Here is a 57,671-nt window from a genome sequence, read left to right as displayed (position 1 = left end):
AAATTTTCACTATGTCTTCAAGGTAGAATTGCCCCTTTAATGCAGAAGATTGTTTTACTTTAGAGGTTTCTTGTTGTTCTGTAGCGTGCGCAGCATTGCCTAAAAAGACAATTAATAGAATCGGGATGATCCAATAGAAGATTTTTTTCTTTTCCAACATTGCCACTCCTTTTTATTCAATAGTTTGGTTGGCAAAACTATGGTGAGTTGTCTATCTATCATTATACATGTGACAATCAATCTGTCATGGTAAAATTTTCCTTTTTTAAAATCTTAGTCTCTTTTATAATCATTGGAAATATCCCAATAAAAGTACACCTATAAAATAGAATAACAAATAGAAAAACTTTAAAGAATAAAAGACAAAAAGGAGAGCAGCCATTACGTCTGCTTTTAGTTTGTGATTTTTCCCATTTGCCTTCCGAATCGTAAAACAGCGCAAACCGACTAACCTTCCTCACCGGCAGGACACCCGAACCTTTCCGGCAGGAAAGAAAGGCTGCTAGTCAAGCGATCAAGGGGCAAAAAACTTTTTTGATTAACGGCGTTATCGCAACATCAAAAAACTTTGCGCCAGTTTAATAGAAGAAATTCGTCTTCGTAACGTCGAATATTTATGGGTGGCCGTGATTTTGGATAAATACAAGCAAATCGTCCCAATATCTGTTGGTAAGTGAAAAACTTGTAGCCTTCTAGCAATCTATTTTATTAAGAAATATACAAGAATGGACTTCGGGCGGGCAGCACGACGGTCTGATCAGTAAGGAAAAGTGCACCTTACTGTCATTTCCGTATGTGTCGCTTCGGTATTAAATAGACCGATAACCACGGTCTATAGGCTATCGCCAACATTCCGTAAGTTCCTGTTCCATTTACGGCAAGGCCGCCATACCGAACGAGCCGCAATAAGGAAAAATAGAATGCTACTAAATCCTTCAAATTTTCTGGTAGAGGGGATTTAGGATCATCTGGTTCATCCCCAAATGTTTGGCAAAATAAAAGATTTGCATCGAGTGATTCTTTGTAAAAATCAATAGCTTCCTTTGCATTTCCATCCATCAACAAAAATGAATTCAATTGTACTGTCAAATGAAACAACTCCTTTAGATTTTAGTGTAATTTGCTTGTTTAAATCTTTAATCAGGTTAGTAATCCAATGGATAAATGAGATTGGATTGTTTCCTACATCAATATTGATTACACTTACTAGTGTAGTGCCTAAAGGTGACAAATCTAGGCACCATTAAGAGGTGTTTTTATGAAAAAATCAGAACGAATAAATCAAATACTTCGGTTCATCAATCAAAAACAGCATTTTACACTTCAAGATTTAATGCAGGAATTTCAGATTTCAAAAAGGACAGCTCTAAGAGATGTAGCTTCCTTAGAAGAAATTGGAGCTCCAATCTATGCAGAATATGGTCGATATGGGGGATATCGTTTACTTAATCAAATGAAGCTTCCACCTATTTATTTTAATAATCAAGAAATCCTTTCGCTTTACTTTGCAATGCAGGCACTAGGAAGCTTTTCAAATTTACCTTTTCAAGTATCCTATCGTACAATTCATGAAAAATTCATAAATGTACTGTCGGAATGTCAAAAACAAGATATAGAGCGGATGCAAAATCGCGTATCCTTTCAACATACTGTACAAATTAAAGAAAGCATACATTTAGAAATATTATTAATGGCAGCTGTTCAAAATATTGTACTAAAAATAACATATCAAAACAGCTTTCGTACTATTCACCCGATTGCTATTTACGTAATGAAGGGATATTGGTATTGTCAAGCATATGATATGGATAAAACGGCTTACCGTGTTTTTCGCTGCGATCGTATCTCTTCTGCTGAAGTAACAACTATTCAACCTTTGGAGGAATTAAAAGAAATTACTAAGCAAAATTCGCATTCACTTTGGAAGCCGTCAGAAAATGCAATTCAATTTAAATGGTTGATTAATCAAGCAGGGATAGAATTATTTCAACAGGAACATTATCCATCCATGGAATTAATCTATGAGTTGGAAAACGCATATATTATTGGTACATATGAGCCAAATGAACTTGGCTTTATCATTAAATATCTTGCTAGATTAGGACAAACAGTAAAAATCATAGAGCCTACTAATTTAAAGGAAACTTTACGACAATATTATAGAAATATTCTTGAAAATATATAATCGACGGGTTTGATCAGCTTAAGGCATACAAAATTGAAAAAGAACAGAGTTTAAGCAATTAACGCAATGCTTTAGTTGAATAAGTATTCCTAAAGGTCGTCAAATTAGACAACCTTTTTTAAATTGAAAAATCAATATTAATATTTAACAGTGCCTTTTGTTTTATAATTATTTTACTTTTTTCAGGTTTTATGGATTGTATTGTTTTTGAAGTCATATTATGATTATACTTAATTATTCCGATACGAAAGGTTGGTTTTATGTGTGTCTACTTCAAAAATAAATACAATTCCATTACCTTTAGTTCGTACAAATCAATGGACGATCTTTATTTCTGTAATATTAACTTGGATCACTGGTCAGTACTGGCTACTTCTTATTCCTTTAATAAGTGGTCTTAGTGGATTACTTTTTGATTTCCATCCAATTATAAAATTTGCTAAACGTTTTTTAAAAAAGAAACCTTCGAGCTATCCGCAAGAGGATAAAGGTCAACAAAATTTTAATCAAGCAATTGCAGTAACTTGCTTATCTCTAGCATTTATTGGAGCATTAGTTGGTTGGAACGTTTTATTTTATGTGTTTTCAATTATGGTCGCATTAGCATCGTTTATCGCAATCAATGGATTTTGCATTGGATGCTATATTCATTTTCAATGGAACCAATATAAATACCGAAAAAGCTTAAGGTAAATTAAATAAAAATCAGAGTCTTCTCATTAAATGAGAGGGCTTTTTTTATGATATGAAAACATATTTCGTTATAATAGAACTAGTATTTGAAATTGTGCGAAATAGATAAACAAATTGCTTCAGGAAGGAAGAATAGAAATAATGATTAAATGGAAAGAAGATATTGTTATTAATACAAATATCGAAAAAGTATGGAGTCTATTTTTAGATAAAAATATTAAGAAAATAATGCCAAAAGTTGAAGAGCATAATTTAATCGATAAAAACGAAAACGAGGTAGGTGCAAAGCATCAACAGAGTTATAGAGAAGGAAAACGTGTTGAATCTTATATTGTTGAAACTTTAGCATACGAAGATACTGAATCATATAAAAAAAAGCAAATCCATTTTGTTTTAGCAAATTCATTTGAAACGAATCTGATATTTACATTAGAAAAAATCGACGATACACATACAAAATTTATTTATGAAGGCACGAATGCTGGAGTAAATTTTATCGGACGAGCAATGATAAAGCTAGCTAATCCAAAGGGGAATAATTTAAAAGCGGTACATGAATTTGTAAAAAGAGTCGAACAAGAAGCTTTAAAGGAGCAGGATTAATTAGGGCTTCTATACAAAAAAAGGAGAGCATCTAATACTCTCCTTTTTTTATTTATTTTAATACTTTACTTAATAATTCATATGAATATAAACGCGCTGCATGATCGAAAACAGAAGCATTTACCATAATCTCATCAGCTTTTGTTATATTTAATACTGTTTGTAGTTTTTCAGTAACAGTATCGATTGTACCAATAGCAGATAGTTTCATTTGATTTTCAAGTGTTTCTTTTTCAAATGGACTCCAAATTTCATCCATATCGTCAACTGGTGGTTTTAGAAGAGCTGGTTTACCACCTCGAACTAAGTTTAAAAATGATTGTTGCTGTGTTGTGAAAAGTCTTTTTGCTTCTTGATCTGTGTCAGCAACGACAACATTTAAGCCAATCATTGCATATGGTTCGTCTAATACATCTGATGGTTTAAAGTTATTGTGATACAACTGCATTGCTTGGACTGTATAGTCTGGTGCGAAATGAGCTGCAAATGCAAATGGTAAACCTAATTCAGCAGCTAACTGAGCACTAAAACCACTTGATCCTAGTAACCAAATTGGTATATTTAAACCTTCACCAGGTACAGCTTGAACCGTTAAACTGCCTAATCCACCTGGGGGATTAAAGTAATTACGTAATTCCTCTAATTGAGCAGGGAAGTCTTCATGGCTACGTAAATCTCTACGTAACGCTCTTGTTGTTGACATATCACTACCCGGGGCACGACCCAATCCCAGATCAACTCGACCTGGATGTAGTGATTCTAATGTTCCAAATTGTTCTGCTATGACTAATGGAGCATGATTTGGTAACATGATTCCACCAGAACCGACTCGAATCGTTGATGTTCCACTTGCAATATGTCCAATAACAACCGAAGTAGCTGAACTTGCAACTGCAGGCATATTATGATGTTCGGCAAACCAGTAACGGTGATATCCCCATTTTTCAGCATGCTGTGCTAAATCAAGACTATTTTTAAAAGCATCAGCTGGAGTGCTTCCGTCAACAACTGGTGCTAAGTCTAATACAGATAAAGGTATTTCACTTAAATTCTTAGCAACTTTATCTTGGAAACGATTATTCATCATAAAATTTTCCTCCTAAAAAACAATTTTCAATATATGGAAATAACGCGACGTTTTCATTTGATAAACTGTGTTTTAATTGTATACAGTATGCTAAGATTATAGAAAATCTAAAGACATAATACAAGTTTTTGAACTTGGAAATATTTATACAGGAAAACCTCATATGGTAATAAGAAGTACTTTTGGTAAAAAGAAAAAAATTTGTAAATAAATGTATAGAATAAATTTTTAGAATTATACTATCTTTAATCTGATAAACAACATCAGAGCATCCAAAAGACAAAGGAGTCAACAACATGGCAAACAGAAGATCTTCAAATCAATATGCTTCACCAAATGCAAGTTCAGCAATTGAGCAAATGAAGTTCGAAATAGCTTCTGAATTTGGAGTGCACTTAGGACCAGACACAACTTCACGCGCTAACGGTTCAGTTGGTGGGGAAATTACGAAGCGTCTAGTTCAAATGGCAGAACAAAGCCTAGGCGGATATGCTCGTTAAATAAAAAATGAGGATGGAAAGCAAACTTTCTATCCTTTTTTTATTGTCTAAAAACAACTAGATTCATCCAGTAAATCGTTTTCTACTTACATTTAAACAAGACTAAAAACTACTATATACTTGCAAGGGAAACAAAAACGGGGGATAATAATATCACTGGATGGTGATAAATGATGTCAAGTTGTAAAAATTCCGTTACACCTAAGTGGTTCGGATTTGCTATTCAGGCATTAGTTTTACTAGCAACAACAGAAGGGGTTACACCAAGTAAAGCAATCGCAAAACATATTAGATCAGGTGTTTCATTTATGAGAAGAATCATGGCTCCCCTCGTAAAAGAAAAAATAGTAGAAGCAAGAGAGGGACGAGATGGCGGCTATTTATTAGCTAAGTCACCTGAGGAAATTACCTTAAAACAAGTCTACATTGCCCTACAAATGACAGAACCTCTATCAACCGCACTAATTGAATCCACATCTGACTGTACTAGTGGACGTGTAATGAACAACGTATTTTCAGACTTTGCAATTGAAGCAGAAGAGCACTTACTTGGCTTTTTATGTAACTATACTTTGGCGGATTTTGTAAGACGTGCCAGTCATAAAACGATCGAATCACTTTGAAAATATCGTACATTTGGATGTACGATATTTTTATTTTATTGGGGATAAGGACGACTACATAAAAAAACAAAGGTGTGCAAATAAAGCTGTCAAGTTTGCGAATAACGAGTGAGGTGCAAATAAAATAGTCAAATCTGCAAATAAAAATCAAGAAATAGCAATTAAAATTACTAAAACTGCAATTAAAATTAGGTAGCTGCAAATAAAAATACCAAATCTGCAATTAAAAACAATGAAACTGCAAATAACAGTCAATCATCTTAACAGACTATTTAATAAATCACATAATACTTTAACTATACCATGAAGGACTCTTAATTCATCTCAAATGACCAAGACATTTCTTCGAATATGTCATAAAACACAAGATAATAGTCACGAAAAAATTTAAAAAACATGAAAGTGCTCTTCATTTAGTCTGATCAAACAATTATATTTTTTGATAAACTTCATTCACCCAAAGGATTTCAACAAGCCTCCAAATTCTAATTTTAAGATAATCGTTAACAAAAAATAAAAAATGCACTTGAAATGAGAACAGTTATCGCATATACTGTACTTAAATCAAACGCACTTACAAAAAGTAACCAACTAGCATAAACCACACTATTTTTTTAATTATTACTGTTTCTGTATTAAGAACAGTAAAAATATTTTAAGTTTAACTGTACTTAATATAAGTTCAGTAAAAAACAAACAAAAGGGAGAGATTTATAAATGAAATGGTTTACTCGAATTATTCAAGGGATTTTAATTATTGCATTTCTAATGTCTGGATTTGTGAAATTAAGTGGGAATACTCAGATGTTACATGATTTTAAAGAGGTTTATGGCTATTCAAAAGGGATGATGTATACGATTGGTTCATTTGAGGTGTTAGGTGCAGTAGGTTTATTAGTTGGTTATTGGAAGTTGATTTTAGGTAAGCTTGCTTCAGTTGGATTAGCAATTATTATGGTAGGAGCCGTATTTACTCATTTACATGCGGGTCAAGGCATGAGTGTTGCAATGGCTCCATTCATTCTGTTAGTGTTAACATTAATTGTACTATTTTCTAGAGGAGGTAAATTAAAATGAATTTTCATCAAAAGCCAAAGGTTTATGCTCCAACAGTTGAATTAAAAGTTGCAAATTTAGAGCGTTCATTAGCGTTTTATCAAGAGGTTATAGGTTTAAAAGTTTTGGAACATTCAACTACAAATGCTAGTTTAACAGCGGATGGGGTAAATGTTTTAATTAAATTAGATCAGCCAGATAATGTTACACCTAGAAATGAGCAAAATACAGGATTATATCATTTTGCCTTATTAGTACCTACTCGAAAAGATTTAGGTATCGTGCTAAAGCATTTGATTGAAACTAGAAATCCACTTCAAGGTGGTTCGGATCATTTAGTCAGTGAAGCAATTTATTTAGCGGATCCAGATATGAATGGTATTGAAATTTATGTAGATCGTCCATCAGAGAATTGGCAATGGCATAATGAGTATGTCGTTATGGATAGTAAACGATTAGATGTAGAGGGGCTTTTGGCACTTGCTGATAATGAAGCTTTTACTGGACTACCAAAAGGAACAATTATGGGGCATATCCATTTACAAGTTTCTGATTTAAATAGCACAGAGAAGTTTTATTGTGAAGGGCTTGGATTTGATGTTGTAACGAAATATGGAAGCCAGGCATTATTTATTTCAACTGGACGTTATCACCATCACATCGGTTTAAATACTTGGCATAGTGCAGGAGGGGTTGCACCTTCTGATAACAGTGCAGGATTAAAGAATTTTACATTGTTATATCCAAGTGAAGAAGAAAAATCGGTGGTAGTAAATCGTTTAAAGAATATGGGAGCTTTTGTTTTTGAAGAAAATGGCGTTACATTTACAAAGGACCCTTCAGGCATAACAATCCAACTATTGGTTGGTTAATGTAAAACAAACATACAAAAAATTTGAGTATCAGACTTCATTGCAAGCGCTTGTCTTTCTAGGAGAGCAGTTACCCTAGACCTTAATGGGCACCGCAGGCAGGTGAAGCAACGATGAAAGCGAGCGTTTGGCGGGCAGTCTCCAGAGACATTTTCAACTATTATGTTGTGAATGTCTCTTTTTTTTCGTTTCTATTTTTTCGTTGCTTTCTATCATATTTCTTCAATAAAAATAATATATTTGAACAACATGTACATTTACTAACTATGGGAGACGGGAAGAAAAAGGGAGAGTGAAAAAGTGTTACATATTGTGGTTTGTATAAAACAAGTGCCTGATACGAAGATCATTAAGATGAATCCTAAAACAAATACGATGGATCGTGCAAGTGCTCCAGCAATATTAAATCCGTATGATGCTCATGCTGTGGAGGAAGCTGTTCGAATTAAGAATAAATATGGTGGAACAGTTTCGGTTATTACGATGGGGCCACCTCCTGCTGTAAAAGCTATCCGAAAATGTATTGAAATCGGTGCAGATGAAGGATATATGATTTCAGACCGTGCATTTGCTGGGGCAGATACTTTAGCGACAAGTTATGCTTTGACAAAGGCGATTGAGAAAATAGGACAAATTCAAGCGATTGATTTAATCATTTGTGGAAAGATGACAATTGACGGTGATACTGGACAAGTTGGACCAGGTATCGCTCGTCGTTTAGATATACCGCCGTTAACATCAGTTAAGAAGGTCCAAGAAATTAATAAAGATGAAGGTTATGCAATTGTGCATCGAAAAATAGAAGATGGCCATGAAGTGATTAAAACGAGTTTACCTTGTTTATTTGCAGTTGAGAAGGAAATCAATGAAGTTCCTTATTCATCACTTACAAATATGATAAAGGCTGCAAGGTATAACCCGACCATTTGGGCAGTGAAGGATTTAGAAGATATTGATATTAAACAATTAGGTCTAAAAGGTTCACCAACAATTGTTTCGAAAGTATGGGCTCCACCAAAGGCTAAAGGTGGAACGGTTTTTGAAGGAACTTCATTAGAAAAAGTAAATGAACTGATGAAGATTTTAAATGAGAAGAAAGAGTTATTTGAAGTGAAAGGAGGGGTATAAATGGATTTCTCAGAGTACAAAGGTATTTGGGTGTTTATTGAAGAAAACGATAAAGTCATAGCACCCGTGTCACTTGAATTGCTTGGAGCTGGTAAAGAATTAGCAGAAAAACGTGGTTGCGAATTGGCAGGATTATTAATTGGTGAAAATGTGAAATCATTAGCCCCTACGTTATTTGAATACGGTGCTGACATTGTTTATGTATATGATGATCCAATTTTTAAGGATTATCGTACTGAGTCTTATATGAAAGCAGTTCTAGAATGCTGTAACAAATATAAGCCTGAAATCTTATTATATGGTGCAACTTCTAAAGGGAAGGATTTAGCAAGTGCAGTTGCCACTGACTTACCTACAGGTTTAACAGCCGATACAACTGTATTAGATGTTGAAGAAGATACAGGACTATTATTAGCTAGTCGACCTGCATTTGGTGGAAATATAATGGCAACTATTCTTTGTAAGAAATATAGACCTCAAATGGCTACGGTTCGTCCAAAGGTAATGAAAGCGCTCGCTCCGATTCCTGGTGCTGAAGGAGTTGTGATTGAAGAGGAAATTGATTTAAAAGAAGAAGATATTCGAACAAAAGTATTAGAGATTGTACGTGCAACAACTAAGAAAGTTCGCATTGACGAAGCAGATATTATCGTAGCAGGTGGCAAAGGGTTAGGTAGTAAAGACGGATTTCAGTTGATTCATATGTTTGCTGAATCGATTGGAGCGGCTGTTGGAGCAAGTCGTGATGTAGTTGAAGCTGGCTGGGTTGAACATCATCATCAAGTAGGTCAGACTGGCTTGACGGTCACACCAAAAATTTATTTTGCAATTGGGATATCTGGGGCAATACAACATATTGTTGGGATGCAAAATTCAGGTCTCATTATTGCGATAAATAAAGATCCGAATGCGGCAATTTTTCAATCTTGTCATTACGGCATCGTAGGAGACGCATTTGAAATTGTACCAATGCTGATTAACCAATTCCAAGAAAGTTTTTCTTTAAAGGAGGAAAATCACGATCATGCCGGAAAAATTTGATGTAATTGTCGTTGGAGCAGGCCCAGCAGGAATTTCATGTGCATACGAGCTCGCAAAAAATGGTGTTAATGTTGTCCTTATTGAAAGAGGAGAGTATCCAGGTTCGAAAAATGTTATGGGTGGCGTATTGTATCGTAAAATGATGGAGGACGTTATACCTGAATTTTGGAAGGATGCACCAATTGAGCGTGTGATTGTAGAACAACGAGTTATGATGCTTGATAAACAATCCGCTACAACCTTTGGATATAAAGGTCTTGAATTTGCTGAAGAACCTTATAATAATTTTACTGTTCTTCGCTCAAAGTTTGATCAATGGTTTGCTCAAAAAGCAGTAGAACAAGGTGCATTATTAATCAATGAAACAGTTGTTCTCGAGTGTATTGTTGAAAACGATATGGTAGTTGGGGTAAGAACGGATCGGCCAGATGGTGATTTATATGCCGATGTGGTAGTACTTGCTGATGGCGTAAATTCACTTTTAGGAAAATCTTTAGGTTTCCATAAAGAATGGAGACCAGATGAAGTCGCTTTGGCTACAATGGAAATTTTAAAGCTGGATAGTAAAATAATTCAAGATCGATTTGGTCTTGAAGGTAACCAAGGGGTAGCAATCGAGCTATTTGGAGATGCGACAAAAGGGATAGTTGGCACAGGATTTTTATATACAAATAAAGATTCTCTTAGTATTGGTGTCGGTACATTATTATCAGGAATGATTGAAAACAAATTGAAACCTTATGATTTACTCGAATACGTTAAGAATCATCCCATGATTAGACCGTATATACAAGGAAGCGAACCGCAAGAATACCTTGCTCATTTAATTCCAGAAGGTGGGTACAAATCAATTCCTAAATTGGTAGGAAACGGAGTATTAGTGATTGGTGATGCTGCACAATTAGTAAACGCAATTCATCGTGAAGGCTCAAATATGGCAATGACATCTGGACGATTAGCAGCAGAGACCATTATCGAAGCAAAAGCAATCGATAACTACTCTGATGTTGCTTTAAAACCGTATGCTGATAAATTACTAAATAGCTTCGTAGGACAGGATTTGAAAAAATATAAAGATGCAACACATCATTTTGAAAAATTCCCTCAATATTTCGAGCAATATATTCCACTATTAAATAAATCTGCCAGCCAAATGTTTACAGTAGATGGTAAATCTAAATGGGAAAAACAAAAGAATATTATGAGTAATATAGGAGGAGCAAAGGCTAAACTTAAGCTTGCGAAAGATGTATACAAAGCATGGAAGGTGATGAAATAAATGAGTGAGACAAAAAAAGAAAGTACGATCGAAGAAAAGCAGTATCTCGTTCGTTTTAATGCCGATACAAAATCGCACTTAACTGTACTTGATTCCGATATTTGTATGACAAAATGTCCCGATAAAATCTGTACGATATTTTGTCCAGCAGAAGTTTATAAATGGGAAAATATTCGAATGCATGTTGGATACGAGGGATGTCATGAATGTGGAAGTTGTAGAATAGGCTGTCCTCATCAAAATATTAAATGGGAATATCCGAAAGGTGGGCACGGAATTATATTTAGATTGGGGTGATCGAAATGTTCTCGATAGGCAACTATGTTATGTTTAGCTTAGATGGTGCTGTGGGAACGGTTATGGAAACTAAAGATAATCATTGCTTAGTAGCTTGGGAGGATCGTGTTTGTAGTTGGGCAAGTTTCGATCTACTAAGGAAAATTAGTTGCGCAGAATTAATTCAACTCTTCACTCCAAAATAATTCACCTTTTTTAATTGGATCGATATAAAAATGGGGGCTATATGAGAGGTAACTACAACCTCCCATTTAGCCCCCAATTGCATATTAAAGCACGTCTAATAAAGAAAAATTCTATCACATTAACCCGTATATCATAAAAACAATTCTATATGTTCCTTTTTCTATTTTCACTTTTTTTGGTTCTTGGATAGGTGCTTTATGCGATTTCGATTTACATCCTACTCTATTATTACAGGATTTAATTATGTTCTCACTGTTTTTAGGTTTAGATAATTTTGTTTTTTCTTTTTGACCAGTATCTAGATTAGAGTGTTCAGTTTTATTAAATATTTTAGTTGGCTTAGTACTTATGTCTATTTCTGTTACTTCATTTTGTTCTGGTTCATTTGAAGGATCTGTAAAAGAGGTAAAAATAAATAAAACAAATAAGGTCCCAGTCATAATAAAATTCTTTAAAGACTTTCCATTCATTTTAAAGAAAGAGTTAATCCCCAAAATAATAAAAAATAGGATTCCTATAAGACATAATAATTCAATAAACACGTACAATAGATAGCCTCCCTATATTTCGCCACAATTTAACTATTCGTTATAGAGGACTAAATTACCTTTTTTAAAGTTAATTGAAGTGTTACTAAAGTATAGGGAAAATCCATCAGATGAAATAGTGAGTGCTATTTTCCTATAAGTAACCAATTCTTTTTTTAGTGCTTTAGTTGTTATTGTTTGGAAATTAAAAATAAGGGGATATACAATGCAGAACCTATTAGGCATCTAGAAAGATATTAATAACAAAATAACTCCTTTAGAACTAATAGTTATTAATCCACTAATCTGATCTTATCTTCAATACATTCATACATTTCGTCCACTCTAACTTTTAATAGGAAGATTTCTATTAATTATAGAAGTATTAAGTCAAATTTTAATTACCACCTAGCCAGTTAAATTAAAAAGTTCACCAAATTGTATCCAAGTTATTTAATTTAGAATACATTATTAAACAAACCTAGGGGACACTAAATGTAATTATAAATGTTTAAGTGCCAGCATTTCAAAACTATATATTTTTATATGCTAATGTTCTGAAAATCAAGTTTTTTGTACTTTGTCTACACACTAAGATATAGTATCTAACAACTATATCTTTTTTATTTTGAAGTTTAAGGGAAACGTCGAAACAGACATTAAGGTTAGAAGAATTAGAATTTACCAAAACCATACAATTCCAACGTAATAATTAAAGAAAAGCAAAGCTATAATTAAATTCATTCAATAAAATACGAATAATATCATTGACTAAACAATAGATTGAATTTATATTTAATTTTAAATATTCGAACAATTAGGGGTGTTTAGATGGGAAATGCATTAGTGTTTCAATCAGATTTTGGATTACTAGATGGAGCAGTTAGCGCTATGTATGGTGTTTCTTGTAGTGTAAATCAAGATATAAAGATTTACGACTTGACCCATGATATACCTCAATACAATATTTGGGAAGCTTCTTACCGACTTGTACAAGCAATGAATTACTGGCCAGTTGGAACAGTATTTGTTTCAGTTGTAGACCCAGGTGTAGGCTCAGATCGTAGAAGTATAGTGGCTCGAACAAATACGAACCACTTCATTATCACACCTGATAACGGAACATTAACACATGTTGGCAAAATATATGGAATCAACCAATTAAGAGTCATTGACGAAGAAATTAATAGACTACCAAATTCAAGTGAATCTTATACTTTCCATGGGAGAGATATATTTGCTTTTACAGGTGCAAGATTAGCTTCTGGAATAATTGACTACGAAAATATTGGTCCAGAAGTAGATTCAAATTCATACATAAAATTACCAATTAAAGAATGTCATAGTGAAAACAATTCGATAACAGGAACAATTGATATACTTGATGTTCGCTATGGTAGTATTTGGACGAATATTGGTCGATCAGATTTTCTCAAACAAGGCGTTTCTCATGGAGACTTTGTCGAAGTACTAATTACACACCAAGGAAGAAAAGTATACAAACAAGCCGTGAAATATGGAAAATCATTTGCTGATGTAGCAATTGGAGAACCAATCTTATATGCAAACAGTCTAGATCAAATGGCAGTTGCTGTAAATCAAGGCTCGTTTACTGATGAATACGGAATTGATACAGGTATAGAGTGGGAAATAACACTTAAAAGTAAGTAGGGAAAGCTTGAGAGTATCAAGCTTTTGGGTTAGGAGATAAAGATTTATTTTTTCTAATTCCAAAATTTTAGTAATTTTTCAATAAAATTTTAATTTGGAAGTTTACTTATTTTTAAGTAGGCTTCTTTTTTTGCTTTGAATCTTAATCGGGAAATTGGAGATTTTGAATTGGAATTTAAATAATTGCGTGAATCATTTCACGTAATATTCATTTTTGACTCTATTAAATCTCTTATATTTAGGGGATTTGTAAAATTAAAAGTAAAATTTTAGTGAACATTTTCACAATTTATTCACAGACAATTGTATTTTACTTTACTATAATTGGCTGTAACTTCTAAATAGATGTTGAGTTCTTTTTTGAAAGCATCTTTATATGAAGAATTTTTTTGTAAGGGGTTTTGATTAAATGAAGGTTTCAAAAATTGTAGCAATTGGCGTAGTAAGTTTTTCAACACTTGTAGGAGCCGCAAATACATCATTTGCAGCTGTTACGTCTCAAGCAAAATCAAAAGCAGCTATTAATTTTACAGAAGGTTCTGGTCCAGTAACACCAGTAGATCCAACCGACCCAGCAACTCCATTAGAGCCAATTGGTCCTACTGATCCAACAGATCCTCCTACAGGTGAGACAGGTCCGTTAACTTTGGACTTTGTTTCTTCAGTTCAATTTGGTTCGAACGAAGTTTCAACTAGTGATCAGGTTTATTCTTCTACATCTAAAAAGCCTTTTATCCAAGTTTCTGATCGCCGAGGTACTGGTGCAGGGTGGAAAGTGACAGCAAAAGCTAGTAAGTTTACAAACGGTGCAACTGAATCACTTCCCGGAGCGGTTCTTACCTTTAAAAATGGATCAGTTGTAACACCAGGTAGTGGAACTGGCCCAACGCCTGCTCAAACAATATCACTAAATACAGATGGATTAACTGAATCTTCAGTTGTTACTGCTGAACCTGGTACGGGACTTGGTACTTGGTTAACAAGATGGTTAGGCCCAAATCCTGATGTTAATGATGGTGCAGTAAATAATAATGTTACATTACAAATTCCTGGTGGTTCAGCAACAATAGGTAATCATGAAGCAATTGTTACTTGGACACTAGTTGATGCTCCAGGTGTATAATTGAATCTACATAAAAAAGCTTAATCGATATTTATTAGCCTGATAGGTACTTTCTATTAGGCTTTTTATATTTTTCCAATTAAAAATTCTGTATAATTTAAACTGTCGTTAAGGACATCTTAGAAACTAAAGGTGGAGATTTTATTGGAATCGAATTCTAAATTAGCAAGTAGATCAAGTAGGTTATTAGCAATATTGGTTGATGGATTTATTAGTTTTCTTTTTATTTTTGCTATATCGATTATTACTGGAGTGACAAAGTTTTCAACATTTATTAATCCTACTAGAGTAGACAAATTTGATATTGGGTCTTCTCTACTATCCATAATTAGTGTCATTATATTTTATATTTTGATCCCAACATTTGTTTGGAAAGGGCAAACAGTAGGTAAGCGTTGGTTAAAAATTGCAATCGTTAAGAACGATGATCAAGAAGTAAATTTTAGGACGATGATTATAAGAGAAATTTTTTTCCTTTTAGGATACATAAAAATACCATATTTTTCATTAGTTGTAGGTTTTGTTGCATTTGTTGATCCGTTTTTCATTTTTTCTTCTGAACGTAGAACACTACATGATTTAATTGCAAAAACAAAAGTAATTGATGTTTAAAATAAAAAGAAAGCTNNAGCTTTCTTTTTATTTTAAAATTTTCATTTGGCGTATATGAGCACGTGTTTCTTCAGTACCTAATTCATAAATCATCGCATAGGCTTGTTTTAGAAAATAGTCATATCCATTATATAATTCTAGACTTTTTTCTTGACTACCACTTGTAAATGAAGGTAAAAATGCTGCTTGAACACCAGTTGCCTCATCGTAATTGTCTATCTCATGAAAAATTCTTTCGAGTCTATGTTTTTCATCAATCGTAGCATCGATTTCTAACTCATAAGGTGCGTCCCCTTGATTTGGAACAATTGTTTTTGCTTGAACGGATACATAATATCTCCTTTTTTCCATATAGATCTCCCTTTTTATATTTTTGGTTATCGTTTTTATTATCCTCACCGACAAGTGCTTTATTCAAAATTAATAATCAGCTCGAGTAGAACATTAAAGGAATTTCATAAATAATATTGAAATATAAATTTGATATTAAGATAATTTAGGTATAGATGAGGGGGGATTTTATGAAGGGACTATATCGAGACTTTTTTCTTCATTTCGATATTATTGTGATGGGGGTACTATTTTTAGTTGGAATTATTTATAGTATAGGATTTCATTTATCGTGGCTTACTGTCTTAATTTTCATTATAGGATTAATCTTTTTTATGTTTAGTGAGTACGTAACTCATCGTTTCTTTTTTCACATAAAGGCACCAAAAAATAAATTATTACTTAAATTTATGAAAAGAATTCATTATGATCATCATACGTTTCCAGATGATTTGAAATTGTTATTTTTACCGATATGGTATAGCATTCCGAATTTAGGATCACTTTGTATAATTTATTTTTTGATATCGAAAGATCTAGTTCAAACAATCGCATTTGGTTCAGGTTTAGTTTTTATGTTATTAGTGTACGAATGGAAGCATTATGTAGCTCACAGGCCAATTAAACCATTAACGAAAGTAGGACGACAGATTAAAAAGTTACATATCCTGCATCATTTTAAAAATGAAAATTTTTGGTATGGCGTATCAACACCTATTTTTGATGGGATTTTTGGTACATTGAAGGATGAGAAGGAAGTAGTAACAAGTAATACTGCGAAAGCCTTAGAAGAAAGAATGTAAACTGCAAGTAAAACAGGTATTTTGGAGGAATAATGATTTACTTATTATCTTTTTTAATAGCTGGTTCCCTGAGGCATTATTGTCGGTTGTACGTTTTATATTATTAAAATGATTAAAGAAAATGCCTAGTGTTTACGCTAGGTTTTTTTGTCGGTTTTAAAGCTCTTTTTTTATGAAAACAGTCCATTAAATGAACGTTTACTAATAAAATTAATATTTTATAAAAATTGAAAAAAGGGTAAATATTTGATTGGGGTGCTTACTATACTGAGGATAAGGGGGGATGGTTGTGTTATTGGATCGAACTCATTTAGAAAATGTTTTTAGACAGATAAGAAGAGAGAAATTCGAATGACTAAACTAAATTACAAAAAGATTCTGCTTTTAGGGTTTGGATTTTTTGCAATCAGTCTTACTTGGTCAGTCTATAATGCTTTTATGCCAAAACTTTTAAGCGATTATCTAAAGTCATCTGCTTTAATTGGATTTATTATGACGTTTGATAATTATTTTGCATTATTTTTACAACCTGCCGTTGGAATGTATAGTGATCGTTTAGATACACGATTTGGTAGAAGAATGCCATTTTTAATGGTCGGTATGCCACTTGCAGCATTATTTACCTTTTTAATTCCAGTGCATAAAACACTTTTTATGTTGATCTTTTTTATTGTTTTTATGAATTTAAGTATGAGTATTTTCCGTTCTCCAGTTATAGCTCTTATGCCTGATTTAACAAGAGTTGAACAGAGAAGCAAGGCGAATAGTGTCATTAATTTTATGGGTGGAATTGGTGCTTTAATTGCATTCTTTATTGGTTCAATTTTGTGGGATCTAAATAAAGGATTTCCTTTTTACTTAGCAGGATTTTTAATGTTATTTAGTTTTTTAATTCTTTTTTTCTTTATTAGAGAAAAAAGAGATGTCTTAAATTATGAGCAGTCTGAAGAAAAGGTACAATTAAGAGAAGGTTTTCGTTCAGCTATTCAGAATAAAAGTGCATTATTTCTATTATTAGCAATTCTGAGTTGGTTCACGGGATTTAATGGAATTGAAACCTTTTTTACACGTTATGGGGAAGTTTATTTAGGGGTAAAAGTTAGTGCAGCAGCGTTTTCATTTGCTTTCATATCATTAGCATTTTTAATCTTTGCCATTCCTGCTGGGTTTATTGGAACAAAAATTGGTAAGAAACGCAGCATATTAATTGGTATATTTGGAATCATGATTGGGTTTATTGTTTTATTTTTCTTAAAGGATTTATTATACATTCGAATAGTCTTTTTGGTTATGGGATGTTTTTGGGCATTAGTAAACATTAATTCATATCCTTTTTTAGCTGAGATGGCACCGATTGGATTTATTGGAACTTTCACAGGTTTATATTATTTATTCTCATCTATTGCCAATATTATATCACCACCATTTTTAGGTGCAATTATGGATCTAATTGGATTCAAATTCATGTTCTTGTATGGTTTTTTCTTTATTACAGTTTCATTCTTCATGATGCTTAAAGTAAAAGACAATCATAAAACAATCGAAAAAAATTCAAATGCATCTATTTAAATTTGATGCTTTGAATTTTTTTTAATAGTTATTAAATCGATTCACATAATTAAAATTAAAAAACAAATAATAATGTATGCTGATATTTCAGTGTCTTTAAGAGAGTGATTTTGAAAAAAACATAAGTTAGGAGCACTACAAAATGACAACTAATATCAATAAATTGATTGATCATACAGTTTTAAAACCTGAAACAACTAAATCTCAAATTGAAAAATTATGTCAAGAAGCAAAAGAACATAATTTTGCTTCGGTTTGTGTGAATCCAACTTGGGTGAGTCATTGTGCAAGTTTGTTAAAGGGCTCTGAAGTATTAGTTTGTACTGTAATTGGATTTCCTTTAGGTGCGAATACAAAAGAAACGAAAGCGTTTGAAACGAAGAATGCTATTGAAAATGGAGCCGGGGAAGTCGATATGGTAATCAATATCGGAGCATTAAAGGATAAGGACTATGATACTGTTGAACAAGATATAGCAGCGGTTGTTAATGCAGCAAAAGGTAAAGCATTAGTAAAAGTAATTATTGAAACAAGTCTTTTAACGAATGAGGAAAAAGAAATGGCTTCTAAGCTTTCTGTAAAAGCTGGAGCAGATTTCGTTAAAACATCTACAGGATTTTCAACTGGTGGTGCAACAGTTGAGGATGTAGCATTAATGAGAAAAACTGTTGGACCAGATATTGGAGTGAAAGCATCTGGAGGAGTACGTGATATAGCAAGTGTAAATGAAATGGTTAAAGCCGGAGCAACTCGAATAGGTACAAGTAATGGAATCACGATTGTCCAAGGAAACGTAGCAACAGAAGGCTATTGATTCCTATTAATGGCAAAGGGTGTTAAGTTTCAAACTTGACATTTACCTGTTGACCTATCAATAGTTTATGTATTATAATCGTAAAAGACATGTGGAAAAGTGTTCTTTTTTGCAGTGTTTTATTGATTGTAAGTGGTAGCTTGGAGGGAGGGAAAAGTAAGATGTCTAAAACAGTCGTTCGTAAAAACGAATCTTTAGAAGATGCTCTTCGTCGTTTTAAACGTTCAGTTTCTAAAACTGGTACGCTACAAGAAGCAAGAAAACGCGAATTTTATGAAAAGCCAAGTGTAAAACGTAAGAAAAAATCAGAGGCAGCGAGAAAACGTAAATTCTAAGAGAGGGTGTTACTATGAGTCTTCTCGAACGTTTGAATTCAGATATGAAACAAGCGATGAAGGAAAAAAACAAAGACAAGTTAGCAGTTATTCGAATGGTGAAAGCGTCATTACAAAATGAAGTAATTAGCTTAGGGAATAATGTGACATTGTCAGCTGATCAAGAGTTAACAATTTTAACTCGTGAAGTGAAACAACGTAAAGACTCCCTCCTGGAATTCGAAAAAGCTGGTCGTCAAGACCTTGTGGATAAATTAAAGCAAGAGTTACTGATTCTAAAAGAATACTTGCCTCAACAATTATCTGAAGAGGAACTTCTTGAAATTGTACGTGTTACAATTTCAGAAGTCGGTGCTACATCAAAAGCTGACATGGGGAAAGTAATGAGTGCAGTTATGCCTAAAGTAAAAGGACAAGCTGATGGCTCTTCTGTGAATAAGGCTGTAGCAAGTCTGTTAAAATAAACGTCTATTTATAGACGTTTATTTTTTTTGAGTTACTGCAATTAAAATCTTCAAGAGTGCAATTAAATTCCACTGACTGCAATTAAAATCAAAAGTGCAATTAAATTTAACGAAAGTGCAATTAAAATCTCCGAATGTACAAATAAATTTCACCTACTGCAATTAAAATCTTCGAAAGTGCAAATAAATTTTTCAAAACTACAAATAAATTTCCAAAAACTGCAAATAAAAAATTCAAAACTGCAATTAACTCCTTCAAAATGATGCTTCAGTCAAATAAATCACATAAATCTGCTGAATTTTCACGAAAACATTTCAGTTCACTAAAAAATTACCCTAATTCTCCTAAAACCGATAATATTCTTATCCTCAATCCTACATCTGCACCATATTCAGTCTAACCCTTTTAAAATCTACATAATTCCGGCATAAAGAAAACTCCGATCAAAATAGTCAATGAAAAAATTATTAATATTTTAGTCAATATTTAACTAAGTGTGTGATTTATATCACATATAAAAATAATGTTATCCGGTATGATGAATTTAGATGAACAAAGCATTTATTTATCGCCTATTGGATAAAGGAGAGATGAATAATGACACCGTTTGGGGACTTACACAATAATCTTGGTGGAATAGCATTTGCTTTAGGGTGGTTAATAATTGTCGTACCATTTGCATTTACATTAATCTATATTACGAAAGAGATGGCAATAGGTGACGAAGAACGATTACAAGATGAGATCAAACAAGGGGTTCATGACTATGCTAGATCAAATAAAAAACCATTCATAACAGAAACAAATGATTCACCACAAATGGATACAACTATGGCAAAAGGCCGTTACCAATTAAGTTGGTAGGTTTGATAGTGCAAAGGGATATATGGTGATGGGAATAGTGATATAACTTCAATTGGTCTTGTAGTAATGTGGAGTCTTTTCTTTCTCACACAAGGGGTACTTTGGTGGGTTGCTACTTCACAAGGAAAACAAGATGTTTATCAAGATGTTGCTTTCCAAAGAAGGATGTAAAAACGTATATAAATTTAAACCGAGAAAAGTTATTTGTTCTCGGTTTTTTTCTATGTCATAACACTATAAAAGGGCTCTTCGGAAAGACATTCGACTCCTAAATCCTTTGATGTTTTCCGCATCACATTAAGACGCCCAGTAACCCATAAATCTAACTTCCTCACCATAATCTAAAATCAATAAACCCTAGCTTTATAAAATCCAATATTCATCTTAAATTTCCTTTACCTTTTTCTTTTTATATCATACCTTCTTAAAAATCATCATAAATATGATATGAAAGGGGGAGGAGTCTATCTTGAAAAGATTAGCGCATAATTTAAAAACATGGATGTCAAGTAAGATGGACTTACCACCAGATGTACTATTGGAATTGCCACGTATTACGATGTTAGGTCAACTACATATTTATATTGAAAACCATAGAGGGCTACTTGTATATTCAGACAATGAATTGCGTTTGTTAATGAAGCAGGGGCAGTTGTTGATTAAGGGGAAAGATTTTGTTTTGAAGACGATGTTGCCTGAGGAGATTTTGTTGGAAGGCGAAATCGAGCATGTGTATTTTATTAATGAATAGCATCTAGAACATACACCATGATCAGTCTAATGAACATGGGGGATTAGGATGAAAAACCAATGGACTTCAAATCTTACGGGGATGGTTCAAGTAAAGGTGATTGGGCTTGGACCAGAACGTTTTTTAAATGATTGTATGCGAAAGGGGATTTCACTTCGTGATGTGAAGAAAAGTGGAACAAATTCAATCACGTTTACAATTGAGTTGAAAGATTATAAACGGATCAAGAATATTCCTCGGAAAAAAGAGTATAAGGTTTACTTTATTGGCAGGAAGGGTCTGCCTTTTGAAGTTAGACGAGCATGGAAGTATTTTGGATTTGTTGTAGGGGTAGTTGGCTTTTTAGTTGTATTATTTTTACTTTCAAATATGGTTTGGCGAATAGATATAAAGGGTGCTTCACCTGAAGTGGAATATAAACTTCGGAAAGATTTGACTGCGATGGGTGTTAAGACTGGAGCATCTCAATTTACTTTACCTAGAATGCAAACAATCCAGAAAAAGCTCCAAGATGATAATCCAACATTAACCTGGATTGGTGTACAATTAAATGGGACTACCTTTCATTTTGAGGTAGTTGAAAAGCATATACCTAAGCCTGAGAAGGCGTTAAGTCCAAGACATATTATTGCAAGTGAAGAAGCAGTTATTTCAAGTATGTTTGTTGAAAAGGGGAAACCGCTTGTAGTAAAGAATGACTTTGTGAAAAAAGGTCAAATATTAGTATCAGGAATAATCGGAACGGAAGAACATCCTATTTTAGTCCCAGCGGTTGGCAAAATCATGGGGGAAGTTTGGAGAGAGGAAATTATTAGTGTTCCTTTAGATACTCCGTTTACGGTGCTTACTGGAGAAAGAAAAACTAGTTATTATATTGGAACTAAGGAAAATAAAATAAAATTTTGGGGTTTTGATAAGAATAAATATAAGTCTTTTGAAGATGAAAGTAGTACGTATCAATTTAAATTTTTAAAATGGAAATTGCCGATCTTTTTTAGTAAAAAAACTATTCTGGAAAGTGAAAAATATGTAAGAACATACTCTAAAGTGCAGGCTGCTCAACTTGGAAAACAAATTGGTAAGAAGGAATTAATGAAAAAGTTAAGTCCAGATGCCAAGATTTTACAAGAAAAAGTTTTGCACGAGTCAATAGACAATGGTAAAGTTAATTTAAGAATGTATTATAAAGTTTTAGAAGATATCACAAAAACGAAAACTATTGTTCAAGGGGACTGAGTAATGCCAGAACAACTACTAACGATTAATCAACAACTAGAGGATCCAAACGAAGCAATTGCCTTATTTGGTACAAACGATAAGCATCTAGAAATAATTGAAAATTTGCTTGATGTTAAGATTGTGTCACGTGGTCAATCTGTACAAGTTTCAGGTACGAATGAAGATGTGAAAACTGTTGAGCAAATCATTCAAGCTCTTTTAGAGGTTATTCGAAATGGAGTGAGTATTACATCGAGGGATGTTACGTACTCAATTCAGATGGCTAAAGAAGGAAGGCTGTCATCATTTGCTAGGTTGTATGACGAAGAAATTATTAAGAATTCAAAAGGTAAACCAATTAGAGTTAAGACTTTTGGACAAAGACATTATCTTCGTGCAATTCAATCAAATGATTTAGTATTTGGAATTGGACCTGCTGGTACAGGTAAAACATATCTTGCAGTTGTCATGGCCGTTCAAGCATTAAAAAATAATAAAGTAAGTAAAATTATTTTAACAAGACCTGCTGTGGAAGCTGGAGAAAGTTTAGGATTTTTACCAGGAGATTTAAAGGAAAAGGTTGACCCATATTTAAGACCATTGTACGATGCTCTACACGATGTTTTAGGACAAGAGCATACTGTGCGTCTAATTGAAAGAGGAACAATTGAAATTGCACCTTTAGCTTATATGAGGGGACGTACTTTAGAAGATGCCTTTGTCATTTTGGATGAAGCTCAAAATACGACAATGGCTCAAATGAAGATGTTTTTGACCCGTTTAGGATTTGGCTCTAAAATGGTTATAACAGGTGACCCTTCACAAATTGATTTACCTAAAGGAGTAAAGTCTGGTTTAATATCAGCTCAAAATACACTTAAAGGTGTTGAGGGTATTGGTATGACAATCTTGGAACAAACTGACGTAGTTCGTCACCCACTAGTACAAAAGATTATTCAAGCTTATGATTTAGCAAAAGAATGATTCGTAGTGACCCTACATTGATAGGGTCATTTCGTATTTTTATGATGAGGTGCATTTCTAGAAAGGGGAAACAATGAATAGTTTGCAAGCTTTAATTCAGCGTTTTAAGAATCAAACTCTTGTCATATTACTATGTACTATTGCATTCAGCTTATTAAGTTTTCTTCTTTTAGTTAGTCATGTTAGACCGGTAAAATACGACATTCAGCTATTATCAATTGCTGATGATAATATTTATTCACCTATCACGATTGAGGACAAAGGAGCAACGGCTAAAAAGCGAATTGAGGCTGCAGCAAGAGTTGAGGATGTATATAAATATGAGGAAAGTTATACACAAAAACGGATTGACATAGTAAATTCAATTTTTGATATTGTAACAGAAGTGAAAAATGAAAATGCAAAGAGTGATAATCCTACAGGACAAGCATTAATTGAGAAAGAAACAAGTGATGTTAAGAAAAAGCTACCTGACGATATTCGTAAAAACTTAGAAGATAGTGTATTTAGCACCTTAGTTAGATCGTCAGAAGAACAGTTAAATATTACGAAAGCTTCGTTGAATACAGCTATTAACAATGTAATGTCTGAGGAAATTACGACAAACCAAATCGAAGAATCTCGTGGGAAGCTAAGAAACGAATTATCATATGTAAGCGTTAATCCTTCACTAAAGGATGCGATGATCTCAATTGGTGAGTTTGCGATTGTGCCAAACTACTTTTTTGATGCAGAGGAGACAAAAGAGAGAAAGCGTCTAGAAAGTGAAAGTGTAGATAGTGTCTATATTTTACAAGGACAAGTCTTAGTAAAAGCGGGAGAAACAATTACAAAGGAAAAATATGATCAATTAAAATTAGTTGGCTTAATTAAAAACAAACAGTCAATCCAACCTTATATTGGATTAATTTTATTAATTGGAGTATTGGCGTACTTCGTATTGAAGCAAACGGCAAGTTTAAAAGAAAAAGGGAATATATACATCGTTACATACTATAGCATTGTAATTTTTACAATCTTAATTTTGAAAATTGTAAGCTTGTTTCAAAAAGTTGAGTTTTCTGGCCTTGTATATGTAGCTCCGGTTGCGATTGGGACTTTATTGATCAAGTTTTTATTAGGTAATCGATATTTAATGGTTTCGTCGATCATTTTCTCTATTTGCGGTAGTTTAATGTTTAACGAAGATGTAAATGGTGCAATTAATTACTCGACTGGAATTTATATTTTATTTAGCTCTATCGCCGTTTTATTTTTGAATGAGGTTAAAAATAAGCGTTCAATGATTCTGCATGCAGGGTTTTTAATTTCGCTTGTTAATATTGCTACTCTGTTTTCTTTAATCTTAATTCGGAATGGTCAATATTCATCAGTAGAAATTGGAATTTATTTATTAATGGGACTTACTTCCGGAGTGTTATCAAGTGTCATTACAATGGGGATTTTACCTTTTGTAGAAGATTCGTTTGGAATGGTGTCCTCATTTAAACTTGTTGAGTTAGGCAGTCCAAATCATCCTTTATTAAGAAAAATATTATTAGAGGCTCCAGGTACATACCATCACAGTATAATGGTTGCAAATTTAGCTGAAGGTGCTTGTGAAGCGATCGGTGCAAATGGTTTGTTAGCTAGAGTGGGAGCATATTATCATGATATCGGGAAAACGAATAATCCAGGATTCTTTATTGAAAATCAAATGGGTGGTCATAATCCTCATGATCGTATTAAACCGATTCAAAGTAAAGATATCATTTTAAGGCATGTAAGTGATGGTGTGAAAATACTAAAAAAATATAATTTGCCAAAAGATATTATTGATATTGCAGCGGAGCATCATGGTACAACTTTATTAAAGTATTTTTATTATAAGGAAAAAGAGACGAATCCTGATGTTAAAGAAAGTGATTTTAGATATCCAGGTCCAAAAGCTCATTCTAAGGAATCGGCAATTGTAGGAATTGCTGATAGTGTTGAAGCAGCAGTTCGTTCGTTAAAGGACCCTGATATGGAAAAAATCGAGGTATTAGTTTCTTCAATTATGCATGATCGTTTGAATGATGGTCAGTTTGCAATGTGTGAATTAAATTTAAAAGAATTACATATTGTTGAGAAATCATTGTGTGAGACTTTAAAAGGAACTTTCCATTCAAGAATACAGTATCCAGATGAAAGATAAGGTGAAATAATGGTTCAATTAGAAATTGATTTTTTAGATGAAACAAATGAAGTGACTAAAGAACAGCAATCTGATATAAAGGGTTTACTAGAGTGCGCACTTGAATATGAGGGTGTAACGGGTGAAGTTGAAATTGCAGTTTCATTTGTAGATGATGAAAGAATTCATGAAATTAATAAAGAGTACCGAGAGAAAGACCGTGCTACCGATGTTATTTCATTTCCAATGGAAGAATTAGGAGAAGGCGAAATTGAAATCATTGGAGTGGACTTACCACGTACTTTAGGTGATATTGTCATTTCAATTCCTACTACTAAGAGACAGGCTGAGGAGTATGGTCATTCGTTCCGCCGGGAATTAGGTTTTTTAGCAGTTCACGGATGTTTACATTTACTTGGTTATGATCATATGAATGAAGCCGATGAGAAAGTGATGTTTACAAAACAAAAGGAAATATTAGAAAAATATGGCCTTGAAAGACTCTAAAAAAAGAGCGCCCTTACTAAAATCTTTTGGTTTTGCATTTAGTGGTATTTTTAAAGTCATTAAGGATGAAAGAAATATAAAAATCCACTTATTTGCAGCACTTATTTCAATCGGCCTTGCGTTTTATTTACATATTAGTCGAATAGATTGGTTAATCCTTCTGCTTGTTATTACAATTGTCATTTCGCTAGAACTAGTTAATTCTTCTATTGAAGCAGTTGTAGATTTAGCATCACCTAATAAACATCCATTAGCAAAAAAAGCGAAGGATGTGGCAGCTGGGGCGGTGTTAATCGCTGCAATCGTTTCAATCATTATAGGTGCTTTGCTATTTTTTCCGTATTTTACTATACTACGTTAATAAGACCCCACTTTCGTGTTCGGGCTTATAATAGGAGGCTACATAAATGGATAAACAACAACTTATAAATGAAGCGATAAAAGCTAGATTAAACGCATATGTACCATATTCGAAATTTCAAGTTGGTGCAGCATTGCTTACAAAGGATGGTCAAATTATTCGTGGTTGTAATATAGAAAATGCATCATATGGTCTAACAAATTGTGCAGAACGAACTGCATTATTTAAAGCATATTCAAATGGCATTACGGAGTTTTCAGCAGTCGCAGTAGTCGCTGATACCGAGGGACCTGTTGCACCATGTGGAGCATGCCGTCAAGTTTTATTTGAACTTGCTGGTCCAGATACAGTAGTATATTTATCGAACTTAAATGGAGCAATCCAAGAAACAACAGTAAAAGAATTATTGCCAGGAGCATTTACATCGGAGGATTTGAATGAATAAAGAAAGTTATAAATCAGGTTTTGTCTCAATTATAGGTAGACCAAATGTAGGGAAAAGTACATTCCTAAATCGAGTGATAGGTCAAAAAATAGCTATAATGAGTGATAAGCCTCAAACTACTCGTAATAAAATTCAAGGCGTTTTTACAGAAGATGATGCACAAATTGTCTTTATAGATACGCCAGGAATCCATAAACCAAAACATAAACTTGGTGATTTTATGGTAAAGGTAGCTCAAGATTCAATTAAAGATGTTGACGCTACGTTATTTATGATAAATGCCAATGAAGGATTTGGTCGAGGAGATGAATTCATTATTGAGAAACTACAAGGAAGTCGAAGTCCAGTAATTTTAGTTATTAATAAAATTGATACAATTCATCCTGATCAGTTATTTGATTTAATCAATAAATACAAAGATTTATTTCAATTTGCTGAAATTGTTCCAATCTCAGCGTTACAAGGGAATAATGTCGATCGCTTATTAAAAGTTATTAAAACGTATTTACCAGAAGGTCCGCAATATTATCCTGCAAATCAAGTAACAGATCATCCTGAAAGATTTATCATTTCAGAATTAATAAGAGAAAAAGTATTGCATTTGACTAGAGAAGAGGTTCCACACTCAATTGCTGTTATTATTGAGCAAATTGAAAGAAGACCAGAAGGAAATGCAATATACGTGAATGCAACAATTGTCGTTGAAAGGTCTTCCCAAAAAGGAATCATTATCGGTAAGCAAGGTAGCATGTTAAAAGAGGTTGGCAAGCGTGCTCGTTTAGATATAGAAAACTTGCTTGATACAAAAGTATTCTTAGAGTTATGGGTTAAGGTTCAAAAAGATTGGCGTAACCGTATGTCTCAATTAAGAGATTTAGGTTTCCGTGAGGATGAGTATTAAAAGGCAAAGATCATGGGAATAGTGCTTAAGCAATAGGGATTAGTAATATTACCATTTGTTCAAAAAAGCCCAACATATTTCCTGTGGTTTTGCAAGCTTTTTATTTGTTATTTTAATAAATTTTATACACATGAAAATCGGGAGAGAAGGTCACATTATAAGTAAGCAGGGAAAGTAATTGGCTATAGGTAATGAGCAATGAGTTGTAGCTATTCTTGAAAGGTGGTTTCTCAATGTTGAATTTTACCTGGGATGTCTTTTCTAAAACTGGAAATGTTGAGACATATCTATTGTTTAAGCAGCTTGAACAGGAACATGTGGATCAGAAAAGTTACATTGAAGAAGAAATAGCTGATATTGATTCCCTACATACTTAACCTTCATCCAATTGGATGGTGAGTTAATTGTTACAGCGTGTAGAAGGAATTGTATTACGGGCAAACGCTTATGGAGAATCAAATGTTATTATTACTCTCTTAACAAGAGAATTAGGTAAGATAGGAGTTGTGGCAAGAGGAGCAAAGAAGACAAATAGTCGACTTGCTTCTGTTACACAACTCTTTACATATGGGTCGTTTTTAATTCAAAAAGGATCTGGTTTAGGTACTTTAAGTCAAGGAGAACTGATTGATTCATTTCGTGAATTAAGAAATGATTTAGTTGCAACTGCGTATGCTTCGATTGTTGTAGAGCTTACTGATAAAGCGGTTGAAGAGAAAAAAAATAATCCGTATTTATTTGAATTGGTTCTTCAATTACTACAGCACATGAATGAAGGTGCAGACCCTGAAGTTTTGACTTATTTATTTATGACGAAAATGATACCTGTATTAGGATATCACCCATTTTTTGATCAATGTGTGAATTGTAGATGTAGTGCAAATGAAAATATATTTGTAGCCTTTTCTGTTAAAGAAGGTGGGTTTTTATGTCAGCGTTGTAAACAGACTGATCCATATGCTTTTTCTGTTACTGAAAAGTCGGTTAAGTTAATGAGGTTATTTTATCATTTTGATGTAAATCGACTTGGAAAAATTGAGGTTAGTGAAGCAACAAAGAAAAACTTACAACAAATTTTATTTTCTTACTATGATGAATATAGTGGAATCTATTTAAAGTCACGCAAGTTTTTAGAGCAATTAAAAAATATGGATAATTTTCTGAAAACTAATAAAAATTCAGAAACCTAAGGAAGGAAATAGGCTACCTATTTCCTTCTTTCTTTTTTAAATTGTAAAAATAGTATATAATATTTATTAGAGAGTATAACATATTGGATAGTTAGGGGTGAGGAAAATCGAACTGACAAAGCGACAAACTCAAATACTTGAAATTGTAAAAAGTAATGGACCAATTACTGGTGAACATATAGCTGATAAGCTAGCACTTACTAGAGCTACGCTTCGCCCGGATTTAGCTATTCTTACAATGACTGGTTTTCTAGAGGCAAGACCACGAGTAGGGTATTATTACACAGGAAGAACAAGCGGAGCACAAGTCATTGATAGAATAAAAAAATTGACTGTTAAGGAATTTCAGGCGATTCCTGTTGTAGTAGATCGAAGTTCATCAGTGTATGATGCGATTGTTACGATGTTTCTTGAAGATGTAGGAACGCTATTTGTTGTAGATCAAAATTCGATTTTAACAGGAGTACTTTCTAGAAAAGACTTACTCCGTGCAAGTATAGGAAATAAAGATTTGCATACATTACCTGTAGATATTATCATGACGAGGATGCCAAACATTACAATTTGCTATAAAGATGATACAATTTATAATGTAGCTAAGAGTTTAATTGAAAAACAAATTGATGCTGTCCCTGTTGTTCGTGAAAGTGAGCATGGACTTGAGGTAATTGGTCGATTTACAAAAACAAATTTTACTCGTGCGATTGTAGACTTAATGAACAATGATATGTTTTAGTAAAGTTAAGAGGTGAACATATGGGCAATTCAATCGTTTATGTTGTATCAGATTCTGTTGGTGAAACAGCAGAGCATGTCGTAAAGGCGGCAATTAGTCAATTTCATCAAAAATTCGAAATTAGACGTGTACCATACGTTGAAGATAATGCAACATTAATTGAAATAGTTCAAGTAGCAAAAGAAAATAATGGTATTATTGTATTTACATTAGTAAAACCTGATATGAGAAAGAAATTATTAGAAGAATCGCAAAGTGCTGGTGTAATCGTATATGACTTAATCGGTCCATTAATCGATAAAATTTCAACGATTCATAAACTTGAACCTAGAAATGAACCTGGTGTTGTTCGCAAACTAGATGAAGATTATTTCCAACGTATAGAGGCAATTGAATTTGCGGTTAAATATGATGATGGAAGAGACCCAAGAGGTATTGAAAAGGCTGATATAGTCTTAATCGGTGTATCGAGAACATCAAAGACTCCTTTATCACAATATCTTGCTCATAAAGGATTTAAAGTTGCCAATGTACCTTTAGTTCCAGAAGTTGATCCACCAGAACAACTACTTAAAGTTCCAAAAGAAAAGTGCATAGGGCTAATGATTTCTCCAGAAAAGTTAAACCATATTCGAAAAGAAAGATTAATTTCATTAGGACTTCACGATGGAGCTAGTTATGCTAATATTTCAAGAATTGAAGAAGAACTAAAACATTTCAATAATGTGGTTAAACAAATTGGCTGTAAAGTTGTAGATGTTTCAAGTAAAGCAGTAGAAGAGTCTGCTAATGTAATATTAAATTACTATTACCAAAATAAGCAGATTAGATAATTTTTTTGAAATTAAAAATGATGATTGATCTTTTTTAGGCTGACACATTAGAGTAATCTAATGTGTTTTCATCTTTAGAATAAGAATTTCCATAAATTAGGAAAGTATGTAAAAGTTAAATTTCTTTAGTACTTATTGCTAGATTTCCTAATTAAAATAGATTATAATAAAAAATTGTATGAAATGAACTAATAATAGGTTTAACTTTTTATACTTACGAATAAACTATGAATATGTGCTTCCTAGTTTATTGAAAGATGGAAATAAAACTACATAAATCGATACATGTTTTGAAGGAATTACAAAAGACGTGTAGAAATTAATCATAAGCGATAAATAAATGGGTTAATAAAAACCAGAACTTAGCAGTTGAATGCAATGCTTATGAACTACTGTTTAGCACTTCTTTTTAGATAATTATTAATTCATATATGACTTAATATGGTGAATTAACTTAAGTTCAAATATATGGAAATATTTTTGTCGAATCATGAAGGAATACAGAGAGTTTTATCGAATAAAATAGTATATGGAGCTGTCAGTATGGGAAACAGAATTCCCGATGAACTTGTCGAGCAGGTTCGTCAGTCAGTTGACATAGTTGATGTAGTAAGTGAGTATGTTCCTTTGAAAAAACAAGGAAGAAATTATTTTGGACTTTGTCCTTTTCATGGAGAAAGCACACCATCTTTTTCTGTGTCTCCTGAAAAACAAATTTTTCATTGTTTTGGATGCGGTGCTGGAGGAAATGCGATTTCTTTCATTATGCAGCTTGAAGGACTTAACTTTCAAGAATCTGTCCATCAGCTTGCAAAAGGGACAAATATCACTTTACCTTCAGAAACAGTTGACACAGTCAAGAATCCACAAGCTACTGAGCAAGGCATTATGCTTGAAGCTCATGAGTTTGTCAAAAAGTACTATCATCATCTATTAGTTAACACAACAGAAGGTAAACAGGCATTAGAATACCTACTTAACAGAGGAATTTCTAGAGAGGAAATAAAGCATTTTGAGCTAGGTGTTGCTTTAGATTCTTGGGATGCTGTTACTAAGGTGTTAGAAAAACGTGGCTATCCAATGCCAATCATGGAGAAAGCTGGTCTAGTTGTTCGAAGTGAACGTGATGGTAATTACTATGATCGATTTCGAAATCGATTAATTTTTCCAATTCATAATCATCAAGGAAAAATTGTTGCATTCAGTGGAAGAATAATGGGTGAAGGGTCACCAAAATATTTAAATAGTCCTGAATCTTCAATTTTCCATAAAGGAAGATTATTATATCAATTTTACCAAGCAAAGAATGTCATGCGAAAGCAAAATCGGGCAATCTTGATGGAAGGTTTTGCAGATGTCATTTCTGCGTTTAGAGCTGGTGTCCATGATGCAGTTGCAACCATGGGAACTTCATTAACAGAGGATCAAGCGAAAGTCTTGAAAACATCTGTTGATCAAATTATTATTTGCTATGATTCAGATCAGGCTGGTATTAACGCAACTGAAAAAGCAGCTAAAGTACTTCAAAAAGAAGGATTTACAATTAAAGTTGCACAAATGCCTGATGGCTTAGATCCTGATGAATATATAAGAAGATTTGGTCCAGAAAAATTTAATACCTCTATTATTGAAGCTAGTGTATCATTAATGAGTTTTAAAATGCAATATCATCGAAAAGGAAAAAATCTTTTAGATGAAACTGTTAAATTTCAGTATATAAAAGAAATGCTACAAGAAATTGCTAAACTAAGTCAACTGATCGAACAAGATTATTACTTAAATCAACTCTCAAAAGAGTTTTCTATCTCGATTGAAGTACTTAAGAAGGAATTTGGACAATATAGTAATCAGGCAAATCGTATATCTAATGTAACAGAAGTAAAAACTGATATCAAACGCGATATTACTACTAAGACACTTCTTCCTGCACATGTTAGAGCTGAACAATTACTTGTAGCTCATATGTTAAATAGCAGTGACGTGGCTGAAAAAGTAAGACAGCAATATCAGGGTCTATTCTACAATAATGATTATTCCGAGATTATAATCCATCTTTATGCTTATTATGAAGAGGGCAATGAGTCTAATATTAGTAAATTTATGAATTACCTTCCTTCAAAAAGGTTACTTGAAGTAGTTTCAAAAATTGTCAATTTACAGATAGCACCTGAACTAACAGAGCGAGAGTTAAAGGATTATTTAGATGCATTAAACAACTATGATAAACAACAACGTATACGTGAAAAAGAAATAGATCTGAAAAAAGCCGAACGTGAAGGAGATTTTGTAAAAGCTGCAACGATTCTCCAACAAATCACACAGCTAAGATCTAGTATGAAATATGTTAAATGATTCGCGAACTTTTCGAAGGAGGGGAACAGATGGCTGATAAATCGGCTCGTTCTAAAGATACGGAAACAGAAGTAACACTTGATCAAGTAAAAGCATTATTAATTGAAAATGGTAAAAAACGTGGTGTAATTACATATGAAGAAATTGCAGATCGTTTAAACGGATTTGAAATTGATTCAGATCAACTTGAAGAATTTTATGAGCAACTAGGTGAACAAGGTATTGATATTGTTGGTGACGCTGATGATGAACCTAGAGGAGCTCAATTAGAGAAGGAAGAAGAATTTGACTTAAATGATTTAAGTGTTCCGCCTGGAGTGAAAATTAACGACCCCGTACGTATGTACCTAAAAGAAATCGGCCGAGTTGATTTACTTTCTGGACAAGATGAAATCAATTTAGCGAAACGTATTGAAGAAGGCGATGAGGAAGCGAAACGACGCCTAGCAGAAGCGAACTTACGTTTAGTAGTAAGTATTGCAAAACGTTATGTAGGACGCGGTATGCTGTTCTTAGACCTTATTCAAGAAGGTAATATGGGATTAATCAAAGCCGTTGAAAAGTTTGATTATCGCAAAGGTTATAAATTTAGTACATATGCGACTTGGTGGATTCGTCAAGCGATTACTCGTGCAATTGCAGACCAAGCAAGAACAATCCGTATCCCAGTTCATATGGTCGAAACAATTAACAAATTAATTCGTGTTCAACGTCAATTGCTTCAAGATCTAGGTCGCGAGCCATCTCCTGAAGAAATTGGTGAAGAAATGGATTTACCACCAGAAAAAGTTAGAGAAATCCTTAAAATTGCTCAAGAGCCAGTTTCATTAGAAACACCAATTGGTGAAGAAGATGATTCACACTTAGGTGATTTCATTGAAGATTCTGAAGCAACTTCTCCAGCTGAGCATGCAGCTTATGAAATGCTAAAAGAGCAGTTAGAAGATGTTCTTGATACATTAACAGATCGTGAAGAAAATGTTTTACGTTTACGATTTGGTTTAGATGATGGACGCACTCGTACTTTAGAAGAAGTTGGTAAAGTATTTGGAGTTACACGTGAGCGTATTCGTCAAATTGAAGCAAAAGCTCTACGTAAATTACGTCATCCAAGCCGCAGCAAACGTCTAAAAGATTTCTTAGAATAGGATGTTTAAAAAGAGTTTATCCTTTATTGGGTAAACTTTTTTATTTTTATCTAAAAAATAAAAAATGCAAACGTTTTAATTAGTAAATATGTCACGATAAACATTTTGTCAAAATATATCGAATGTCTGTACTAAATAGATAATTGTAGTGCTATGCTACATACTAAGTAATGCTAAAACGTTGATCTTCTAATAATTTATTCTAAAGATGAATCAAAGGATAATTTAAGCAAAAATGGTTATTATAAATTATGGAAACGCTAGTAGTAATTCCATCATTTTAAACAATTGGATACCTATTTACTTTATTTTACAGAATTGTCTTTAAATTTGCAAATACTCATTTTCCCTACTTTTTTAATAATTTTTATAATTAGTTCAATACTACTAAATATAAAATAAATGGTTTAAAGACATATTACCTATATCGTAATAGCAATTATTTATTAGAGTTTTATAATAGAATGGGTTGAATCTTTTACTTAAGCTTTTTTGTGAAAATGATTAAAATCAAAATAAAAGTTTAATGGGTGACGATGGCTTTAAATGGTTTCTTAAAAAAACTTACTTATTTCATTTATCAAGAGGTGAGTTTATACAAATATAATTTGTCATTATGCTATACAGAATCTAAGTCTTTATAGTAGGAAGGTTTATATAATTTTGAAATCGTTTAACAATTTTTAAATTTATCCAATATAATACTTTTTTTATTGTTTTTAATCGTATACAATAATAATGTTATAGTAATTAATTTTATTTTTTTAAGGGGTTACATAAGGGGGATCATAATGAAACGAAATCCATTAATTCCTTTTGCTCTAATTGCAGCACTAGGAATCGCAATCATGCTAATTATTTCATTAAAAGGAGCAAAACAGGCTGATGAAATTGCTAACGGCGATAAAAAACCGGCGCAAACTGCATCAACTAAGCCAGATGAAATATATGCTCAAACATGTGTTAGCTGTCATGGTGATCAATTACAAGGGGTTGTAGGACCAAACTTAACTAAAGTAGGTTCAAGATACTCAGAAGATCAAATCAAAAACATTCTTAAAAACGGTAAAGAAGGCGGAATGCCAGCTGGTTTACTACAAGGACCACAATTGGATGCTGTTGCTAAATGGTTATCTGAGAAAAAATAAGCAAGCATATAAAATGACCTCTTCGATAGAAGGGGTCATTTCACTGTTTAAGTCAAAGTACAAAATTTGATTTTCAGACTGTTTGAAAACGCTTGTCTTTCGAGGCGCGAAGGTCGAAGAGGAGTGGAGTTACCTAAGACGGTAATGAGCACCGCAAGCGGCCGAAGCAACAAAGTAAGGGAGCGTTTGTCAGGCAGTCTGAAATGACCTCTTCGTTAAGAAGAGGTCATTTTGGTTTCTTGACTACTATAGTGTAAAATGATGTTATGAAAATAAAATGAAATGGTGATTTTGTTATGAATGAAGTAAATTTATCAAAGCGTTTAAAAAGAGTATTTGATTACATACCAGAGGGCACGAAATTAGCTGATATTGGATCAGATCATGCTTATTTACCTTGTTATGCAGTTTTAAATAAAAGGTGTACCTCAGCAATTGTAGGGGAAATTACTGAAGGTCCATATAATTCAGCACGATCAACGATTCGTCAAAGTGGGTTAGAAGGAATTGTCGAAGCGAGAATGGGAGACGGACTGGAAGTTTTAGTACCAAACGAAGTAGATGTCATAACCATAGCTGGAATGGGTGGTTCTTTAATTTCCAGCATATTAGAAAAAGGTAAAGAAAAACTTCAAGGCGTTGAAACGTTAGTGTTGCAACCAAATATTGGAGCACATCAAATTAGAAATTGGTTTGATCATGAAGGATATTCTCTTGTGGAAGAAGATATTTTAGAAGAGGATGGAAAAATCTATGAAATTCTAGTAGCTTCCAAATCTAATCCAAATAGTGCATACAGTGAAAAGAAAGATATGGAGCTATTTATAGGTCCTTACTTATTAAAAACCAAAAATGATGCATTTAAGAAGAAATGGGAGCATGAAAAAAATAATTTTGAAAGAATCTTAACTCAACTTGAATCAGCAAAACAAACAGAGGAATCAGTTCAGAAAATGAAAGAAGTTGGACAGAAACTTGAGTGGATAAAAGAGGTGCTTTCATGAAATCGATAAATGGTTTTCAAGTAGTACAGCAATTTGAAGAACTATTCCCTAAGCATTTAGCTGAGGAAGGTGATCCAAATGGTCTTCAAATAGGTACATTATCAAAACAAGTGACAAAGGTATTAATTGCATTAGATGTCACAAAAGAGGTGGTAGAAGAGGCAATTTCAATTGGTGCTAACCTAATTATTGCTCACCATCCTATTATTTATCGTCCTTTAAAAAAGATTGATACAGACAGTGAACCGGGTAAAATTGTGGAACTTTGTATTAAACATGATATAGCTGTTTTTGCAGCACATACAAATGTTGATATTGCAGAAAACGGTGTGAGTGATTTTTTAGCCGAAGCGTTACAATTAGAAAATACGAATGTTCTCGCTCCAACATATGTAGAAAAATTAATTAAGTTAGTTGTATATGTACCGAAAACACATGCAGAAATAGTATTAAATGCAATTTGTGATGCTGGAGCAGGTCATATTGGTCAATACAGCCATTGTAGCTTTAGTTCGAATGGTACAGGGACATTTATGCCTTTAGAGGGGACAACACCATTTATTGGGCAACAGGGTCAATTAGAAGAAGTTGATGAGGTAAAGCTTGAAACAGTTGTTCCACAATTAAAATTAAAACAAGTGCTTAAAGTGATGCAAAAAGCTCATCCGTATGAAGAAGTAGCATATGATACATACACACTAGAAAATGAAGGCAAAACATTTGGGATTGGGAGAATTGGAAATCTCAAAGAAGAAATTTCTTTAGAAGAATTTGCGCATTATGTGAAAGAAAAATTAGATTTACAAGGTGTAAGAGTGGTAGGGAACTTAAGTGATCGAGTCAAAAAGGTTGCAATTGTAGGTGGAGACGGAAATAAGTTTGCCTATCATGCAAAAAGAAATGGTGCAGACGTTTATTTAAGTGGTGATATATATTACCACGTGGCACAGGATTGGAAAATGCTTAATTTAAATATAGTTGATGCAGGTCACAATATTGAAAAAGTAATGAAATCAGGTGTTAAACGTCTTTTAGATAATAAATTAAAAGAAAAAAACATGGCTTGTGAAATTTTCGCTTCAACGATTCACACTGATCCATTTACATTTATTTAAACGTTTTTTGCGATTAAAAAATAGGACTTCCGGGTTAAAAATCCAGAAGTCCTATTTTTTTAGTCTTTTATTCTAACTTTAGGTAGTATTTTACTTAATTCTACTCCTGATTTTGTATCCCAAGTGCTTTCATCGTTTCGATCATACTTCTCCAAAAATGCGATAACCTCACGTGTTATAGGTGTTGGAGTAGAAGCTCCTGATGTAACGGCTACAGTCTCAACGCCCTCTAACCATTTTAACTGAAGTTCAGTAATATCTGAAATACGGAATGCCTTTGTTCCTGCAATTTCATGCGATACTTGTGCAAGTCTATTTGAGTTATTACTCATCGGGTCGCCTACAACAATTGTTAAATCTGCTTGGCTTGCTTGATCAGCAATTGCTTCTTGACGAACTTGAGTTGCCATACAAATTTCTTTATGAACATGAGCAGTCGGATACTTTTTAATTGCGTATTGAATTAATTCTACTACGTCCCATTGGCTCATAGTTGTTTGATTTGTAATGATAATTTTATCAGTAGGAATTTCTAAAGCATCAATATCAGATTTATTTTGAATTAGGTGAACAATCGAAGGTGCGATTCCAACTGCGCCCTCTGGTTCCGGATGTCCTTTTTTACCAATATAAATAAAGTGATAGCCCTCAGCCATTCGTTCTTTAATTAAATCATGTGTTTTCGTTACATCTGGACAAGTCGCATCAATCGTCGTAAGCCCTTTTTTAATTGCTTTTGATTTTACTTCTGGAGAAACTCCGTGAGCCGTAAAAATAACAGTACCTTTTTCAATCTTATCTAGGATATCTAATCTGCTTGGACCATCTAAAGTAATGATACCTTCTTCTTCAAATGCGTCTGTAACATGTTTATTATGAACAATCATACCAAGTATGTAGATTGGTCTTGGTAATGATGGATCTTTAGCTGCATTTCTAGCAATGACCATTGCATCTACAACTCCGTAGCAATAGCCTCGTGGGGTAACTTTAATAACTTTCATGGAGTAGCCCCTCCTTTATAATATTGTTGTCATTTTTTATTATAAAGGAGGGAGATACTACTATACAAAGAAAAAGAAAATTTACATAAACAATTTTGGTTTTGGATTTACGTTTGATGCAGTTTCTTTAATATGATGAGAGGGTTCTACTACTTCTGACTTAATTGGAGCTTTTTTTCTTTTTTTTGGTTTTGTTTCTTCTGTTTGCGCAACATCAACTATTCCATTTGTCTCATTTTTTTTACTTTTTTTTGAGTCGATCGGGTCGTCGGTATTTACAGCTTTAAATATTTTATAGATCGAAGGGAAATTTTTAATAGCAGGAGCGTATTGTTGAATCATTGGCGTGACTTGTTGAGCTGCTTGAACAGCTTTTTGCATACCACCGATGACACCTGTAATAGAAGTGTCTCCTCCCATTAATCGCGAGAAAAACCCTGGACTGCCATCATCTTCTTTTTCGGGTGGTTGCCCAGTCATTGGGTATTGATTTTGTGATCCTTGTTGCTGATAATTACTACCGCCCTGTGGCTGCATTACTGGCTGGTTTTGAAAAGGAACAGGTTGTAAAATTTTATTTTGGCTTATATATTGTTGATGTGCGTTTAACTGCGGTTGATATGATATTGGTTGCTGATAATGACCTTGTTGCCCAACAATTTGTTGGACAGGTGGATAAAACTGTTGATGATGTTGCAAAAAAGGTTGCTGCGGTGATTGGGGATATGGATATCGTTGATCAAAATTTGGTCTTGCACCGTATGGATTCTGTAAATTTTGATAAGGCTGTTGATAACTATTATAAAAATTTGGACCGTTCATAGGAAAAGGCTGTTTATTTTTTTTCTTAAATTTATCAAGTAATCCCAATCTAATACCTCCTTTCAAAAATACTCTTTATTACTTAGGCTATGCACGTAATTTGAAATGGTTAGTATAGGACAGAATAAAATTTGAAATGCTCCTAAAGAAGAAAGAAAAATTAGAATTAGCTTTATTGGGCAAATCTATTGTATAATAGATAATTGTAGCTATTTTGTATGAGGAGATAGATTCCTCATTACAAAGAAAGTTTAAATTAAGAAGGTGAGTTATATGGCAATTTCATTTAAAAATTTTCAATTAAAACCATTTATTTTGGAAGCGATAGAGAAGAAACACTTTACAGAACCAACAGAAATTCAACAAAAGATCATTCCTCAAGTTAAAACTGGACGTAGTGTAATCGGTCAATCGCAAACAGGGTCAGGAAAGACTCATGCATACCTAATTCCGACAATTAATACATTAGATCCATCTTTAGATCAAGTGCAATTAGTTATAACTGCTCCAACTCGTGAATTAGCGACTCAAATTTATAATGATGTTCAAGCAATCATTGAATGTTGTCCAGAAGATGAGCAATTAACTGCAAAAAACTTCGTTGGAGGAACCGACTACAAACGTACTGTTGAAAAACTTAAAAAACAGCCACATATTGTAATTGGAACTACTGGACGTATTAAAGATTTAGTAAATGATAATGTATTATTAGTTCATACTACAAGGTATTTAGTAGTGGATGAAGCGGATTTAATGTTAGATATGGGATTTATCCATGATGTGGACCAAGTTGCATCAAAAATGCCAAAGAAACTACAAATGCTTGTTTTTTCGGCGACAATTCCTGAGAAGCTTAAACCGTTTTTGAAAAAGTATATGGACAATCCTGAACATATTCATATTAATCCGCAACAACTTTCAGCTCAGAAAATTGAACATATTATTGTTCCAAGCAGACATAAAGACAAAGTTAAAATGGCTAAAGATATTTTATTAAGTTTTCAGCCATATTTAGCAATTGTCTTTACAAATACGAAGAAAAAGGCTGAAGAAGTTGCTACTCAATTATCATCATATGGCTTAAAAGTTGGTCAAATTCACGGAGATTTAACTCCTCGTGAACGTAAAAAAATGATGAAGCAAATTCAAGATTTAGAGTTCCAATATATTGTTGCTACTGACTTAGCTTCTCGAGGAATCGATATTGAAGGTGTAAGTCATGTAATAAATATCGAACTACCAGCAGATTTAGACTTTTATGTACACCGTGTAGGTCGTACAGGCCGTGCAAACTTCTCTGGAACTGCAATTACTATCTATGACCAAGAAGATGATCAAGCATTAGACAAGCTTCAAGACCGTGGTATTACATTTGAACATCGTGAACTTAAAAAAGGTGAGTGGGTTGATTTAGGTCCACGCGCAAAACGTAAGCTTCGTAAAAAAACAGATCGTAATTTAGATGCAGTTGCTAATAAAGCAATTAAAAAGCCATCTAAAGTTAAACCTGGCTATAAACGTAAATTGAATGCACAAAGAGAATCATTTAAAAATAATGTAAAAAGAAAAACGAGTAGATAGTTTGAAAAAGAAAGGAAGAATATTCCTTTCTTTTTCTTTTATAAGCAGGCGAACAATTTAACCATGATTGATTTTCATGTTAAAATGGTAAGTATGATTAATTAAGGTAGGAGCTGAAAGAATGTTACGAATAGGATCTCATGTTTCAATGAGCGGTAAGAAGATGTTTTTAGCCGCTAGTGAAGAAGCTGCAAGCTATGGTGCTAATACATTTATGGTGTATACAGGTGCGCCTCAAAATACACGTCGTAAAGCAATTGAAGATTTAAATATTGAAGCGGGTTTAAAACATATGGCCGAAAATGGAATTGCTGATATAGTAGTCCATGCACCATATATTATCAATATTGGAAATACTACAAATCCAGCTACATATGAATTAGGTGTTGAATTTTTACAAAAAGAAATAGACCGTACAGCAGCATTAGGAGCAAAACAAATCGTATTACATCCAGGTGCTCACGTAGGCGCTGGTGAAGATGCTGGTATCGACAGAATTATTCAAGGTTTAAATGAAGTATTAACAGCTGAAACTCCAGTACAAATTGCGCTTGAAACAATGGCTGGAAAAGGTTCAGAATGTGGTAAATCATTCGAAGAAATAGCGAGAATTATGGAAGGTGTACACTACAACGATAAATTATCAGTTTGTTTTGATACATGCCATATTAATGACGCTGGTTATGATATCGTTAATGACTTTGATGGTGTCTTACAGCAATTCGATCACTTAATTGGGATCGATAAAATAAAAGTACTTCATATTAACGATAGTAAAAATCCAATGGGAAGTCGCAAAGACCGACACGAGAACATTGGCTTTGGGTCGATTGGATTTAAAGCATTAAACTATATTGTTCATCATCCACAACTAATGGACATCCCTAAAATTTTAGAAACTCCATATGTTGGTGAAGATAAAAATAACAAGGTACCACCGTATAAATTAGAAATTGAAATGTTACGCAATCAAGAATTCAATGAAAACTTAATTCAAGAATTATTGAAAGCTTAATTCAAAGAAACCAGCTCATTTTAAATAATGGGGCTGGTTTTATTTATTTTCTTATTTAATCGTTCGAACTCAATCTTCGCTCAATTTAACAGATTTGAATTCTAAATAATGAATAGTGTTTAAATCCTTATATAATTAAAAAGAGGGTGTCTTTAAGCTCGATTAAGATATAGTAGGTTCGAAAATAGATTTAAAGCGCAATTAAGTTAAATAAAGCTGCAAATAAGGTATCCATCTGTGCAAATAAATGATGAAATTGCAAAAAAACACTGGACTGCAAATAAATTCTGATAATCGCAATTAAAATTGGTAAAACCGCAATTAAATTTAGAAAACCGCAAATAAAATTAGCAAAACAGCAATTAAATTCTGAAGAATCGCAAATAAAAGCCAAAATTACCCATACCCCTTAAGGTATTAAGACTTAAAAATCAGATAAAAATAGATACCTTCAAATGAAAAACGATCAAATATGCTCTTATTCTTACTAAAGTTAATAAAAAACTGTCAATTATTTTTAAATTATCAGTTAGAAATAAAAAGCAATATAGAGATATACCCCAACTAGCACTAGTAATAAAAAAAGGGCACCCATAAGTCAGATAATCCGACTTACGAGATAGCCCCGTTCGATCTAGCTTATACTTCTATTTCTACAACCTTCTTTAACTTACTATCCAAATATGATGCAATTATTTTTCCGTCTTTAATTCTTTTCACAGTGACAACATTACTAACTAATTCGTGATCATGTTCGTCTAAGTGCATTAATTTAATATAGACCACATGTGCCTTGTCACGTTCGATTAAACTACTAGCGATATTAAGAGCTAAGTTATGGCTTAAATCATCCATATGAAACATGTGTTTGAATTTCACTTCGTCATCTGTTTCTTTGTCTAAATAAATTATTTCATAATGTAGCTCATGCAAATCCATATTAATCCCTCTCATTTCGTTTTAGAATAGTTAGATGATTCTTTGTATGAGCATTATATGATTTGTGAAATGAGTAGAGTTATAAATTAAAGCTTTTTAATGAACATTTTAACCAAGCTTAAGTTAGCTTTTGAAAAATAATATCAACTTGTTGTGCAGTGGCTTTAGAGGTAACATTTGCAATTTGGGAAAGAATTTGTTTTTTATGTTCAGCGTCATAAATATTATAATTTTTCCCGTTTAATATTGCAGCCACTTTATTGGCTTGATCTGGCGTGATATACACTTGATATTGTTGGCTTAATTTTAATAAATCCTTTGGTGTTATACTATTTACCTTTTTATTTATGAGAGTTTGGATAATATTCATTCTGAACCTCCTCTTAGGTGAAATATTTCATCAATAAATTTTATGAAAGGTTGTTATAAATAATGTGCTTAGGACACTAATCTCAATTGATTTTTCAAAAAATATGAAAATAGAGGGAGAGAGAGCGTTAGGAAACCGTGACATTTCTGCAATTTCATAAGGAGATTCAGAAGAAACTAAAAGACAAAACTACATAATAAGCATCGAATTCATTAAACGCTGTTAAAAGAATTAAATCGCATTTAACTTACTAACTTATTCGCAGTAAATCTTATTACTGCAAAAAAAAGGCATCATAAAAGTAAATTCAATGAACAACTCAATTAAACTATTAAAATAGAAAAGCTTGAATTCATGATAGAATTCAAGCTTAATTGTTTACTATTAGTGGATTGCTTTCTTCTTAAACTTTCCACCTTTAACATCAGCTATATTTCCGATTGCTACAAAGGCATTTTCATCATAGTCTTCAACAATCGATTTTAATTTTGCTTCTTCAAGTCTTGAAATGACTGTAAAGATGATTTTTTTATCTTCACCCATAAAGCCACCTTCGCCATGAAAATATGTAACTCCTCGACCTAATCGGGCATTTAATGCATCACCGATTTCTTTATCATTATCACTAATGATCCAAACAGATTTAGTATCCTGGAACCCTTCAATTGTTAAATCAATTGTTTTAAATGCTACATAATAGGCAATTAATGAATACATAGCATTATCCCATCCAAATACAAATCCTGCACTTCCGAGAATAAATACATTAAATGCCATAACAACCTCACCAATTGAAAAAGGTGATGATTTTGTTAAAAGTATTCCTATAATTTCAGTCCCATCAAGTGAGCCACCATTACGAATTACTAAGCCTACGCCAATTCCTAAACCTAATCCACCAAATAATGCAGCTAGTAAAGGGTCATTAGTTAAATGAGGAATGTCCTTAAAAAGAGAGGTAAATACTGAAAGTACAGTGATACCAAATAAAGTTGAAATAGCGAATGTTTTACCGATTTGCTTATAACCTACTATTACAAAAGGTAAGTTTAACACGAATAGAAAAATACCGAGATTAATCGAAGTAATATGGGAGAGGATCAAAGAGATACCTACGATTCCACCATCAATGATATCAGTTGGAATAAAGAATGCTTTTAAGCAAGCTGCCATCAAAGCAGCCCCTAATGTAATAAAAAACCCCCGTCTAATAATCTTAAAGTTTGAAAGCTTACGATGTGTAATTGCGTTCAAAAAACCACCTCTTTATCTATATTTATATGTTAATTGTAACATATTGTATTTTTTGTCACAAAGTGATAAGTCTTATTTATTAAAAATACATTAAAGATTTTATCGAAAAATTAAGGGATTTAAAGTTTTGATAAAGATGAAATTAATTAAAAAACGAATAAATATTTTGCCGAGTTTTCTTTGTTTACAAATAAGTAGTATTCTCTTATACTAAGAACTTGAAGTAAAACGTAATTATTCCTAAATAGATGAAGGTGTTTTAATAAATGAGTCAAAATATCATAAAAATTGAAGATTTGTCTTATAGCTATGAACGTCAAAAGGTATTAACAGACATTAATCTTCTAGTAAAAAAAGGAGACTTTTTAGGTCTAGTTGGTCCAAACGGTAGTGGCAAATCAACTTTACTAAAATGTATATTAGGTATCCAACAACCAGATGAAGGAAAAATAGAGATATTCGATACCGATATTCGAAAAATGAAAAGCTGGGATAAGATTGGCTATGTATCTCAAAAAGCGAATAGTTTTAACTCTGGATTTCCGGCATCGGTTTTTGAAGTAGTATCATTAGGTCTTGTTTCTAAAATTGGATTGTTTAACGGTTTTAAAAATTCGGATAAACAAAAAGTCGCTGAAGCGTTAAAATCAGTTGGAATGTATGAATTTGCAAATCGTAATATCGGCGAACTTTCAGGTGGACAACAACAGCGTGTCTTTATTGCGCGAGCACTTGTAAGTAATCCCGATCTATTAATACTCGATGAACCAACCGTTGGGGTAGATGCTGAAAATGTAGAAAGCTTTTATCAATTACTTAGCGATTTAAATACTAAGCTTGGTATTACTTTATTATTAGTTTCCCATGACATGGGCATTATTACTGATAAAGTATCACATGTTGCATGTTTAAATAAAAGACTACATTTCCATGGTAGTCGAGATAAGTTTAAAGATGCTACTGAGAAGGATTTGTCTCTTCTATATGGCCATTCTGTGCATGTACTATCTCACAATCACGAGAATGGAGGAGATCGAATATGATGGATTTCTTTCATTATGATTTTCTGAGAAATACATTAATCACTGGTATGATTATTGGGGTTATGGCTCCATTATTAGGTGTATTTGTTGTATTTAGAAGATTATCACTTATTTCTGATGCACTGAGTCACGTTACTTTATCTGGAGTTGCAGCAAGTCTTTTACTTGAAAAGTTTTTCTTTACATCTGGCTTTATTAGCCCTTTATTTATGGGGATGACATTTTCAGTTGCAGGAGCATTTTTAATTGAAAAATTAAGAAGTGTTTATAAACATTATCAAGAGTTAGCAATTCCAATCATTCTTTCAGGAGGAATGGGATTAGGTGTCATTTTAATTTCATTAGCTAATGGATTTAATACAGATCTATTTAGTTATTTATTCGGTAGTGTTAGTGCTGTGTCACAAGAAGATTTAATTACCGTCATAATTATAGCTGTTTTTGTAGTAATATCTATCATAGTACTTTATAAAGAATTGTTCCTATTATCATTTGATGAAGAATATGCAGTTGCTTCAGGTATTAATGCAAAATGGATTCATTATTTGTTTATCTTATTAGTTGCTTTAGTAGTATCCATTTCTATGAGAGTTGTAGGTGTTTTATTAGTATCTTCTCTAATGACTTTACCAGTAGCAGCGAGCATACGAATTTCAAAGGGTTTTAAGCAAACAATTATTTTTTCAATTATTTTCGGAGAGTTTTCAGTTGTTGCAGGTATTTTGCTTTCTTATAATTTAAATCTCGCGCCTGGTGGTACGATTGTGATCCTGCAAATCCTTATTCTTATTTTTACTTTAAGTTTGAAGAAATTAAGAACAAGTCAAAGGTAGTGATTAAATGAAATTAGCAGATGCATCAAAATTATTAAAAGAAAGAGGCTTCAAAAATACGCCTAAACGATATGATATGCTTGAATATATTTTTAGGCAAAATAAATATGTAACTGCAAGAGATATTCAGCAAGCATTAAAAGATAAATACAAAGGACTCAGCTTCGATACGATCTATCGTAATTTATCCACTTTTATTGAGGTTGATGTAGTGGAAGTTACAGAACTAGATGGTGAAAAACGTTTTCGCTCGAAGTGTTCTTCTTCAGAGCATCATCACCATTTTATTTGTTTAGATTGTGGTAATACAAAAAGTATTTATAGATGCCCTATGGACAATTTATCTGTTGATTTACCTGGTTATACAGTACAAAGCCATAAATTTGAAATATACGGTCTTTGTCCAGAATGTAGTTGAAATCTATCCACTCTAGAGAGTACATTTGTACTCTCTATTTATTTTAGGTATAAGTATATATTACATAATTTACCAATTTCGTATATACTTTAATTAGAAGTGAGAAATTATTTTGATGCACTTAAAATAAGGAAGGAGTAAATCGTATGGCTATAGGAGATTTAATCTTTCAGTTGATTGTATTTTTAATACCAGTTGCTATTATTATTTTGGTTGTATTTATTTTTCGTTTTATTAGAAAGTATAGGCTTCAAATGCAGAGGGTTGAAGCAAAGCTTGATAAGATAAACGAAAACTTAAAAAAAGATTAATAGGCTTATATTCCAAGTTTCTCAAGACAATATATGATTGTCTTTTTTTCTTTTATAAGGTATAGTAAATTTCATCAAATACGTTTAAATGTTTAAACGTATAATCTTAATTTGAATTAAATGATAAAAAATATAAGTGTGAAGAGTAGGGAGAAAAAACGATGAAGTCAAATGAGACCGTATTAATTACAGGAGCATCTGGAGGAATTGGTAAAGAATTAGCTATTTTATTTGCAAGGGATGGATTCGATTTAGTTTTAGTAGCAAGATCGATTGATAATTTGGTGGAAGTAAAAAGTGAAATTGAATCAATGTCGAAAGTAAAGATTCATCTATATTCAAAGGATTTATCTAAGGAAGAGGAAATCGTTTCTTTACAAAAGGAATTAAATGCCGAAACTATTCAAGTTGATTATTTAGTGAATAATGCTGGGTTTGGATTATTTGGAGAGTTTGCAACTACAAATTTAGACGATGAGTTAAACATGATTGATTTAAATATACGTACGGTTACACATCTAACAAAACTGTTTTTAAAAGGGATGATTGAACGAAATAAAGGTGGAGTGATGAATATCGCATCTACAGCAGCATTTCAACCTGGGCCATTAATGGCTGTTTATTATGCTACAAAGTCTTATGTTCTTTCTTTTACGGAAGCACTTTCGAATGAAATGAAAGGAACAAATGTTAAAGTCACAGCTGTATGTCCTGGTGCAACAGAAACGAATTTTGGAAAACGTGCCAATATGGATGAATCAAATTTATTCAAAAGTGGAGTAGGAAATGTAAAAGATGTTGCTAAAGTAGCATATAGGGGATTTAGAGATGGAAAGACAATTGTGATTCCTGGTATGACGAATAAAATACTAGCAAATTCTGTTCGATTCATGCCAAGAAAATTAGTTACGAACGTTGTAAGATATATCCAAAGAAGAATATAATTTGTTAAAACGACTCAGGCATATTTGACCGAGTCGTTTTTTTTGCTGCTAAATTATGTATGAATTTCTAAGTAATAATTTCTTTAAACATGGAAGTTTAGAACTATGTAAAATTAAACAAGCAATGTATCCGCGAATAGTTGAGGAATTAATAAAAGCTATTATTGCTGCCCAGCAGGGTGTGTAAATACTTGGAATAGTACGCCAAATTTGTCTACTACTTTACCATAACATGGGCTAAATCCAGTATCTTGTAATGGTAATTCTACTTCGCCACCTTCTGAGAGGCCTTCAAAAAATCGTTTTGAAATTTCAATTTCATTTGTAGAAATACAAATTGTTACTTGGTTTCCACTTTGGAACGGGTAGCCAGGATAAGTATCTGAAAGCATTAGTGCTGATTCTCCGATTTGGATCGTTGCGTGCATGATTAAATTCTTAGCATCAGACGGTATCTTTCCTTCTGAATCGTCTCCAACTTCTCCATAAGTTTGACAAAATAATACCTTTGCATCAAGTGCTTTTTCATAAAAATTGATTGCTTCTTGAGCATTTCCATCCATGATTAAATAAGGGATTAATTCTAATGACATTTTCCACTTCACTCCTTGTTTAAAAATTAATTTTGTTAATTTGAAAGAAACTTAAATATTATAAAACGCTTGTCTATCCATTAACATATTCTATCCATATCTAATTATAAAATAAAGAACATACGTTTGCAATATAGACTGATTTAAATTTTTTCGACATAAAACGGGAACTTTTGTTCTTTTTTTATTTGTTAATTTATCCTTTAAATAGAGGGGAATTGCCTCTATTGTTGAATAGTATGCATTAGGGCAAGATGTTTAATAAACTTATAGCCTAGGAGGCTGAGTGGTTTGCAGGAGCTCAAAAAATATAGAAGAAATGTCTTCATATTATTGTTTGTTATCTTTATTTCATTTATAGGACATTTTGCGAACTTATTGCCAATTGTTAGCAGAAGAATCTTAGAAGGGATTTTTTGGCTTTCGCTAATTAGTTGTTTTGGAATTATTACAAATGGAGTAATAAAGTTTAGTCAAAAAATCGGTAAGTTAGCATACTTCTTTGTTTTAGGTAGTTTAATTAGTGCGATTTTTGCATTTACTATCGAAACTTTAAATACAATAAAGGTTATATCATTTTATATTTATTATATTTGTCTTTTTGCGAGCTTAATTACTGGTGTAGTAGCAATTATAAAAGAAGAAAAAGGCTTAGCAAAATTATCGGGATTTATAGTAATGTTCTTATTTGGACTAATTTTTGTGTGTACTTTTATTGTGTGGAATATAAATGGTGCTCAATATTAAGCGTAATACTGTGCCAAGCGCTTGTAATCAGTCTGACAATCAAGTTTTTAAGAACTACTTTGACTATATACTGCTATTTATTTCCATCTAGAAATAGATGGTTTTTTATTTTACCGTTTTTACTATTTAAAAAAGGTATTAAGTTACATTTATAGAATAGGTGAGATATTGATTGAATTACCCATTTCCAATTAGAGATATTGAAACTTAAATTACAGAATGATTATGGGGGACAGTTATGAATAAGATGTTATGGAATTCACCAGAAAACTTGAAAACATTACTAACAGAACTAGTAAGCTGGAAAAGTATAACGCTAACAGATGGGGAACGTCAATTTCCTATTAATTTATTTAACAAGCTATCTGCTTTACAATATTTTAAAGACTTACCACATCAACTGAAGTTACATGATTCAGATAAAGGTAGGAAATTTTTAACTGCATTGTATAAAAGGCCAGATGTAAAAGATACGATTTGTCTTATAAGTCATTTTGATACGGTAAATACAGAAGAATATGGTGAGCTTGAACATTTGTCTACAAAAACAGAGGATTTAACTAATGCATTTCATGAACGGCTAAATGAATTATCAAAAGAAGTTCAAAGTGATTTGAATTCTGGTGAATATTTATTTGGTCGTGGTTCGATGGATATGAAAATGGGACTTGCGATGCATATGAGTCTTATTGAGAAAGCTAGTATTGAAGAATGGCCAATAAATCTTTTATTATTAACCGTTCCTGATGAAGAGGTAAATTCGGCTGGTATGCGTGACGCGGTCTCAACTCTTGTAAATCATCAGGAAGAATATGATTTGAATTTTAAATTATTTTTAAATGGTGAGCCCGTATTTTCACAAGAACCAGGAGATCCAAAATATTATATTTACTCTGGTACAATTGGCAAAATAATGCCAGCAGCATTATTTTATGGTAAAGAAACTCATGCTGGAGAACCATTAAGTGGCATAACATCTCCATACATTGCATCTTTTTTAACTAAAAAAATGGAGTGGAATGAGGAGTTTCAAGAGATTGATTTTGGTGAGAAGACTCCGTTACCTGTTACATTACAGCAAAAGGACTTGAGGTTGGAGTATTCGACTCAAACACCTTTTCGTTCATGTGCTCTATACAATGTGTTTTTAATGAAAAGAAATGCTTCTGAAGTTTTTAATTTATTCGAAAAAGTAGCACACGATGCTGCTGAAGAATGTAGTTTTGAATATGAAAAAATTTGCAAAAAAAATAACGTAAATCCAGTTGGAAAAGTAAAAGTTATCCAATATGCAGACTTGCAACAATATGCAACCAGGAAGCTCGGCGAGGATTATGTGTTGAACCTTAAAAAAGAAATTCATTCGCACAGTGAATGGGATGATCGTGAGAAGTCATTTAGAATTGCAGACAGTTTAATGATTGAATGTCAGGAGCTTGCACCTGCTATTATCATTTTATTTGCACCACCATACTATCCAGCAATAAATTCTACTGGAGATGAGTTAGTGGAGAAATGTATTCAATTTTCTTCTGAGCTTGCTAGTAATCAGTTTAATTTACCTGTAAAACGTATTCACTATTTTAATGGAATAAGTGACTTAAGTTATGTTAATTACAGTGATTCGCATGGCGGATGGACAGCATTCGAGTTGAACACACCAGTATGGGGAGACAGTTATACTTTACCTTTTAGTTTAATGGAAAAATTAAATGCACCGGTGTTAAATATTGGACCGTTCGGAAAAGATGCCCATAAGTTAACTGAGAGGTTACATATGAGAAATGCTTTTGAAGAAGTGCCTTATATAGTAGAAGAAGTGATTCATATGATTAGTAAAATGAAATAAGAAAAATAAAACCTTCTAAATTAGAAGGTTTATTTTTTTAGTATTCTATTTCTTCAATATCCTTTGGCTGTGGAAGTGGTTGGTTATTTTTTTTGCTCTGATTTATATTATTTATTTCGTCTTCTCTTCTTTCTCTTATAATGCTGTTTTCCTTTTCGCGATTTTTCAACTTAATTGCTCCCTTCACTTCGATTACAATTAATTTGTGCTAAAATTAACTATTTTATTAGAAGTTTGAGGACCGAAAATGGGGAATGTTCAGGGCATGGCCAATTCGTTTAACCTTTTATTTCTGCTTTTTGATTAAATAGATTATTAAAAATGGATTGCCACTCATCTTGATTTTTTATCTCAGTTATACAGATTCTATGATTTTTGGTTACTTTTAATTGTTGATCTGATAATGAAATTCTTCCTTCTTTCGTTAATAAGTTGACGATTTTATATTGGGTGAAAATTGTTTCATTACTAGTTTGGAAGTAATGAAATTGTTCTTCGAATTGTTGGAGTTGTTTAGGAATAATTGAAATGAATAGTAAATCCTTCCAAGTTCCATTGAATTTTTGAAGGATGAAATTCGTATTGTCTTGTTCGATCATTCGATAGGATCCATTTGAATCTGAGTATTCATAATGGTCACGAAGCAAGAGTGGTTCTAAAAAACCGCCACCAATTCCTACGTCTGCGAGATAGTTTTGATCGTCAATTTTTACTAATATAGATAAATGTGAGAATTCGGGATTCCAACACTGTTTTTCTTCATTCCAAAATTTAGTTGAAATAAAAGACACATTGAAACCTAATTCCTGTAGGACTGAGAAAAGTAAGGAATTCGTTTCAAAACAAATCCCACCACGCTTACCTGTAGCTATTTTTTTCATAATTTCAGAAGGATTCATTGAGAGCGGTATTTGAGAAATAATATCGATATTTTCAAATGGTATTGAAAGTAAATGATGCTTATGAATTTGTTTTAATGAGGAATATGAAATTGTTTGGGTTTTATTTAAACGGATGTGTTTAAAATATGACTCGATTAGCATGAAATCCTCCATAAAATTTAATGTAAATCATAAATATAATGAGTATATAATGAGGATGGAATAAAAAGTGAAAAACAAGAGAAATAATTTGAAATTTTCTAAAATCACAGTTGACACATAGGAATAGTGTGTTTATTATTAAGCTTATATAAAAAATCAATATGGCTGATTGGAAGACCAAAGGCCCTTAACTATTTTCATTAGTTAAGGGTCTTTTTGCACTTTAAAAGGATAAATTGGCGGCGATGAAGAGTCTCGGCATCTGCCATTATAGGAAGAAAGTATAAGTGCAATTACGTCTCTGCCTTCGCCTAAAAGCCTAGGCAATCGACAAGTTTTCTTTACATTTGTGCCTTAAAGGGGAGATTTTAATGTGTTGAAGTGTAGAGATGGGTACAAATAAAAATCGGAAAATTGAAATTGAGAGGGGCAGATCATTGTGGGGGCAAAAAATTGGATTATTAGCTCGGTAGTTGTTGTATTAGCAGTTTCGGGAGTATTGTATGCGACCTTGAAGGATGATAAATCGAAGGCTACTAATACTGAAGTAGCAAATAAAAATGTGGAATTGTTAAATGTTTCTTATGATCCAACTCGTGAATTATATGAAAATTATAATAAAGCTTTCAGTAAATATTGGGAAAAAGAACATAACCAAACTGTAACAATTAAACAATCTCATGGTGGTTCTGGAAAGCAAGCTAGGGCAGTAATTGACGGATTAGATGCTGATGTAGTTACACTAGCTCTTGGATATGATATTGACTCGATCAATGAAAAAGCACAACTAATATCCCCTAATTGGCAAAAAGAATTTAAATACAATTCAACTCCTTATACATCAACAATTGTTTTTTTAGTAAGGAAAGGAAATCCGAAAAATATTAAGGATTGGGATGATTTAACAAAAAAAGGAGTTCAAGTAATTACTTCAAATCCAAAAACTTCGGGTGGTGCAAGGTGGAATTATTTAGCTGCTTGGGGCTATGCAGACAAAAAATATAATGGTGATGAGAAAAAAGTAAAAGCGTTTATGAAGAAATTATATAAAAACGTTCCAGTATTAGATACAGGCGCACGTGGTTCAACAACTACATTTGTTGAAAAAGGAATTGGAGATGTATTAATTGCATGGGAAAATGAAGCATTACTTTCTGTTAAGGAATTAGGTGAAGGGAAATATAAAATTGTATATCCTTCGATTAGTATTCTAGCTGAGCCACCTGTTGCGGTTGTTGATAAAAATGTGAAGGAAAAGAAAACTGAAGAAGTGGCAAAGGCCTACTTATCTTATCTTTATAGTAAAGAAGGTCAAAAGATCATTGCAGAAAATTATTATCGTCCGAGAGATAAAGAGATACTTGCTAAATATAGTGAACAATATCCTAGCCTGCCATTGTTAACAATTGATAAAGATTTCGGAGGATGGAGTAAAGCTCAATCGAAGCATTTTGATGATGGTGGAGTATTCGACCAAATTTATCAATAATCACGTAAGTGGAAAATAAGGAGGACATTGGACTTTATTGGGCGTTTTACTGGAGCTTAAGCCAAGTCTTCTTTATTTGATTTTTATTTAAAGGAGGATTGACAGAATTTGTTTAAGAAGCGGAAAAGAATCCTACCTGGATTTGGATTAACCTTTGGATTTTCAATATTATATATAAGTTTTTTTATTTTTCTTCCGGTATCGATGCTGTTTTTACATTCTTTCGATATAGGCTGGTCAAAATTTTTTAAAATTGTTAGTGAACATAGAGTACTAATGTCTTATAAAGTAAGTTTTGGAACTGCCTTTATTTCGGCGATTATTAACGCTGTTTTTGGTTTATTAGTAGCTTGGGTGCTTGTACGTTATCGTTTTCCTGGAAAACGAATTGTAGATGCATTCATTGATTTACCTTTTGCATTACCGACTGCAGTTGCTGGTATTACTTTAACAACATTGTATTCTCCTGATGGTTGGGTTGGAAGATTTTTCTCTTTCAAAGTTGCTTATACACCACTCGGGATTATTGTAGCTCTTACATTTATCGGGTTACCATTTGTAGTTAGAATGGTTCAACCTGTTCTTGAAAATTTTCAAAAAGATGTGGAGGAAGCAGCAGCAAGTCTAGGTGCAAACCGTTTTCAAATTTTTTGGAAGGTAATTTTTCCAGGGATTTTACCAGCATTATTGACTGGATTTTCTTTAGCATTCGCAAGATCATTAGGTGAGTATGGGTCTGTCGTGTTTATTTCGGGCAATATGCCAATGAAGACTGAAATTACACCGTTGTTAATAATGACAAAATTAGAGCAATATGATTACTCGGGTGCAACCGCACTTGCAGTTGTGTTATTAGTAACTTCTTTCTTACTCTTATTGATCATTAGTATTTTTCAAAGATACGCAAATCGTGCTTTTGTTCAAGGGGGTAAGAGTTAAGAATGGAAAGAGAATTTAAGATAGAGAGAAAAATAGAAGTGAATGCTAGTACCGAGAAAAAAGCAAAATTGAACGGCAATACGTTTCCGATCATTTTAATTAGTATTGTCATACTTTTTTTAGCGCTATTTTTATTTCTTCCATTAGTTTCCATTTTTATAAAGGCTTTACAAGATGGTTTTGGAGTTTATAAAGAAGCGATTGTAAATGATGAGACGTTAGCAGCAATTAAATTGACGTTTTTGGTGACGATTATTACGTTACCGCTTAATGCGATTTTTGGTGTTTCGATTGCGTGGGCTACAACGAAATTTAATTTTAAAGGAAAAAATATATTAGTAACGTTAATTGAACTACCTTTTGCAGTGTCGCCAGTTGTAGCAGGATTTTTATTTGTTCTATTATTTAGTCCGAATAATGGGATTTTTGGTGGTTGGTTAAAGGAACATAATTTGAAAATCATTTTTTCAACCCCAGGTATTGTTTTAGCAACTATTTTTGTCACATTGCCTTTTGTAGCGAAAGAATTAATTGCGGTTATGCAGGCTACAGGGAGTGCTGAAGAAGAGGCTGCACTAACTTTGGGTGCGAACGGATGGCATATTTTTTGGAAGGTGACACTTCCGAAAATTAAATGGGGACTATTGTATGGCGTTATATTATGCAATGCAAGAGCGGTTGGAGAATTTGGTGCTGTATCAGTTGTATCTGGGCATATTCGCGGAGAAACAATTACAATGCCACTTCATATTGAAAATTTATATAATGAGTACCAATTTCCGCAAGCATATACAGTTGCGTCACTCATGTCCATTTTTGCGATTCTGACATTAGTTATTAAAAATATAATTGAATGGAAAGTTCTAAAGGAAGAGAAACAATAGGAGAGGATTGTATGTCAATTAAAGTTTCAAATGTAATAAAAAGTTATGAAAATGAAACTGCCTTAAAAGGAATTGATTTAAATATAAAAAAAGGGGAATTGGTTGCTTTATTAGGTCCATCCGGGTCGGGTAAAACAACATTGTTGCGTATAATTGCCGGTTTAGAAAATCCAGATTTGGGTGAAATATTTTTTGAAGATCAGGATGTAGCAAATGTACAGGTAAAAGAAAGAAATGTAGGATTTGTATTCCAACATTATGCTTTATTTCAGCACATGACTGTTTTTGAAAATATTGCTTTTGGTTTGAAGGTTAGACCAAGAGCTACACGTCCTTTAAAAAGAAAAATTAATGAGAAAGTAATGGAATTACTATCTTTAGTAAAATTAGAAAGCTTTGCAAATCGATTTCCTTCTCAATTATCTGGTGGTCAAAGACAACGTGTTGCATTAGCAAGGGCATTAGCTGTTGAACCAAGTGTATTATTATTAGATGAACCATTTGGGGCATTAGATGCAAAAGTTCGAAAGGATTTAAGAAGATGGTTACGTAAACTCCATGATGAGATTCATATTACGAGTATATTTGTAACACATGATCAAGAGGAAGCACTTGAAGTTGCAGATCGAGTTGTCATTATGAATGGAGGGACGATTGAACAAATCGGAACACCTGAAGAAGTTTACCATACGCCAGCAAGTCCGTTTGTTTATGATTTTCTTGGTAAAGTCAATTTATTTCATGGAAGGATCAATAAGGGGAGCTTAATAAGTGGAGGATTAGAAATCCCGTTACCCGAATTAGATGAACAAGAACATAAAGAACATAAAGAGGTTACTGGTTATGTTCGTCCTCATCAAATTTCGATCGAAAAATTTGAAACAAATCAAACGTCGATTAGTGCAATCGTAACCCATATTCATGCTGTAGGGCCTATAGTATATGTGGAAGTCCTACGAGAGGATACAAATGATTATGTTGAAATTGAACTCATGAACGAATTATTTTACGAACTACATATTCAACTTGGAGAAAGGGTATTTGTCCGTCCTAATGAATTGAAGGTATTTATTCCTCAAGATTATTCGATTTGACAAAATAGGAAAAAATAAAAAGGTTAAGGAGCAGTGTCCTTAACCTTTTTGTTATATTAACCTTTTGCTGCTTCTAGTTCAGCTAGTTTTTCTTTGGCAATGATGTCGATTTCGCGTTTTAGTTCTTCAACCATTGTTGCTTCTGGTACTTTACGTACGATTTCCCCGTGACGGAATAGTAATCCTTCACCACGAGCTCCAGCAATACCGATGTCTGCTTCGCGTGCTTCACCAGGACCGTTTACTGCACATCCAAGTACGGCAACTTTAATTGGTACTTTTAATGTTGAAATGTATTCTTCAACATCATTCGCAATACTAATTAAGTCAATTTCAATTCGACCACATGTAGGGCAAGAAATTAATGTCGCAGCGTTTGAAGATAAACCGAAAGATTTAAGTAATTCTCTTGCAACTTTTACTTCTTCAACTGGATCTGCGCTTAATGAGATACGCATTGTATTTCCGATCCCTTTACTAATGATTGCACCTAAACCAGCGGCACTCTTAACTGTACCAGCAAATAAAGTACCTGATTCAGTAATACCTAAATGTAAAGGATAATTGAATGCTTTTGAAGCTTTTTCATATGCCTCAATTGCTAGGTTTACATCAGATGCTTTCATCGAAACGATGATGTCATGGAAATCTAAATCTTCAAGGATTTTAATATGATGTAATGCACTTTCAACCATTCCATCAGCAGTTGGGTAACCATATTTCTCTAAGATTCGTTTTTCTAATGAACCAGCATTAACACCGATACGAATTGGAATTCCTTTAGCTTTAGCAGCATTTACAACTGCTTCAACTTTTTCTTTACGACCGATATTACCTGGATTAATTCTTATTTTATCTACTCCACCTTCAATTGCTTTTAAGGCTAATTTATAATCAAAGTGTATATCTGCAACAAGTGGTATGTTAATTTGTTTTTTAATATCAGCAATTGCATTCGCAGCTCTTTCGTCTGGTACTGCAACTCGAA

General features: G+C 33.0%; 65 protein-coding genes (2 of these 65 running past the window's edge). 51 read left to right on the top strand and 14 right to left on the bottom strand.

Annotation, left to right across the window (positions count from 1 at the left end):
* Together COI44_RS16560 and COI44_RS16550 are read right to left on the bottom strand one after the other, a co-directional pair.
* Positions 1–160 carry the beginning of a DUF3574 domain-containing protein gene (locus tag COI44_RS16560; RefSeq protein ID WP_286163948.1) on the bottom strand. 299 nt of this gene lie to the left of the window's left edge, so only the first 160 of its 459 coding nucleotides appear in the window; its start codon is at positions 158–160; its stop codon lies off the left edge, out of view.
* 623 nt (positions 161–783) lie between these two features.
* Positions 784–1,089, bottom strand: a complete 306-nt coding sequence (locus COI44_RS16550; RefSeq protein WP_098428902.1) for a VOC family protein — start codon at positions 1,087–1,089, stop codon at positions 784–786.
* Between the two features lie 169 nt (positions 1,090–1,258).
* On the opposite strand from COI44_RS16550, the gene COI44_RS16545 reads away from it, so the two are divergent.
* The 3 genes from COI44_RS16545 to COI44_RS16535 all read left to right on the top strand — a co-directional run bounded on the left by COI44_RS16545 (position 1,259) and on the right by COI44_RS16535 (position 3,481).
* Positions 1,259–2,185: a helix-turn-helix transcriptional regulator gene (locus tag COI44_RS16545; protein WP_098428901.1), complete on the top strand. Its 927-nt coding sequence runs from the start codon at positions 1,259–1,261 to the stop codon at positions 2,183–2,185.
* Positions 2,186–2,449: 264 nt separating this feature from the next.
* Entirely contained in the window at positions 2,450–2,878 is a 429-nt protein-coding gene (locus COI44_RS16540) for a DUF4395 domain-containing protein (RefSeq protein ID WP_098428900.1), read from the top strand.
* A 141-nt stretch (positions 2,879–3,019) separates the two neighbouring features.
* Positions 3,020–3,481, top strand: a complete 462-nt coding sequence (locus COI44_RS16535) for an SRPBCC family protein (protein WP_098428899.1) — start codon at positions 3,020–3,022, stop codon at positions 3,479–3,481.
* Positions 3,482–3,533: 52 nt separating this feature from the next.
* Here the strand turns inward: COI44_RS16535 and COI44_RS16530 are convergent, their stop codons facing one another.
* On the bottom strand, positions 3,534–4,568 hold the full coding sequence (locus COI44_RS16530; protein ID WP_286163947.1) for an LLM class flavin-dependent oxidoreductase: 1,035 nt from the start codon (positions 4,566–4,568) through the stop codon (positions 3,534–3,536).
* A 296-nt stretch (positions 4,569–4,864) separates the two neighbouring features.
* Between COI44_RS16530 and COI44_RS16525 the strand changes: the two genes are divergently transcribed.
* The 9 genes from COI44_RS16525 to COI44_RS16480 all read left to right on the top strand — a co-directional run bounded on the left by COI44_RS16525 (position 4,865) and on the right by COI44_RS16480 (position 11,549).
* Positions 4,865–5,068, top strand: coding sequence for an alpha/beta-type small acid-soluble spore protein (locus COI44_RS16525; protein WP_098428898.1), 204 nt, complete (start codon positions 4,865–4,867; stop codon positions 5,066–5,068).
* Positions 5,069–5,241: 173 nt separating this feature from the next.
* Positions 5,242–5,691, top strand: a complete 450-nt coding sequence (locus COI44_RS16520) for an RrF2 family transcriptional regulator (protein ID WP_025568186.1) — start codon at positions 5,242–5,244, stop codon at positions 5,689–5,691.
* A gap of 717 nt (positions 5,692–6,408) precedes the next feature.
* Entirely contained in the window at positions 6,409–6,768 is a 360-nt protein-coding gene (locus COI44_RS16515) for a DoxX family protein (RefSeq protein WP_098428897.1), read from the top strand.
* Positions 6,765–7,619 (top strand): VOC family protein, encoded by an 855-nt coding sequence (locus COI44_RS16510; RefSeq protein WP_098428896.1) that lies wholly within the window; start codon positions 6,765–6,767, stop codon positions 7,617–7,619. The genes COI44_RS16515 and COI44_RS16510 overlap by 4 nt, the downstream gene beginning before the upstream one ends.
* A gap of 300 nt (positions 7,620–7,919) precedes the next feature.
* Positions 7,920–8,747, top strand: coding sequence for an electron transfer flavoprotein subunit beta/FixA family protein (locus tag COI44_RS16500; RefSeq protein ID WP_025568183.1), 828 nt, complete (start codon positions 7,920–7,922; stop codon positions 8,745–8,747).
* Positions 8,748–9,788, top strand: coding sequence for an electron transfer flavoprotein subunit alpha/FixB family protein (locus COI44_RS16495; protein ID WP_098428894.1), 1,041 nt, complete (start codon positions 8,748–8,750; stop codon positions 9,786–9,788).
* Positions 9,772–11,067: an FAD-dependent oxidoreductase gene (locus tag COI44_RS16490; protein WP_025568181.1), complete on the top strand. Its 1,296-nt coding sequence runs from the start codon at positions 9,772–9,774 to the stop codon at positions 11,065–11,067. The genes COI44_RS16495 and COI44_RS16490 overlap by 17 nt, the downstream gene beginning before the upstream one ends.
* Positions 11,068–11,364, top strand: a complete 297-nt coding sequence (locus COI44_RS16485; RefSeq protein ID WP_025568180.1) for a ferredoxin family protein — start codon at positions 11,068–11,070, stop codon at positions 11,362–11,364.
* Between the two features lie 5 nt (positions 11,365–11,369).
* Positions 11,370–11,549 carry a tudor domain-containing protein gene (locus tag COI44_RS16480; RefSeq protein ID WP_025568179.1) on the top strand — a complete coding sequence of 60 codons (180 nt, stop codon included), beginning with the start codon at positions 11,370–11,372 and terminating at the stop codon, positions 11,547–11,549.
* A gap of 114 nt (positions 11,550–11,663) precedes the next feature.
* On the opposite strand, the gene COI44_RS16475 is transcribed toward COI44_RS16480, so the two are convergent.
* Positions 11,664–12,098, bottom strand: a complete 435-nt coding sequence (locus COI44_RS16475; RefSeq protein WP_098428893.1) for a hypothetical protein — start codon at positions 12,096–12,098, stop codon at positions 11,664–11,666.
* A gap of 810 nt (positions 12,099–12,908) precedes the next feature.
* On the opposite strand from COI44_RS16475, the gene COI44_RS16470 reads away from it, so the two are divergent.
* From COI44_RS16470 to COI44_RS16460, 3 genes are all read left to right on the top strand, one after another.
* Positions 12,909–13,748: an SAM hydrolase/SAM-dependent halogenase family protein gene (locus COI44_RS16470; protein WP_098428892.1), complete on the top strand. Its 840-nt coding sequence runs from the start codon at positions 12,909–12,911 to the stop codon at positions 13,746–13,748.
* Between the two features lie 409 nt (positions 13,749–14,157).
* Positions 14,158–14,871, top strand: coding sequence for a WxL domain-containing protein (locus tag COI44_RS16465; protein WP_098428891.1), 714 nt, complete (start codon positions 14,158–14,160; stop codon positions 14,869–14,871).
* 144 nt (positions 14,872–15,015) lie between these two features.
* Entirely contained in the window at positions 15,016–15,483 is a 468-nt protein-coding gene (locus COI44_RS16460) for an RDD family protein (protein ID WP_179887150.1), read from the top strand.
* 27 nt (positions 15,484–15,510) lie between these two features.
* Here the strand turns inward: COI44_RS16460 and COI44_RS16455 are convergent, their stop codons facing one another.
* Positions 15,511–15,834 (bottom strand): hypothetical protein, encoded by a 324-nt coding sequence (locus tag COI44_RS16455; RefSeq protein ID WP_098428889.1) that lies wholly within the window; start codon positions 15,832–15,834, stop codon positions 15,511–15,513.
* 170 nt (positions 15,835–16,004) lie between these two features.
* Between COI44_RS16455 and COI44_RS16450 the strand changes: the two genes are divergently transcribed.
* The 23 genes from COI44_RS16450 (at position 16,005) to COI44_RS16340 (ending at position 37,511) form a co-directional block, all read left to right on the top strand.
* Positions 16,005–16,616, top strand: coding sequence for a sterol desaturase family protein (locus COI44_RS16450; RefSeq protein WP_098428888.1), 612 nt, complete (start codon positions 16,005–16,007; stop codon positions 16,614–16,616).
* A 351-nt stretch (positions 16,617–16,967) separates the two neighbouring features.
* A complete protein-coding gene (locus COI44_RS16445; protein WP_098428887.1) occupies positions 16,968–18,185 on the top strand; it encodes an MFS transporter in 1,218 nt (405 codons plus the stop codon).
* Positions 18,186–18,327: 142 nt separating this feature from the next.
* Entirely contained in the window at positions 18,328–18,999 is a 672-nt protein-coding gene (gene deoC, locus COI44_RS16440; RefSeq protein WP_098428886.1) for a deoxyribose-phosphate aldolase, read from the top strand.
* A 161-nt stretch (positions 19,000–19,160) separates the two neighbouring features.
* Positions 19,161–19,334, top strand: a complete 174-nt coding sequence (gene rpsU / locus COI44_RS16435) for a 30S ribosomal protein S21 (RefSeq protein ID WP_003152957.1) — start codon at positions 19,161–19,163, stop codon at positions 19,332–19,334.
* 14 nt (positions 19,335–19,348) lie between these two features.
* A complete protein-coding gene (locus COI44_RS16430; RefSeq protein ID WP_069034181.1) occupies positions 19,349–19,798 on the top strand; it encodes a GatB/YqeY domain-containing protein in 450 nt (149 codons plus the stop codon).
* A 598-nt stretch (positions 19,799–20,396) separates the two neighbouring features.
* Positions 20,397–20,663, top strand: a complete 267-nt coding sequence (locus COI44_RS16425) for a hypothetical protein (RefSeq protein WP_098428885.1) — start codon at positions 20,397–20,399, stop codon at positions 20,661–20,663.
* 502 nt (positions 20,664–21,165) lie between these two features.
* Entirely contained in the window at positions 21,166–21,414 is a 249-nt protein-coding gene (gene yqfC, locus COI44_RS16420; RefSeq protein ID WP_088011443.1) for a sporulation protein YqfC, read from the top strand.
* 48 nt (positions 21,415–21,462) lie between these two features.
* Complete coding sequence (yqfD, locus tag COI44_RS16415) at positions 21,463–22,650, top strand: sporulation protein YqfD (protein WP_098428884.1); 1,188 nt, start codon at positions 21,463–21,465, stop codon at positions 22,648–22,650.
* Positions 22,651–22,653: 3 nt separating this feature from the next.
* Positions 22,654–23,616: a PhoH family protein gene (locus COI44_RS16410; RefSeq protein WP_097974242.1), complete on the top strand. Its 963-nt coding sequence runs from the start codon at positions 22,654–22,656 to the stop codon at positions 23,614–23,616.
* 73 nt (positions 23,617–23,689) lie between these two features.
* A complete protein-coding gene (locus COI44_RS16405; RefSeq protein ID WP_098428883.1) occupies positions 23,690–25,792 on the top strand; it encodes an HD family phosphohydrolase in 2,103 nt (700 codons plus the stop codon).
* A 9-nt stretch (positions 25,793–25,801) separates the two neighbouring features.
* Positions 25,802–26,278 (top strand): rRNA maturation RNase YbeY, encoded by a 477-nt coding sequence (gene ybeY / locus COI44_RS16400; RefSeq protein ID WP_098428882.1) that lies wholly within the window; start codon positions 25,802–25,804, stop codon positions 26,276–26,278.
* Positions 26,259–26,639 (top strand): diacylglycerol kinase family protein, encoded by a 381-nt coding sequence (locus tag COI44_RS16395; RefSeq protein ID WP_098428881.1) that lies wholly within the window; start codon positions 26,259–26,261, stop codon positions 26,637–26,639. The genes ybeY and COI44_RS16395 overlap by 20 nt, the downstream gene beginning before the upstream one ends.
* Before the next feature lie 46 nt (positions 26,640–26,685).
* Positions 26,686–27,084 (top strand): cytidine deaminase, encoded by a 399-nt coding sequence (locus COI44_RS16390; protein ID WP_098428880.1) that lies wholly within the window; start codon positions 26,686–26,688, stop codon positions 27,082–27,084.
* Entirely contained in the window at positions 27,077–27,985 is a 909-nt protein-coding gene (gene era / locus COI44_RS16385) for a GTPase Era (protein ID WP_098428879.1), read from the top strand. Before COI44_RS16390 ends, era begins: the two co-directional genes overlap by 8 nt.
* A gap of 233 nt (positions 27,986–28,218) precedes the next feature.
* Entirely contained in the window at positions 28,219–28,362 is a 144-nt protein-coding gene (locus COI44_RS16380; protein ID WP_098428878.1) for a YqzL family protein, read from the top strand.
* Between the two features lie 27 nt (positions 28,363–28,389).
* Entirely contained in the window at positions 28,390–29,175 is a 786-nt protein-coding gene (recO, locus tag COI44_RS16375) for a DNA repair protein RecO (RefSeq protein WP_098428877.1), read from the top strand.
* Positions 29,176–29,272: 97 nt separating this feature from the next.
* Positions 29,273–29,911: a transcriptional regulator CcpN gene (gene ccpN, locus COI44_RS16370; RefSeq protein ID WP_098428876.1), complete on the top strand. Its 639-nt coding sequence runs from the start codon at positions 29,273–29,275 to the stop codon at positions 29,909–29,911.
* 20 nt (positions 29,912–29,931) lie between these two features.
* Positions 29,932–30,744 carry a pyruvate, water dikinase regulatory protein gene (locus tag COI44_RS16365; protein ID WP_098428875.1) on the top strand — a complete coding sequence of 271 codons (813 nt, stop codon included), beginning with the start codon at positions 29,932–29,934 and terminating at the stop codon, positions 30,742–30,744.
* Positions 30,745–31,287: 543 nt separating this feature from the next.
* Complete coding sequence (gene dnaG / locus COI44_RS16360) at positions 31,288–33,096, top strand: DNA primase (RefSeq protein WP_098428874.1); 1,809 nt, start codon at positions 31,288–31,290, stop codon at positions 33,094–33,096.
* A gap of 29 nt (positions 33,097–33,125) precedes the next feature.
* Positions 33,126–34,244 (top strand): RNA polymerase sigma factor RpoD, encoded by a 1,119-nt coding sequence (gene rpoD / locus COI44_RS16355; protein ID WP_056474947.1) that lies wholly within the window; start codon positions 33,126–33,128, stop codon positions 34,242–34,244.
* A 791-nt stretch (positions 34,245–35,035) separates the two neighbouring features.
* Positions 35,036–35,392, top strand: coding sequence for a cytochrome c550 (gene cccA / locus COI44_RS16350; protein ID WP_098428873.1), 357 nt, complete (start codon positions 35,036–35,038; stop codon positions 35,390–35,392).
* A gap of 296 nt (positions 35,393–35,688) precedes the next feature.
* A complete protein-coding gene (locus COI44_RS16345; protein ID WP_098428872.1) occupies positions 35,689–36,396 on the top strand; it encodes a tRNA (adenine(22)-N(1))-methyltransferase in 708 nt (235 codons plus the stop codon).
* Positions 36,393–37,511, top strand: a complete 1,119-nt coding sequence (locus COI44_RS16340) for a Nif3-like dinuclear metal center hexameric protein (RefSeq protein ID WP_098428871.1) — start codon at positions 36,393–36,395, stop codon at positions 37,509–37,511. The genes COI44_RS16345 and COI44_RS16340 overlap by 4 nt, the downstream gene beginning before the upstream one ends.
* A gap of 59 nt (positions 37,512–37,570) precedes the next feature.
* Here COI44_RS16340 and COI44_RS16335 read toward each other — a convergent pair whose 3' ends face one another.
* Together COI44_RS16335 and vrrA are read right to left on the bottom strand one after the other, a co-directional pair.
* Positions 37,571–38,515 carry a 4-hydroxy-3-methylbut-2-enyl diphosphate reductase gene (locus tag COI44_RS16335; RefSeq protein WP_098428870.1) on the bottom strand — a complete coding sequence of 315 codons (945 nt, stop codon included), beginning with the start codon at positions 38,513–38,515 and terminating at the stop codon, positions 37,571–37,573.
* A gap of 81 nt (positions 38,516–38,596) precedes the next feature.
* Positions 38,597–39,385, bottom strand: coding sequence for a VrrA/YqfQ family protein (gene vrrA, locus COI44_RS16330; protein WP_098428869.1), 789 nt, complete (start codon positions 39,383–39,385; stop codon positions 38,597–38,599).
* 225 nt (positions 39,386–39,610) lie between these two features.
* Here vrrA and COI44_RS16325 point away from each other — a divergent pair, with 225 nt between their 5' ends.
* Together COI44_RS16325 and COI44_RS16320 are read left to right on the top strand one after the other, a co-directional pair.
* Positions 39,611–40,918: a DEAD/DEAH box helicase gene (locus tag COI44_RS16325; protein ID WP_098428868.1), complete on the top strand. Its 1,308-nt coding sequence runs from the start codon at positions 39,611–39,613 to the stop codon at positions 40,916–40,918.
* Between the two features lie 121 nt (positions 40,919–41,039).
* On the top strand, positions 41,040–41,933 hold the full coding sequence (locus tag COI44_RS16320) for a deoxyribonuclease IV (RefSeq protein WP_097974268.1): 894 nt from the start codon (positions 41,040–41,042) through the stop codon (positions 41,931–41,933).
* A 639-nt stretch (positions 41,934–42,572) separates the two neighbouring features.
* Here the strand turns inward: COI44_RS16320 and COI44_RS16310 are convergent.
* The 3 genes from COI44_RS16310 to COI44_RS16300 all read right to left on the bottom strand — a co-directional run bounded on the left by COI44_RS16310 (position 42,573) and on the right by COI44_RS16300 (position 44,496).
* Positions 42,573–42,872 (bottom strand): hypothetical protein, encoded by a 300-nt coding sequence (locus COI44_RS16310; RefSeq protein WP_098428866.1) that lies wholly within the window; start codon positions 42,870–42,872, stop codon positions 42,573–42,575.
* Positions 42,873–42,990: 118 nt separating this feature from the next.
* Positions 42,991–43,242, bottom strand: coding sequence for a DUF2624 family protein (locus tag COI44_RS16305; RefSeq protein WP_097974270.1), 252 nt, complete (start codon positions 43,240–43,242; stop codon positions 42,991–42,993).
* A 384-nt stretch (positions 43,243–43,626) separates the two neighbouring features.
* Positions 43,627–44,496: a YitT family protein gene (locus COI44_RS16300; protein WP_098428865.1), complete on the bottom strand. Its 870-nt coding sequence runs from the start codon at positions 44,494–44,496 to the stop codon at positions 43,627–43,629.
* A 266-nt stretch (positions 44,497–44,762) separates the two neighbouring features.
* Here COI44_RS16300 and COI44_RS16295 point away from each other — a divergent pair, with 266 nt between their 5' ends.
* From COI44_RS16295 to COI44_RS16275, 5 genes are all read left to right on the top strand, one after another.
* Positions 44,763–45,539 carry a metal ABC transporter ATP-binding protein gene (locus tag COI44_RS16295; RefSeq protein ID WP_098428864.1) on the top strand — a complete coding sequence of 259 codons (777 nt, stop codon included), beginning with the start codon at positions 44,763–44,765 and terminating at the stop codon, positions 45,537–45,539.
* The gene (locus tag COI44_RS16290) at positions 45,536–46,372 is read left to right on the top strand and encodes a metal ABC transporter permease (RefSeq protein WP_098428863.1); all 837 of its coding nucleotides are present in this window, start codon (positions 45,536–45,538) and stop codon (positions 46,370–46,372) included. Before COI44_RS16295 ends, COI44_RS16290 begins: the two co-directional genes overlap by 4 nt.
* 7 nt (positions 46,373–46,379) lie before the next feature.
* Complete coding sequence (locus COI44_RS16285) at positions 46,380–46,790, top strand: Fur family transcriptional regulator (protein WP_069034156.1); 411 nt, start codon at positions 46,380–46,382, stop codon at positions 46,788–46,790.
* A 146-nt stretch (positions 46,791–46,936) separates the two neighbouring features.
* Positions 46,937–47,101, top strand: a complete 165-nt coding sequence (locus COI44_RS16280; protein WP_098428862.1) for a DUF4083 family protein — start codon at positions 46,937–46,939, stop codon at positions 47,099–47,101.
* Positions 47,102–47,262: 161 nt separating this feature from the next.
* On the top strand, positions 47,263–48,045 hold the full coding sequence (locus COI44_RS16275; RefSeq protein WP_098428861.1) for an SDR family NAD(P)-dependent oxidoreductase: 783 nt from the start codon (positions 47,263–47,265) through the stop codon (positions 48,043–48,045).
* A gap of 161 nt (positions 48,046–48,206) precedes the next feature.
* Here COI44_RS16275 and COI44_RS16270 read toward each other — a convergent pair whose 3' ends face one another.
* Positions 48,207–48,638, bottom strand: a complete 432-nt coding sequence (locus COI44_RS16270) for a VOC family protein (RefSeq protein ID WP_098428860.1) — start codon at positions 48,636–48,638, stop codon at positions 48,207–48,209.
* Positions 48,639–48,929: 291 nt separating this feature from the next.
* Here COI44_RS16270 and COI44_RS16265 point away from each other — a divergent pair, with 291 nt between their 5' ends.
* Both COI44_RS16265 and COI44_RS16260 read left to right on the top strand, forming a co-directional pair.
* A complete protein-coding gene (locus COI44_RS16265) occupies positions 48,930–49,385 on the top strand; it encodes a hypothetical protein (RefSeq protein ID WP_098428859.1) in 456 nt (151 codons plus the stop codon).
* Positions 49,386–49,623: 238 nt separating this feature from the next.
* Complete coding sequence (locus COI44_RS16260; protein ID WP_098428858.1) at positions 49,624–51,234, top strand: M20/M25/M40 family metallo-hydrolase; 1,611 nt, start codon at positions 49,624–49,626, stop codon at positions 51,232–51,234.
* 37 nt (positions 51,235–51,271) lie between these two features.
* On the opposite strand, the gene COI44_RS24655 is transcribed toward COI44_RS16260, so the two are convergent.
* Complete coding sequence (locus COI44_RS24655; protein WP_286133883.1) at positions 51,272–51,403, bottom strand: hypothetical protein; 132 nt, start codon at positions 51,401–51,403, stop codon at positions 51,272–51,274.
* 109 nt (positions 51,404–51,512) lie between these two features.
* A complete protein-coding gene (locus tag COI44_RS16255) occupies positions 51,513–52,277 on the bottom strand; it encodes an arylamine N-acetyltransferase family protein (protein ID WP_179887148.1) in 765 nt (254 codons plus the stop codon).
* Positions 52,278–52,776: 499 nt separating this feature from the next.
* Between COI44_RS16255 and COI44_RS16250 the strand changes: the two genes are divergently transcribed.
* From COI44_RS16250 to COI44_RS16235, 4 genes are all read left to right on the top strand, one after another.
* Positions 52,777–53,766, top strand: coding sequence for a sulfate ABC transporter substrate-binding protein (locus COI44_RS16250; protein ID WP_179887152.1), 990 nt, complete (start codon positions 52,777–52,779; stop codon positions 53,764–53,766).
* 108 nt (positions 53,767–53,874) lie between these two features.
* Positions 53,875–54,705, top strand: a complete 831-nt coding sequence (cysT, locus tag COI44_RS16245; protein WP_098428855.1) for a sulfate ABC transporter permease subunit CysT — start codon at positions 53,875–53,877, stop codon at positions 54,703–54,705.
* Between the two features lie 2 nt (positions 54,706–54,707).
* Positions 54,708–55,589 carry a sulfate ABC transporter permease subunit CysW gene (gene cysW / locus COI44_RS16240; RefSeq protein ID WP_098428854.1) on the top strand — a complete coding sequence of 294 codons (882 nt, stop codon included), beginning with the start codon at positions 54,708–54,710 and terminating at the stop codon, positions 55,587–55,589.
* A gap of 11 nt (positions 55,590–55,600) precedes the next feature.
* On the top strand, positions 55,601–56,683 hold the full coding sequence (locus tag COI44_RS16235) for a sulfate/molybdate ABC transporter ATP-binding protein (RefSeq protein ID WP_098428853.1): 1,083 nt from the start codon (positions 55,601–55,603) through the stop codon (positions 56,681–56,683).
* A 56-nt stretch (positions 56,684–56,739) separates the two neighbouring features.
* Here the strand turns inward: COI44_RS16235 and ispG are convergent, their stop codons facing one another.
* A protein-coding gene (gene ispG, locus COI44_RS16230) for a flavodoxin-dependent (E)-4-hydroxy-3-methylbut-2-enyl-diphosphate synthase (protein WP_098233313.1) crosses the window boundary here: on the bottom strand, positions 56,740–57,671 show its 3' portion. 169 nt of this gene lie beyond the right edge of the window; only the last 932 of its 1,101 coding nucleotides appear in the window; the start codon falls outside the window, past its right edge; the stop codon is at positions 56,740–56,742.

The sequence above is a fragment of the Bacillus sp. AFS088145 genome (genome assembly GCF_002564465.1).
GTDB lineage: Bacteria > Bacillota > Bacilli > Bacillales > Bacillaceae_G > Gottfriedia.
Note: the sequence above shows the minus strand (reverse complement) of the source record. Positions and strands in the feature narration are given on the sequence as shown.

Bases quoted from the DNA above. Each gene is read 5' to 3' on its own strand.
- COI44_RS16365 (WP_098428875.1), top strand. From the start codon at position 29,932: ATGGGCAATTCAATCGTTTATGTTGTATCAGATTCTGTTGGTGAAACA.
- COI44_RS16285 (WP_069034156.1), top strand. From the start codon at position 46,380: ATGAAATTAGCAGATGCATCAAAATTATTAAAAGAAAGAGGCTTCAAA.
- COI44_RS16255 (WP_179887148.1), bottom strand. From the start codon at position 52,277: ATGCTAATCGAGTCATATTTTAAACACATCCGTTTAAATAAAACCCAA.
- cccA (WP_098428873.1), top strand. From the start codon at position 35,036: ATGAAACGAAATCCATTAATTCCTTTTGCTCTAATTGCAGCACTAGGA.
- COI44_RS16450 (WP_098428888.1), top strand. From the start codon at position 16,005: ATGAAGGGACTATATCGAGACTTTTTTCTTCATTTCGATATTATTGTG.
- COI44_RS16275 (WP_098428861.1), top strand. From the start codon at position 47,263: ATGAAGTCAAATGAGACCGTATTAATTACAGGAGCATCTGGAGGAATT.
- COI44_RS16380 (WP_098428878.1), top strand. From the start codon at position 28,219: ATGTTGAATTTTACCTGGGATGTCTTTTCTAAAACTGGAAATGTTGAG.
- COI44_RS16395 (WP_098428881.1), top strand. From the start codon at position 26,259: ATGGCCTTGAAAGACTCTAAAAAAAGAGCGCCCTTACTAAAATCTTTT.
- COI44_RS16490 (WP_025568181.1), top strand. From the start codon at position 9,772: ATGCCGGAAAAATTTGATGTAATTGTCGTTGGAGCAGGCCCAGCAGGA.
- COI44_RS16530 (WP_286163947.1), bottom strand. From the start codon at position 4,568: ATGATGAATAATCGTTTCCAAGATAAAGTTGCTAAGAATTTAAGTGAA.
- COI44_RS16545 (WP_098428901.1), top strand. From the start codon at position 1,259: ATGAAAAAATCAGAACGAATAAATCAAATACTTCGGTTCATCAATCAA.
- yqfC (WP_088011443.1), top strand. From the start codon at position 21,166: ATGTCAAGTAAGATGGACTTACCACCAGATGTACTATTGGAATTGCCA.
- COI44_RS16510 (WP_098428896.1), top strand. From the start codon at position 6,765: ATGAATTTTCATCAAAAGCCAAAGGTTTATGCTCCAACAGTTGAATTA.
- COI44_RS16430 (WP_069034181.1), top strand. From the start codon at position 19,349: ATGAGTCTTCTCGAACGTTTGAATTCAGATATGAAACAAGCGATGAAG.
- COI44_RS16465 (WP_098428891.1), top strand. From the start codon at position 14,158: ATGAAGGTTTCAAAAATTGTAGCAATTGGCGTAGTAAGTTTTTCAACA.
- COI44_RS16335 (WP_098428870.1), bottom strand. From the start codon at position 38,515: ATGAAAGTTATTAAAGTTACCCCACGAGGCTATTGCTACGGAGTTGTA.
- COI44_RS16480 (WP_025568179.1), top strand. From the start codon at position 11,370: ATGTTCTCGATAGGCAACTATGTTATGTTTAGCTTAGATGGTGCTGTG.
- COI44_RS16390 (WP_098428880.1), top strand. From the start codon at position 26,686: ATGGATAAACAACAACTTATAAATGAAGCGATAAAAGCTAGATTAAAC.
- ybeY (WP_098428882.1), top strand. From the start codon at position 25,802: ATGGTTCAATTAGAAATTGATTTTTTAGATGAAACAAATGAAGTGACT.
- yqfD (WP_098428884.1), top strand. From the start codon at position 21,463: ATGAAAAACCAATGGACTTCAAATCTTACGGGGATGGTTCAAGTAAAG.
- rpsU (WP_003152957.1), top strand. From the start codon at position 19,161: ATGTCTAAAACAGTCGTTCGTAAAAACGAATCTTTAGAAGATGCTCTT.
- COI44_RS16470 (WP_098428892.1), top strand. From the start codon at position 12,909: ATGGGAAATGCATTAGTGTTTCAATCAGATTTTGGATTACTAGATGGA.
- COI44_RS16340 (WP_098428871.1), top strand. From the start codon at position 36,393: ATGAAATCGATAAATGGTTTTCAAGTAGTACAGCAATTTGAAGAACTA.
- deoC (WP_098428886.1), top strand. From the start codon at position 18,328: ATGACAACTAATATCAATAAATTGATTGATCATACAGTTTTAAAACCT.
- COI44_RS16515 (WP_098428897.1), top strand. From the start codon at position 6,409: ATGAAATGGTTTACTCGAATTATTCAAGGGATTTTAATTATTGCATTT.
- era (WP_098428879.1), top strand. From the start codon at position 27,077: ATGAATAAAGAAAGTTATAAATCAGGTTTTGTCTCAATTATAGGTAGA.
- COI44_RS16345 (WP_098428872.1), top strand. From the start codon at position 35,689: ATGAATGAAGTAAATTTATCAAAGCGTTTAAAAAGAGTATTTGATTAC.
- COI44_RS16270 (WP_098428860.1), bottom strand. From the start codon at position 48,638: ATGTCATTAGAATTAATCCCTTATTTAATCATGGATGGAAATGCTCAA.
- COI44_RS16425 (WP_098428885.1), top strand. From the start codon at position 20,397: ATGACACCGTTTGGGGACTTACACAATAATCTTGGTGGAATAGCATTT.
- COI44_RS16260 (WP_098428858.1), top strand. From the start codon at position 49,624: ATGAATAAGATGTTATGGAATTCACCAGAAAACTTGAAAACATTACTA.
- COI44_RS16320 (WP_097974268.1), top strand. From the start codon at position 41,040: ATGTTACGAATAGGATCTCATGTTTCAATGAGCGGTAAGAAGATGTTT.
- COI44_RS16310 (WP_098428866.1), bottom strand. From the start codon at position 42,872: ATGGATTTGCATGAGCTACATTATGAAATAATTTATTTAGACAAAGAA.
- COI44_RS16485 (WP_025568180.1), top strand. From the start codon at position 11,068: ATGAGTGAGACAAAAAAAGAAAGTACGATCGAAGAAAAGCAGTATCTC.
- COI44_RS16290 (WP_098428863.1), top strand. From the start codon at position 45,536: ATGATGGATTTCTTTCATTATGATTTTCTGAGAAATACATTAATCACT.
- COI44_RS16410 (WP_097974242.1), top strand. From the start codon at position 22,654: ATGCCAGAACAACTACTAACGATTAATCAACAACTAGAGGATCCAAAC.
- COI44_RS16295 (WP_098428864.1), top strand. From the start codon at position 44,763: ATGAGTCAAAATATCATAAAAATTGAAGATTTGTCTTATAGCTATGAA.
- COI44_RS16280 (WP_098428862.1), top strand. From the start codon at position 46,937: ATGGCTATAGGAGATTTAATCTTTCAGTTGATTGTATTTTTAATACCA.
- COI44_RS16495 (WP_098428894.1), top strand. From the start codon at position 8,748: ATGGATTTCTCAGAGTACAAAGGTATTTGGGTGTTTATTGAAGAAAAC.
- COI44_RS16305 (WP_097974270.1), bottom strand. From the start codon at position 43,242: ATGAATATTATCCAAACTCTCATAAATAAAAAGGTAAATAGTATAACA.
- dnaG (WP_098428874.1), top strand. From the start codon at position 31,288: ATGGGAAACAGAATTCCCGATGAACTTGTCGAGCAGGTTCGTCAGTCA.
- COI44_RS16535 (WP_098428899.1), top strand. From the start codon at position 3,020: ATGATTAAATGGAAAGAAGATATTGTTATTAATACAAATATCGAAAAA.
- rpoD (WP_056474947.1), top strand. From the start codon at position 33,126: ATGGCTGATAAATCGGCTCGTTCTAAAGATACGGAAACAGAAGTAACA.
- COI44_RS16325 (WP_098428868.1), top strand. From the start codon at position 39,611: ATGGCAATTTCATTTAAAAATTTTCAATTAAAACCATTTATTTTGGAA.
- COI44_RS16405 (WP_098428883.1), top strand. From the start codon at position 23,690: ATGAATAGTTTGCAAGCTTTAATTCAGCGTTTTAAGAATCAAACTCTT.
- COI44_RS16520 (WP_025568186.1), top strand. From the start codon at position 5,242: ATGTCAAGTTGTAAAAATTCCGTTACACCTAAGTGGTTCGGATTTGCT.
- cysW (WP_098428854.1), top strand. From the start codon at position 54,708: ATGGAAAGAGAATTTAAGATAGAGAGAAAAATAGAAGTGAATGCTAGT.
- COI44_RS16235 (WP_098428853.1), top strand. From the start codon at position 55,601: ATGTCAATTAAAGTTTCAAATGTAATAAAAAGTTATGAAAATGAAACT.
- COI44_RS16525 (WP_098428898.1), top strand. From the start codon at position 4,865: ATGGCAAACAGAAGATCTTCAAATCAATATGCTTCACCAAATGCAAGT.
- COI44_RS16445 (WP_098428887.1), top strand. From the start codon at position 16,968: ATGACTAAACTAAATTACAAAAAGATTCTGCTTTTAGGGTTTGGATTT.
- COI44_RS16455 (WP_098428889.1), bottom strand. From the start codon at position 15,834: ATGGAAAAAAGGAGATATTATGTATCCGTTCAAGCAAAAACAATTGTT.